The 57,671-nt window shown below is 32.5% G+C and carries 49 protein-coding genes and 4 tRNA genes (1 of these 53 running past the window's edge); 22 read left to right on the forward strand and 31 right to left on the reverse strand.

Annotated elements, in window-relative coordinates; genetic code table 11:
* Positions 1-55 precede the first annotated feature (55 nt).
* The 3 genes from ACFPTQ_RS11625 to ACFPTQ_RS11635 form a co-directional block, all read right to left on the reverse strand.
* On the reverse strand, positions 56-217 hold the full coding sequence (locus tag ACFPTQ_RS11625; RefSeq protein ID WP_379777702.1) for a hypothetical protein: 162 nt from the start codon (positions 215-217) through the stop codon (positions 56-58).
* A gap of 57 nt (positions 218-274) precedes the next feature.
* The gene (locus ACFPTQ_RS11630; protein ID WP_379777703.1) at positions 275-523 is read right to left on the reverse strand and encodes a hypothetical protein; all 249 of its coding nucleotides are present in this window, start codon (positions 521-523) and stop codon (positions 275-277) included.
* A 165-nt stretch (positions 524-688) separates the two neighbouring features.
* A complete protein-coding gene (locus ACFPTQ_RS11635; protein WP_379777704.1) occupies positions 689-976 on the reverse strand; it encodes a hypothetical protein in 288 nt (95 codons plus the stop codon).
* Between the two features lie 162 nt (positions 977-1,138).
* On the opposite strand from ACFPTQ_RS11635, the gene ACFPTQ_RS11640 reads away from it, so the two are divergent.
* Positions 1,139-1,351 (forward strand): hypothetical protein, encoded by a 213-nt coding sequence (locus ACFPTQ_RS11640; RefSeq protein WP_379777705.1) that lies wholly within the window; start codon positions 1,139-1,141, stop codon positions 1,349-1,351.
* Entirely contained in the window at positions 1,341-1,649 is a 309-nt protein-coding gene (locus ACFPTQ_RS11645) for a hypothetical protein (RefSeq protein WP_379777706.1), read from the forward strand. Before ACFPTQ_RS11640 ends, ACFPTQ_RS11645 begins: the two co-directional genes overlap by 11 nt.
* A gap of 227 nt (positions 1,650-1,876) precedes the next feature.
* Here the strand turns inward: ACFPTQ_RS11645 and ACFPTQ_RS11650 are convergent, their stop codons facing one another.
* Positions 1,877-2,194 (reverse strand): hypothetical protein, encoded by a 318-nt coding sequence (locus tag ACFPTQ_RS11650; RefSeq protein WP_379777707.1) that lies wholly within the window; start codon positions 2,192-2,194, stop codon positions 1,877-1,879.
* A 117-nt stretch (positions 2,195-2,311) separates the two neighbouring features.
* Between ACFPTQ_RS11650 and ACFPTQ_RS11655 the strand changes: the two genes are divergently transcribed.
* Positions 2,312-2,704, forward strand: a complete 393-nt coding sequence (locus tag ACFPTQ_RS11655; protein WP_379777708.1) for a hypothetical protein — start codon at positions 2,312-2,314, stop codon at positions 2,702-2,704.
* A 229-nt stretch (positions 2,705-2,933) separates the two neighbouring features.
* Here ACFPTQ_RS11655 and ACFPTQ_RS11660 read toward each other — a convergent pair whose 3' ends face one another.
* Complete coding sequence (locus ACFPTQ_RS11660; RefSeq protein ID WP_379777709.1) at positions 2,934-3,251, reverse strand: hypothetical protein; 318 nt, start codon at positions 3,249-3,251, stop codon at positions 2,934-2,936.
* Between the two features lie 128 nt (positions 3,252-3,379).
* Here ACFPTQ_RS11660 and ACFPTQ_RS11665 point away from each other — a divergent pair, with 128 nt between their 5' ends.
* Positions 3,380-3,982 (forward strand): hypothetical protein, encoded by a 603-nt coding sequence (locus tag ACFPTQ_RS11665; RefSeq protein ID WP_379777710.1) that lies wholly within the window; start codon positions 3,380-3,382, stop codon positions 3,980-3,982.
* A 290-nt stretch (positions 3,983-4,272) separates the two neighbouring features.
* A complete protein-coding gene (locus tag ACFPTQ_RS11670) occupies positions 4,273-4,659 on the forward strand; it encodes a hypothetical protein (protein ID WP_379777711.1) in 387 nt (128 codons plus the stop codon).
* 70 nt (positions 4,660-4,729) lie between these two features.
* On the opposite strand, the gene ACFPTQ_RS11675 is transcribed toward ACFPTQ_RS11670, so the two are convergent.
* Positions 4,730-5,107: a Fur family transcriptional regulator gene (locus tag ACFPTQ_RS11675; protein WP_379777712.1), complete on the reverse strand. Its 378-nt coding sequence runs from the start codon at positions 5,105-5,107 to the stop codon at positions 4,730-4,732.
* Between the two features lie 153 nt (positions 5,108-5,260).
* Here ACFPTQ_RS11675 and ACFPTQ_RS11680 point away from each other — a divergent pair, with 153 nt between their 5' ends.
* The 3 genes from ACFPTQ_RS11680 (at position 5,261) to ACFPTQ_RS11690 (ending at position 8,732) form a co-directional block, all read left to right on the forward strand.
* Positions 5,261-6,166, forward strand: coding sequence for an NAD(P)/FAD-dependent oxidoreductase (locus tag ACFPTQ_RS11680; protein ID WP_379777713.1), 906 nt, complete (start codon positions 5,261-5,263; stop codon positions 6,164-6,166).
* 10 nt (positions 6,167-6,176) lie between these two features.
* Positions 6,177-6,302 carry a hypothetical protein gene (locus tag ACFPTQ_RS11685; RefSeq protein ID WP_379777714.1) on the forward strand — a complete coding sequence of 42 codons (126 nt, stop codon included), beginning with the start codon at positions 6,177-6,179 and terminating at the stop codon, positions 6,300-6,302.
* Between the two features lie 417 nt (positions 6,303-6,719).
* On the forward strand, positions 6,720-8,732 hold the full coding sequence (locus ACFPTQ_RS11690) for a six-hairpin glycosidase-like protein (RefSeq protein WP_379777715.1): 2,013 nt from the start codon (positions 6,720-6,722) through the stop codon (positions 8,730-8,732).
* Between the two features lie 198 nt (positions 8,733-8,930).
* On the opposite strand, the gene ACFPTQ_RS11695 is transcribed toward ACFPTQ_RS11690, so the two are convergent.
* The 3 genes from ACFPTQ_RS11695 to ACFPTQ_RS11705 form a co-directional block, all read right to left on the reverse strand.
* Positions 8,931-9,004: transfer RNA gene (locus ACFPTQ_RS11695), tRNA-Arg, on the reverse strand.
* 31 nt (positions 9,005-9,035) lie between these two features.
* A tRNA-Pro gene (locus tag ACFPTQ_RS11700) sits at positions 9,036-9,110 on the reverse strand.
* A 16-nt stretch (positions 9,111-9,126) separates the two neighbouring features.
* Positions 9,127-9,210 (reverse strand) — tRNA-Ser (locus ACFPTQ_RS11705).
* Between the two features lie 245 nt (positions 9,211-9,455).
* Between ACFPTQ_RS11705 and ACFPTQ_RS11710 the strand changes: the two genes are divergently transcribed.
* Together ACFPTQ_RS11710 and ACFPTQ_RS11715 are read left to right on the forward strand one after the other, a co-directional pair.
* The gene (locus ACFPTQ_RS11710) at positions 9,456-10,634 is read left to right on the forward strand and encodes an acetyl-CoA C-acyltransferase (RefSeq protein WP_379777716.1); all 1,179 of its coding nucleotides are present in this window, start codon (positions 9,456-9,458) and stop codon (positions 10,632-10,634) included.
* A 12-nt stretch (positions 10,635-10,646) separates the two neighbouring features.
* Positions 10,647-11,408 (forward strand): NlpC/P60 family protein, encoded by a 762-nt coding sequence (locus ACFPTQ_RS11715; protein ID WP_379777717.1) that lies wholly within the window; start codon positions 10,647-10,649, stop codon positions 11,406-11,408.
* Positions 11,409-11,628: 220 nt separating this feature from the next.
* On the opposite strand, the gene ACFPTQ_RS11720 is transcribed toward ACFPTQ_RS11715, so the two are convergent.
* Positions 11,629-12,285, reverse strand: a complete 657-nt coding sequence (locus ACFPTQ_RS11720; RefSeq protein ID WP_379777718.1) for a M15 family metallopeptidase — start codon at positions 12,283-12,285, stop codon at positions 11,629-11,631.
* A gap of 242 nt (positions 12,286-12,527) precedes the next feature.
* On the opposite strand from ACFPTQ_RS11720, the gene ACFPTQ_RS11725 reads away from it, so the two are divergent.
* From ACFPTQ_RS11725 to ACFPTQ_RS11735, 3 genes are all read left to right on the forward strand, one after another.
* Positions 12,528-12,977 (forward strand): YhcH/YjgK/YiaL family protein, encoded by a 450-nt coding sequence (locus ACFPTQ_RS11725; protein ID WP_379777719.1) that lies wholly within the window; start codon positions 12,528-12,530, stop codon positions 12,975-12,977.
* Between the two features lie 130 nt (positions 12,978-13,107).
* Entirely contained in the window at positions 13,108-15,630 is a 2,523-nt protein-coding gene (locus ACFPTQ_RS11730; protein WP_379777720.1) for a PIG-L family deacetylase, read from the forward strand.
* Positions 15,631-15,763: 133 nt separating this feature from the next.
* On the forward strand, positions 15,764-17,485 hold the full coding sequence (locus tag ACFPTQ_RS11735; protein ID WP_379777721.1) for a sodium:solute symporter: 1,722 nt from the start codon (positions 15,764-15,766) through the stop codon (positions 17,483-17,485).
* 129 nt (positions 17,486-17,614) lie between these two features.
* On the opposite strand, the gene ACFPTQ_RS11740 is transcribed toward ACFPTQ_RS11735, so the two are convergent.
* From ACFPTQ_RS11740 to ACFPTQ_RS11760, 5 genes are all read right to left on the reverse strand, one after another.
* Entirely contained in the window at positions 17,615-18,457 is an 843-nt protein-coding gene (locus ACFPTQ_RS11740; RefSeq protein WP_379777722.1) for a DUF2911 domain-containing protein, read from the reverse strand.
* 52 nt (positions 18,458-18,509) lie between these two features.
* Positions 18,510-19,184 (reverse strand): HAD family hydrolase, encoded by a 675-nt coding sequence (locus tag ACFPTQ_RS11745; RefSeq protein ID WP_379777723.1) that lies wholly within the window; start codon positions 19,182-19,184, stop codon positions 18,510-18,512.
* A gap of 88 nt (positions 19,185-19,272) precedes the next feature.
* On the reverse strand, positions 19,273-19,986 hold the full coding sequence (locus tag ACFPTQ_RS11750) for a tRNA threonylcarbamoyladenosine dehydratase (protein WP_379777724.1): 714 nt from the start codon (positions 19,984-19,986) through the stop codon (positions 19,273-19,275).
* 27 nt (positions 19,987-20,013) lie between these two features.
* On the reverse strand, positions 20,014-20,667 hold the full coding sequence (locus ACFPTQ_RS11755; RefSeq protein WP_379777725.1) for a TatD family hydrolase: 654 nt from the start codon (positions 20,665-20,667) through the stop codon (positions 20,014-20,016).
* On the reverse strand, positions 20,667-21,269 hold the full coding sequence (locus tag ACFPTQ_RS11760; RefSeq protein WP_379777726.1) for a DUF1684 domain-containing protein: 603 nt from the start codon (positions 21,267-21,269) through the stop codon (positions 20,667-20,669). Before ACFPTQ_RS11760 ends, ACFPTQ_RS11755 begins: the two co-directional genes overlap by 1 nt.
* 169 nt (positions 21,270-21,438) lie before the next feature.
* Here ACFPTQ_RS11760 and ACFPTQ_RS11765 point away from each other — a divergent pair, with 169 nt between their 5' ends.
* The 3 genes from ACFPTQ_RS11765 to ACFPTQ_RS11775 all read left to right on the forward strand — a co-directional run bounded on the left by ACFPTQ_RS11765 (position 21,439) and on the right by ACFPTQ_RS11775 (position 23,969).
* A complete protein-coding gene (locus tag ACFPTQ_RS11765) occupies positions 21,439-21,798 on the forward strand; it encodes a BlaI/MecI/CopY family transcriptional regulator (protein WP_379777727.1) in 360 nt (119 codons plus the stop codon).
* A gap of 2 nt (positions 21,799-21,800) precedes the next feature.
* Entirely contained in the window at positions 21,801-23,750 is a 1,950-nt protein-coding gene (locus ACFPTQ_RS11770; RefSeq protein ID WP_379777728.1) for a M56 family metallopeptidase, read from the forward strand.
* Between the two features lie 75 nt (positions 23,751-23,825).
* Positions 23,826-23,969 (forward strand): SsrA-binding protein, encoded by a 144-nt coding sequence (locus ACFPTQ_RS11775; protein WP_379777729.1) that lies wholly within the window; start codon positions 23,826-23,828, stop codon positions 23,967-23,969.
* Here ACFPTQ_RS11775 and ACFPTQ_RS11780 read toward each other — a convergent pair.
* The gene (locus ACFPTQ_RS11780; RefSeq protein ID WP_278035937.1) at positions 23,963-24,475 is read right to left on the reverse strand and encodes an adenine phosphoribosyltransferase; all 513 of its coding nucleotides are present in this window, start codon (positions 24,473-24,475) and stop codon (positions 23,963-23,965) included. The genes ACFPTQ_RS11775 and ACFPTQ_RS11780 overlap by 7 nt on opposite strands.
* A 93-nt stretch (positions 24,476-24,568) precedes the next feature.
* Here ACFPTQ_RS11780 and ACFPTQ_RS11785 point away from each other — a divergent pair.
* A tRNA-Arg gene (locus ACFPTQ_RS11785) sits at positions 24,569-24,642 on the forward strand.
* A 74-nt stretch (positions 24,643-24,716) separates the two neighbouring features.
* On the opposite strand, the gene ACFPTQ_RS11790 is transcribed toward ACFPTQ_RS11785, so the two are convergent.
* The 9 genes from ACFPTQ_RS11790 to ACFPTQ_RS11830 form a co-directional block, all read right to left on the reverse strand.
* Entirely contained in the window at positions 24,717-26,351 is a 1,635-nt protein-coding gene (locus ACFPTQ_RS11790) for a glycoside hydrolase domain-containing protein (RefSeq protein ID WP_379777730.1), read from the reverse strand.
* Positions 26,352-26,764: 413 nt separating this feature from the next.
* The gene (locus ACFPTQ_RS11795) at positions 26,765-27,661 is read right to left on the reverse strand and encodes a carbohydrate kinase family protein (RefSeq protein ID WP_379777731.1); all 897 of its coding nucleotides are present in this window, start codon (positions 27,659-27,661) and stop codon (positions 26,765-26,767) included.
* A gap of 21 nt (positions 27,662-27,682) precedes the next feature.
* Positions 27,683-29,239: a glycoside hydrolase domain-containing protein gene (locus ACFPTQ_RS11800; RefSeq protein WP_379777732.1), complete on the reverse strand. Its 1,557-nt coding sequence runs from the start codon at positions 29,237-29,239 to the stop codon at positions 27,683-27,685.
* 19 nt (positions 29,240-29,258) lie between these two features.
* Positions 29,259-30,656: a DUF4960 domain-containing protein gene (locus ACFPTQ_RS11805; protein ID WP_379777733.1), complete on the reverse strand. Its 1,398-nt coding sequence runs from the start codon at positions 30,654-30,656 to the stop codon at positions 29,259-29,261.
* A gap of 18 nt (positions 30,657-30,674) precedes the next feature.
* Positions 30,675-32,366, reverse strand: coding sequence for a RagB/SusD family nutrient uptake outer membrane protein (locus ACFPTQ_RS11810; RefSeq protein WP_379777734.1), 1,692 nt, complete (start codon positions 32,364-32,366; stop codon positions 30,675-30,677).
* Positions 32,367-32,386: 20 nt separating this feature from the next.
* A complete protein-coding gene (locus ACFPTQ_RS11815; protein WP_379777735.1) occupies positions 32,387-35,488 on the reverse strand; it encodes a SusC/RagA family TonB-linked outer membrane protein in 3,102 nt (1,033 codons plus the stop codon).
* Between the two features lie 3 nt (positions 35,489-35,491).
* Entirely contained in the window at positions 35,492-37,105 is a 1,614-nt protein-coding gene (locus ACFPTQ_RS11820) for a glycoside hydrolase family 32 protein (RefSeq protein ID WP_379777736.1), read from the reverse strand.
* Complete coding sequence (locus ACFPTQ_RS11825; RefSeq protein WP_379777737.1) at positions 37,068-38,426, reverse strand: sugar porter family MFS transporter; 1,359 nt, start codon at positions 38,424-38,426, stop codon at positions 37,068-37,070. Before ACFPTQ_RS11825 ends, ACFPTQ_RS11820 begins: the two co-directional genes overlap by 38 nt.
* 230 nt (positions 38,427-38,656) lie before the next feature.
* On the reverse strand, positions 38,657-41,392 hold the full coding sequence (locus tag ACFPTQ_RS11830) for a substrate-binding domain-containing protein (RefSeq protein ID WP_379777738.1): 2,736 nt from the start codon (positions 41,390-41,392) through the stop codon (positions 38,657-38,659).
* A 653-nt stretch (positions 41,393-42,045) separates the two neighbouring features.
* On the opposite strand from ACFPTQ_RS11830, the gene ACFPTQ_RS11835 reads away from it, so the two are divergent.
* Entirely contained in the window at positions 42,046-43,080 is a 1,035-nt protein-coding gene (locus ACFPTQ_RS11835; RefSeq protein ID WP_379777739.1) for a LacI family DNA-binding transcriptional regulator, read from the forward strand.
* A gap of 80 nt (positions 43,081-43,160) precedes the next feature.
* Here the strand turns inward: ACFPTQ_RS11835 and ACFPTQ_RS11840 are convergent, their stop codons facing one another.
* On the reverse strand, positions 43,161-45,398 hold the full coding sequence (locus ACFPTQ_RS11840; protein WP_379777740.1) for a glycoside hydrolase family 3 C-terminal domain-containing protein: 2,238 nt from the start codon (positions 45,396-45,398) through the stop codon (positions 43,161-43,163).
* Between the two features lie 194 nt (positions 45,399-45,592).
* On the opposite strand from ACFPTQ_RS11840, the gene ACFPTQ_RS11845 reads away from it, so the two are divergent.
* From ACFPTQ_RS11845 to ACFPTQ_RS11860, 4 genes are read left to right on the forward strand one after another with little or no spacing between them, the layout of a single operon-like run.
* Positions 45,593-47,776, forward strand: a complete 2,184-nt coding sequence (locus ACFPTQ_RS11845; protein ID WP_379777741.1) for an alpha-glucuronidase family glycosyl hydrolase — start codon at positions 45,593-45,595, stop codon at positions 47,774-47,776.
* 25 nt (positions 47,777-47,801) lie between these two features.
* On the forward strand, positions 47,802-48,932 hold the full coding sequence (locus tag ACFPTQ_RS11850; protein WP_379777742.1) for an endo-1,4-beta-xylanase: 1,131 nt from the start codon (positions 47,802-47,804) through the stop codon (positions 48,930-48,932).
* Between the two features lies 1 nt (position 48,933).
* Positions 48,934-50,370, forward strand: a complete 1,437-nt coding sequence (locus ACFPTQ_RS11855) for an MFS transporter (RefSeq protein ID WP_379777743.1) — start codon at positions 48,934-48,936, stop codon at positions 50,368-50,370.
* A gap of 38 nt (positions 50,371-50,408) precedes the next feature.
* Positions 50,409-51,431, forward strand: coding sequence for a glycoside hydrolase family 43 protein (locus ACFPTQ_RS11860; RefSeq protein ID WP_379777744.1), 1,023 nt, complete (start codon positions 50,409-50,411; stop codon positions 51,429-51,431).
* A gap of 202 nt (positions 51,432-51,633) precedes the next feature.
* Here the strand turns inward: ACFPTQ_RS11860 and ACFPTQ_RS11865 are convergent, their stop codons facing one another.
* From ACFPTQ_RS11865 to ACFPTQ_RS11885, 5 genes are all read right to left on the reverse strand, one after another.
* Complete coding sequence (locus ACFPTQ_RS11865) at positions 51,634-52,881, reverse strand: cellulase family glycosylhydrolase (RefSeq protein WP_379777745.1); 1,248 nt, start codon at positions 52,879-52,881, stop codon at positions 51,634-51,636.
* Positions 52,882-53,009: 128 nt separating this feature from the next.
* A complete protein-coding gene (locus ACFPTQ_RS11870) occupies positions 53,010-54,713 on the reverse strand; it encodes an endo-1,4-beta-xylanase (RefSeq protein ID WP_379777746.1) in 1,704 nt (567 codons plus the stop codon).
* A 39-nt stretch (positions 54,714-54,752) separates the two neighbouring features.
* On the reverse strand, positions 54,753-55,787 hold the full coding sequence (locus ACFPTQ_RS11875) for a DUF5627 domain-containing protein (protein WP_379777747.1): 1,035 nt from the start codon (positions 55,785-55,787) through the stop codon (positions 54,753-54,755).
* Between the two features lie 48 nt (positions 55,788-55,835).
* Positions 55,836-57,590 carry a RagB/SusD family nutrient uptake outer membrane protein gene (locus ACFPTQ_RS11880; protein ID WP_379777748.1) on the reverse strand — a complete coding sequence of 585 codons (1,755 nt, stop codon included), beginning with the start codon at positions 57,588-57,590 and terminating at the stop codon, positions 55,836-55,838.
* Positions 57,591-57,618: 28 nt separating this feature from the next.
* Positions 57,619-57,671: the 3' portion of a SusC/RagA family TonB-linked outer membrane protein gene (locus ACFPTQ_RS11885; protein ID WP_379777749.1), read on the reverse strand. Its footprint extends 2,962 nt past the window's final position; only the last 53 of its 3,015 coding nucleotides appear in the window; its start codon lies beyond the right edge, outside the window — the gene reads right to left on this strand; it ends in the stop codon at positions 57,619-57,621.

Raw genomic sequence — 57,671 nt, forward strand, 5'->3', positions numbered from 1 at the left:
CAGAAGCAAATCGCTTTTTTACCCCAGCCGAAACACAACACGCAGACCGTTATCTTCAATTGCTAAAAATGAGTTTCATAAGAGAAAATAGAATCAGAAATATTCCAAACCATCCAATTATTCCAAATCCTATTTCAAGCCATCTTGGATAATATGTATATCCTTTTTTAAATAAATACATCGCTTTTTGACCTTCTAAAAAATCTTTAATTTTCATAATTAATTTAGTTTTAAGTACCCGCAACTGAAAGATAACAGCGTGTTATCAGGAATACTATGATTCAGTTTCAGAAGAGCTTTTTTCATAAGATTTAACCAATATTTTTAAATCTTTAATACAATTTTCGTAATCGTAAATTATACCCTCAAAATGCTTTAATTCTGATTGAGCGATTCTAACTTCTTCTTCAAATTTATGTTTACTACAAAATCTAATTTTATTTCTTAAATTATTTCGCTCATTAATCCAACGATTCAAATCGTTTTCATTTGTTCTGATTAATTCTTTGATTTCTTTTTCCATAACATATTCATTTTTAATTAGCCGTACTCCTGATAACATCGTGTTGTTTTCAGCTTAGCATTGGGTTTTAGTTAGTGATTATTTTGTATCTGTTTTCATTGTTTTTCTACCGAAGCAAAACGCATTTTTACCCCAGCCGAAACACAACACGCAGACCGTTATACACTATTTTAAAGAATGGTGCGTTTCATTCAGAAACTCAATAAAAGTATCTGTAATTGTTTTACCAAACCTATGTTTTACACCTTCATATTCCGCCATTCTGTTATATGCTAAAACTATTTCTTCTTTAGTATAATTTTCTTTTTTCAATTCTACTTCAATATCATTTCTGATAAAATTAATATTATCACGAGCCTCTATTTGATTTTCTAAAATTTCAACTTTTTTCTTATAATAATCTAAGTTTGATTCCTGTTGCTTTAAATACTTGCAAATATCTTCTGTGTTCATAAAAACAGTGTATAACAGCCGTTTGGTGCAATGGCAACAATAGGCTAAATTTAAAATTTGTTTTGTATCAGTTTTAATTCTTGATAACAGGAATGTTTCGGTGTTATTTTTTGCCACTGACACCAAGCGGGCAGGACGTTGTAGTGCATTTTAAAAGAACCGATGAACCAAGAAATAAAAATTTGTGCAGAATGTGATTCCGAGTATTATAAAGATAGCTCGAAAATGATGGATTTATGTCCCGATTGTGCGCATAAATTATATGGATATCCGAATTGCGAACACGAATTTGAAAATGGAAAATGCACTAAATGCGGTTGGAATGGACAGACATCGGAATACCTGAAAAAAAGAGCGAAAAAAGATGGAAATTAAATATTGCTGGAGATGCAAAATGGATATTCCAATGTTGGATAAAGAAGAGTTCGCAATCGCATCTCAATTATACTCTAAAGGATTTGTAAAAGGAAATGCGAGTATAAAAGATAGATTTAAAGAATTATTGGATTATTACAAAAGTCTAACTGGATTTGAAGAAACTGAACCGGACGCAATTATGCATCACGCAATCGAACAAATTGGCCCAGATTGTGAAAATTGTGGAAAGCCTTATAGAACACCGAAAGCGAAAATATGTGTTGCGTGTGGGAATAAAAGAAATATTGCGGAATAAAAAAACGCACTACAACACACGCTACAAGCAATTTGGGTATTAGGCTTAATTTTAAGTTTGTCTTGTTTCAGATATATTTGTGTTTATCCGAATATTTGGCTTCCTTAATCCCAAACTGCTTGTAGCGCGGGAACGTCAGGCTGTGAAAAAACCTCGTTTTTTCTTTAATTCAACTAAATTTTCTATCACTAGAAGCTCAATAAAGCCTTTCATTGAAGGCTATTTTTTTAGGCTGCTAATTTAGTTTGACAGAAAATAAAGTCTGATTTCGGCTTTAAATAGGTCGTTTTTAGTAAAAACAAGTCCTTTCTCTTGTAAGGACTGTTCCATTTATGGAGTTTGGCAATCAAGTCGGGAACGCCTAGTATATTGATACTGCGTTTAATGTTGTAAACTAGCATGATCAAACTGTGTTCGCCATTTACTTTTTCTAAACCTATCAAGTCGGTGTAACTATCAAACCGTACTGAATTATCTGCCGTAATTTCATCTTCTAAACTACTAAGCTGTAATTGATGGCGAGAAATTCCTTGGATAGGTTGCATATATAAAAATACGATTTTTCGCTCCAAAAAAGAAATAAAAAACTATATTTGTTTGTAGATTGTGAGGTTTTTTTCACATTCTGACGTTAGGAGCAAGCTTACAAAAACAACTTAAAAATGACCTTCCTAAAATACTTTTTACCAAAAGGTTGGACAGAAAAAAAGATTTCTGAAGATTCTTATATACTTAATATACCTAAAAAGCAATACGAAGCGTGGAAAATTGAACGCTGGAAAAAAGATAATATTGAAGAAATTGTTAAACTAGATGGGTTTCATATAAAACCTGATGGAAGAAACGGAACAATTTATTTCGTAAAAGAAAACAAAGTTTGTGAAATTTATTTTGAAAGCTCAGCGGTTAAAGAATTTGACATTCTTATATTTTTTGAACAGTTAACTGAATGGGAATTACCGAAAAGAAAACCGATAATTGAAAATGAAAAGAAAGAGATTTTTGAAAAAATTTTGATTTGGCTAGAAGACAAAAAAATTAAATCCGACTTATAAAGCCAGCTCCTAACAGCGCTTTGGCACAATAGCTACTTTTATCTTAAACATCACGTTCGATTTTCCGCTGGAAAATCTTATCTTAGCAAGAAAATAATCGTTCCACGTAGTCGCTACTGCGCCAAGCCGCGGAACGTCAGGCTGTGAAAAAACCTCGTTTTTTCTTTAAAACCTCCCAATTTCCCTATTACTACAATCCAAATAAAACCATTTACGGCAATCTCTTTTTTTAGGCTGCCAATTTAGTTTGACAGAAAACAAAGTCTGATTTCGGCTTTAAATAAGTCGTTTTTAGTAAAAACAAATCCTTTATCTTGTAAGGACTGTTCCATTTGTGGAGTTTGGCAATCAAGTCGGGAACGCCTAGTATATTAATACTGCGTTTAATGTTGTAAACTAACATAATCAAACTGTGTTCGCCGTTTACTTTTTCTAAACCTATCAAATCGGTGTAACTATCAAACCGTACTGAATTATCTGCCGTAATTTCATCTTCTAAACTACTAAGCTGTAGTTGATGGCGAGAAATTCCTTGGATATGTTGCATATCTAAAAATACGATTTTTCGCTCCAAAAATGAAATAAAAAACTATATTTGTTTCAAGACTGGGAGGTTTTTTCACAGACTGACGTTTTGTCCAAGTGTAAATACAAACTATTATACAATTACAACCTATGCTTATTAAGAAAAAATTGATTTTAATGCTCTTCTCTTTAATTTTTTTGTCTTGCAATTCAGAGAATGATTCGATTAAGGAACCTGAAAATACCCAACCAATAAAATACACATTTGTAAAGATTGAATTTATCAAACCTGAACAGAATGTCAATACAGAATACTATGAGAATGCACTAAAAATTGAATATATAAATAGAACGAGTCTAACTCAAACATATTCATACAATCCATTAAATGGAATCTATGAAACATCACAATTCACAGGAATTGATTCTTCTATTATAAATCACATTATCAACTCTCCAATCATTGCAGTTCCAATTAGTGCAGACAATCTTGGTTACTTGGGAGAAGAAAAATGGCCGATCTCAAATAGCACAGAAAAACATCTATCTAGTCTAAATTTAGAAAGTAACATTCTGATTAAAGCAAACAATAAAATGACGTTAAAAACAAAAATCAATTACTTGAAAATATCTACAAATATAAGATTAACTCTTATCGATGATAAAGAGAATAAAGTACATGTTTTTGATGGAAAGTGGGTTGGAATATACCCTAAAAATGCAGAGATTGAAACAACTTTTACTAACCTTTAACTAATTTAATCAAAACACCTGGGCTCAACAAACGGTTTGTTTCATGCGACTTGAAGCATATGTATAAACTTTGGCTTTTCCTTCTATAGCTATAACGCCTGACTGTGACGCAATTCCTAATGCTTCACAAAATAAACCGCCACCGTTAGTGATAATTTTAATAGGACTGCTAATAAAATCAAAAAGGACAAATGTTGAAATCAAAATTTAAATTTCGAGCTTTACTTATACCAATTCTAATTATAGTTTTTACAACTCTTTTAATATCTATTCTAATAGAAAATTTACCAATGAAAATTGAACAAATTAGATGGATTGATATCTATATGGCAATTCTATTCTTTTTCACTTGGATTTGGCTCGTATTCGGAGAATTAAGAACTAAAATAATACAAGTTACAATCCAAAATAATCAAATTGAAAAGACAAATTATTTAGGACTCAACAGAAAGTTCATATTTAAAGATTTTGATGGCTATCAAACATCAATTTTGACCAGTAAAGGACAAAATTATGAATACTTGTATTTTGTAAAAGACGACGTAAAAATCATAAAAATATCTGAAGCATACCATAAGAATTATTCAGATTTAAAAGATATAATTTCAGCTAAATTAAAAGACTTGGGAGAAATTCAATTCAGTTATATTGATGAATTGAAAGAAATATTTAAATAAAAACTACCACTAACAGCCGCTGCTGTTGCACAACCGCTACTAAAAATGACACCAATGCGTTAGAACAAATCTAAGCACAATCTTTACAAATCCCCGTTAGAACACAATTTACTTCTTGAACATTATAACCATCTGGAACGGAATATTGTACTGGAACTTGCAAACATTCAATCGTATCACATTCCAGGCACCGAAAATGAAAATGATGCTGAATATAAGCAGATGGATTCTCACATTTTTTACAAATCGCAAAATACTGTTTACCGTCACCTGCAATTATTTTGTGGACAATTTCATCTTCACAAAATCGATTTAATACTCTGTAAATGGTAGCCCTATTTATTTTGATATCCAACTGGCTTTCAATTGCATCTTGACTTAAAGCTTTTTTTGAACTTGATAGTAATTCTAAAATAGCTTCTTTTGTAGGTGTTTTTCTTCTATTCATGTTTTATTGCGAATATGTTGCAATAATACAAAAAACCATATATTTGCCAAAATTACTATTGCGACATTATCGCATTAAATACTAGTGTTCTCTAATTATTAAAGTATCAGCTTTGCACTAAGAATATTGTTTGCTGTTAAATAAAAGCATAAAATGGATAAAATAGAATATGAAGTTATAATCATTGGCGGAATTTATGCAGGACTTTCAGCTGCTATGGCTTTAGGTCGTTCTTTGAGAAATGTTCTAATCATTGACAATGACCAACCTTGTAATAGACAAACACCGCATTCTCATAACTTTTTAACCCAAGATGGCAAAACACCATTAGAAATATCGAATCAGGCCAAAAAAGAAATAAAGAAATACAAAACAATAAACTTTCATAAAGGACTAGCCAAAAGTGGTGTAAAAACAGAAAATGGATTTGAAATAGTAACTGAAAGAAACAATAAATTCACAACAAAGAAATTGATTTTTGCTACAGGAATCAAAGACAATATACCAGAAATAAAAGGCTTTTCAGAATGTTGGGGAATTTCAATTATTCATTGTCCCTATTGCCATGGTTACGAATATCGAAATCAAAAAACAGCAATTATAGCAAACGGACAAAGGGCATTTCACCTCGCCTCTCTGGTAAACAACTTGAGCGACAAAGTAACAATTTTGACCAATGGAAAAGCAGATTTTAGTTCGGAACAATTAAATAAACTAAACAAACACAACATAAAAATAATTGAAAATCATATTACCGAAATAGATCAGCAAAAAGGGAAATTAAAAAATGTAATTTTTAAAGAAGGGAATAAAATATCGCTTGATGCTGCCTATGCTGCGATTCCATTTACTCAACATTCTGAAATTCCAGCCTCACTTGGTTGTGAACTCAACGAACAAGGGTATATAAAAATTGACACTTACCAAAAGACAACGATACCTGATATTTATGCTTGCGGTGATAATTCAAATTTAATGCGTTCAGTAGCTAATGCTGTTTCAAGTGGGAATATTGCGGGAGCAGTAGTAAATAGCGAATTAACACAAGAACAATTTTAATAGACATGTCATGATAGAAGTATACATTACAGATATTCAAAACGAAAAACAGGCAGAAAGAATTTTAAACAAAATTAACGATGAAACAAACGTTTTGAAAATAAACTTTGATTTTAACGAAACTGAAAGAAACTAAAACCTACGGACAAGGAAAAGAGATAAGTAAAGATCGTTATAAAATGTTTGGAGGGGTTACAATCTTTTTTTACGAAAAAAAAACAATAAAGGAAGAATTTGGAAAATCGGGACTTTTTGAAGTAACTGAAGTGACCGAAAACTACCCATTCTATTTGATTAAATGTCAGAAAAAATTATGAATAATAAAACGCTCTTTTTGATTTTTTAGATCAAGGCATTATTAAGACTCAACAAGAGTGTCAAAAATACAAATTGTAACCCCCAAAACCAAATACGAAAAATCGTATTTTAATAAATCTATTTATATATTTGACAGCTACATTTCTGTTTTTCTAAATAACACAAAGTCGTCTAGTACTCAGGAATTGTAATTAATCACCTCTTAACTATTAATTAGCATCAAAATTAAACCACAATGAATTGGAAACCACTTTTAGTACTTAACACTATTTTACTTTTTAGCTTTTCCGTATTGGGTCAAAATAAATCCACAACAAAATATTGGGAAATAAGCGATTTAGAAAGCATTGTTTGGAATCTCAACAAACCTACAACTATTCCACATGAAGATAATATTGAAATGTCAGGAAAAAAAGTGTCAGCTATCATTTATTATAAAATAAATCAAAATAAGGAACTCGAATTAAACCGACAAATTATATTTCCACAGTTAAGAACTAATGAATCGGAAGATAAAAAATACCGTGCCTATCAAAAGTTAAAATACGCTTCAGAAATTGAACCTAAAATTACACTCATGGGGATCAATTTGAAATTCAAAAAAATTGACTCTGTAAAAATCAATGGAAAACTTGTTTTTTATCATTCACCAGTGGAAGGAATCATACTTAAACGCACGCTATTCCCTTCTATGAACGAACGACTGTTTGTTGAAAATTGGGAATTGACTAATACCACTACAATTGAAAAAAAACTAAAAATAGAGGAAATAAATACAATTGCAGAAACAATTGGATTTAAAGGAAAATACAGCAACCATGTCTACCACGATGCTTCAAAACAGCTTAATTTAAAACCGGGAAAATCAGTAGATTTCACTCTTTATTTTTCGGCTGCTATCGATAACGAACCTACTAAAGGATTTAAGTATAAGCAAATTGAAGCCGAAAGAGACTCATTTTTGAAAACCATAAAAGAAAACCTTGTTCTTGAAACCTCTAATCCTATAATCAATCAACTTTTTTATTTTTCAAAAATACGCGCTTCTGAAAGTATTTTTGAATCAAAGATGGGCTTAGTACATTCGCCTGGGGGAGAAAACTACTACATAGGTATTTGGGCAAACGATCAGGTGGAATACAGCGGACCATTTTTTCCATTTTTAGGTTATGATACAGGTATTGAAGCAGCTAAAAATGCGTATTTGATGTTCATGAAAAACATACCTGATAATTACGCTCCTATCTCCTCTTCGTTTGAAATTGATGGAGATCTTCCTTGCTGTGGAAGAGACAGAGGCGATGCAGCAATGATTGCCTATGGAACTTCACAATTCTTGTTACGAAATGCAAATAAGGATCTAGCTAAAAAATTATGGCCTTTAATTGAATGGAGTATTAATTATTGCCATAAAATGCTTAATACTGAGGGCGTGGTAGCATCAACTACTGATGAAATGGAAGGAAGAATTTCTACAGGTGAAGCCAATCTCTCAACGAGTTCGCTTTATTACGGAGGGCTAAAAAACGCTTCCTTTTTGGCGAAAGAACTTGGACATGAAGATTTGTCAAAATTGTATCTAGAACGCAGTGTTGAACTATCTCAAAATATTGAAAAATATTTTGGTTATGAAATAGAAGGCTTAAAAACCTATCGCTATTTTAAAGAAAACACCTTCCTAAGACATTGGATATGTTTACCTCTTGTTATGGACATCCACACACGTGCAGAGGCTACTGCTGAAGCATTACTAGATAAACTATGGACACCAAATGGAATATTAGTAGAATTAAATCCTGAATCGAAAGAATCACCTGTATTTTGGGACAGAGCAACTTTGTATGCCTTAAGAGGTACATTTAAAGCTGGTTATTTTGATAAATCACTAGAAAAATTAGTCAATTACTCAAACAAACGATTATTAGGAGATCATGTACCTTATGCTGTTGAAGCATTTCCAGAAAACAACATGAAACATCTTTCAGCAGAAAGTGCTTTATATTGCAGGTTAATTATTGAAGGAATGCTTTCATTTGAACAAACTGGATTCAATTCATTTAGTATCAAACCGCAACTTTCCGATAAATTACCTTATATTAGTTTAAAAAATTTACATATAGGAAATAATAAAGTATCATTAGATATGAAACTAATTGATGGATTTGTTCAAACAAAAATTCATTTGAATGGAACAAAATATCTAGACCGAAAAATTAAAATGGGAGAAAAATTAGAAATAAATATGTAATTACCTATTTTATCAACTATAAATTCTAATAGCAAAACAATAAGCAACAAATAAAAGGATACTACTGATGAGAATTTCTCTTAATCAGAAGTATCCTTTAATATATTAAACCATTCTCACAAAGTCCTTTTTCAAAGCAACAAATTGAAAAAGTACAAAACAAAAAAGCCTCGAAATCAATGATTTCAAGGCTTCTTGTGATCGCAGAAGGATTCGAACCTTCGACCGCCTGCTTAGAAGGCAGGTGCTCTATCCAGCTGAGCTATGCGACCATTTTTTTTAAAACTTATGGTGAAGTTTTCGTCGGGGTGGCAGGATTCGAACCTGCGGCCTCCTGCTCCCAAAGCAGGCGCGATAACCGGGCTACGCTACACCCCGAGTAGCAAATTATAAGCGGAGAGACAGGGACTCGAACCCTGGCGACGGTTACCCGTCGACAGATTAGCAATCTGCTCCATTACCACTCTGGCACCTCTCCAAGCTCAAAGAACGTGTCTCGTTTTGCGGTTGCAAATGTAACACATCATCCCATTACTCACAACTATTTTTGTGCTTTTTTTTAATATTTTTTTCGAATTTTTTAAAAAACTCTAAAAATCAACCAGATACAAAATAATATTTTAAAACATTTTTTTCGAAAACAGAATCAAGAACTAGAAATACAAATTTTAGGCAAAAAAGACTAAATTTGCTACAACAATACATTCAAATCAATTTAAGAGCATGAACAAAAAAGTAGTAATAGTAGCCGCTGCAAGAACCCCTATTGGGAGTTTTATGGGTGGATTAGCCAATGTAACAGCACCTCAACTAGGTGCCACTGCCATCAAAGGCGCAATGGATAAAATAAAGCTAGATCCTACTCTGGTAGACGAAGTATTGATGGGCAATGTGATTCAGGCAGGTGTAGGTCAAGCACCAGCACGTCAGGCTGCTCTATTTGCTGGTTTGCAAAATACAGTACCTTGTACTACGATCAATAAAGTTTGTGCTTCTGGAATGAAAGCGGTTATGCTGGGTGCTCAAGCCATCCAATCGGGCGATGCTCAGGTAGTAATTGCTGGAGGAATGGAAAATATGAGTTTAATTCCACATTATACCCATTTGCGTAGCGGAACAAAATTTGGCCCTACTACCCTAGTTGACGGAATGCAAAGGGATGGTTTAGTCGATGCCTACGACAATCAAGCTATGGGTGTCTACGCCGATCTTTGTGCTAAAGAATACAATATTAGCCGTGAAGAACAAGATCAATTTGCAATTGAATCTTATCGCCGTTCGGCTCAGGCTTGGGAATCGGGTAAGTTTGATACCGAAGTCGTTCCTGTAGAGGTACCACAACGCCGTGGCGAACCAATTATAATTGCAAAAGACGAAGAGTACACAAATGTTAAGTTAGATAAAATTCCTTCATTGAATGCTGTTTTCACAAAAGACGGAACGGTTACTGCTGCTAACGCTTCTACAATCAATGATGGAGCAGCAGCCTTAATCCTTATGAGTGAAGAAAAAGCAGCCGAACTACAATTGAAACCTTTGGCTTATATAAAATCCTATGCTGATGCGGCTCAAGAACCAAAATGGTTTACTACGAGTCCTGCTAAAGCCTTACCAAAAGCCTTAGACAAAGCAGGTATTAGCCTTGATGATGTTGATTTTTTCGAATTCAATGAAGCCTTTTCGGTTGTAGGTTTAGCCAATATCAAAATCCTAGGTTTGGATAGCAATAAAGTAAACATCAACGGAGGCGCTGTATCTTTAGGACATCCTCTGGGTTGTTCTGGTGCCAGAATTCTGGTTACTTTGCTTAATGTTTTGGAGCAAAATAATGCCAAAATAGGAGCTGCTGCTATCTGTAATGGTGGTGGAGGCTCTTCAGCGATTGTTATTGAAAGAATCTAAAAAAAGGAATTAATGTTCGGAATCTGTAATTTAGCCATAATCCCGCTTCGATTTGAACCTAGTGACAAAAGCGAAATTGTTTCTCAGGTGCTATTTGGTGAACACTTTAAAATACTAGAAAAACGCAATCAATGGTCTCGTATCAAATTACAATACGACGACTACGAAGGATGGGTAGATTCGAAACAATACCAATTGATTTCAGAGACAAATTACGAACAATTAACTAAAGAAACGATTATCTTAAATGCTGATTTAATCGAATACATTACAGCGCCTAACAATTTATTGATTCCCATTCCACTAGGAGCTTCACTATCGTTTTTAAACAATAACGAAATCAACACTCAAAACTACGAATTTGAAGGCAATCGTGTTAATGGCATAAAAGACAAGAGACACCTCATCAATACCGCATATATGTACCTAAATGCTCCTTATTTATGGGGCGGAAAAACACCTTTTGGGATTGACTGCTCTGGATTTACCCAAATGGTGTACAAATTAAACGGATACAAATTATTGAGAGATGCTTCCCAACAAGCTACTCAAGGTGAAGCCTTAAGTTTTATTGAAGAAAGCGAACCAGGTGATTTGGCTTTCTTTGATAATGAGGAAGGAAATATCATTCACGTGGGAATAATTATGGAAAATAATTATATCATCCATGCCAGTGGAAAAGTTCGTATTGACCGAATTGACCATTTAGGTATTTTTAATAATGAAACGAACAGACATACACATAAATTGAGAGTGATTAAGAAGATTGTTTAAATATTTTCTTTTTTGCTTGATCAAAAAAGAAACAAAAAAATCAAGTCTGCACTTCCTCGTCGGTCAAATTAGTTTTCGAATACTAAAAGAAAAGAACTCGTCCCGAAGTGTCGGGACTCAAACAGCTTTTCTTTTTGCGTATTCTTCAAACATTTGACACTCGACTGCGGAAGTTAAGGACAAAAACAGAGCAAACAATAACGAATTGTTCTAACATTCGTTACTTACAATCCCATTTTTCATTAGATAATTTATCCTTTAAACCCGATTTCAAATTGTAATGCCACCATTCGGAATCGAAAGAATTAAAACCATTATCAAGCATTACTCTTTTCAATAAGAAACGATTGTCTTTTACTTTTTGTGACAAATCTTCATAGTTATGTCCTGCCTCGGGGCCAAAAAAATCAAAATCAGTACCCATTTTTAGCTCTTTTCCGGATTTTTTCACCAACGTAATATCAACCGCTCCTCCTCTATTGTGTATGGAACCTTTAGCGGGATCGGCAACATATTCGGGATTAGAAACTATCGCCCACATTCTTTTTTGAATATCAAGAGGTCGGTAGCAATCATACAATTTAATTCGTAAACCCTCTTTCATAAAAGCTTCGTTTGCCTTAATCAAAGCCTTAACCGTTTTGTAACGCAAATAACATTCAGCACAATCGTATACTTTGGCTTTAAGGAAATTATCTTCGGTAGCATATTTCATATCGTAGACAAAATCAGAACTGTACTCTTTTAAGTTAACAAAAGTAGTATCGCTAACCTCACTTCTATCCTGATTACTTTTTACAAAGGTAATTTGGGATTGACAAGAAAAGAATACTACTAAAAAGGAAAATGCGGATATTGTTCTAAACGTTGAAATCATCTTTTTAAATTTAAAAGGAATGGGATATCAACAAATATAAGAAACAGACTTAAAATAAGACTAATTATTATACTCTTGCCATTTTGAAATAGCATTCGATGAAAAATCCAACTCGGAATTCGTTAAAAAAACTTTTTCTATGGTTTTACTTTCAACGATTAAATATAAAAATGTACTTTTATTTTTTTATTACCCAAATACATTAATAAAATTCACCATTAAAACTAAAAAACAACTTAAAAATGATTGTAGATTCATTACAAAATGCTGCTAAATACTATAGTTTACATCCTGCTTTTGAAAAAGCATTTCGATTTTTAAAAGAAAACGACTTAGCTAATTTAGCCGATGGCGTTACACAATACACAGATGATTTAAAAATTATAGTCAATTCTGGAAATGGAAATTCAAAAGAACAAAGTTTAGCTTTTTTTGAATGTCACGAAAAAAACATCGATATCCAAGTTTGCGTAGCTGGTCCAGAAACCTATGCTTGGAAACCTTTAGAAAAATGTAAAAACCCCAATGGCGCTTATAGCGACGAAAAAGACGTTCGTTTTTTCTTCGATCAACCGGATATGTTTTTTGAATTGCAACCAGGACAATTTACCATCCTTTTCCCCACTGATGTGCACGCAGCCATGATTAGCAACGGAAAGATTAAAAAAATTGTCATCAAGGTTAAAATCTAAAAAAAATAAAAATAATTACAGCAAAACTACTTTTCGGAGTAGTTTTTGTTGTTTTAAGAAGCTTTAGAGTAGTCTTTTATTCCAAAAAATAATTATTACATTTGAAATTATTGTAAAAAATCATACAACAATGCTACATATAAGAACTGTATTTATTATTTCTTTCTTTTGTTTTTTTCAACTTAGTCAAGCTCAAAAACCACAAAAACCCAATGCTGTTGAAATTTACAATCAAATTCAGAAATTAAATTTCTTAGGAAGCGTTCTTTATATCGCTGCTCATCCCGATGACGAAAATACGCGTTTGATTTCCTATTTTTCGAATGAAATAAAAGCCCGAACAGCCTATCTTTCCTTGACACGTGGCGATGGTGGTCAAAACTTAATAGGCCCGGAACTCCGTGAATTATTGGGAGTGATTCGTACACAAGAATTGCTTGAAGCGCGAAAAATTGATGGTGGCGAACAATTTTTTAGTCGCGCTAATGATTTTGGTTTTTCAAAAAATCCAGATGAAACTTTTGAAATTTGGGATAAAGAAAAAGTCCTAGCCGACGTAATTTGGACTATACGTAAATTCCAGCCCGATGTAATTATCAATCGTTTTGACCATCGTTCGCCAGGAACTACACACGGACATCATACTGCTTCGGCCTTATTAAGTGTGGAAGCTTTTGGACTTGCTAATAATCCTGAACAATTTCCTGAACAATTGCAATTTTACAGTACTTGGCAACCCAAACGCGTTTTCTTTAATCCGTCTATTTGGTTTTATGGTAGTCAGGAAAAATTTGATGCCGCCGACAAAACCAATTTTATTAGTCTAGAAACAGGGGTTTACTATCCGAATTTAGGAGTTTCAAATCAAGAAATTGCCGCTTTGAGTCGAAGTGCTCACAAATCACAAGGTTTTGGTAGTACAGGAAGTCGTGGTAAAGACATGGAATACCTCGAATTTATAAATGGTGAACCTATAAAAGACAAAATCAATATTTTTGAAGGAATTGACACGAGTTGGAATCGTGTCGAAGGTGGAAAATCCATTGGAAAACTAATTAATTCGATTCAAGAACGCTTTGATTTTTCTAACCCATCAGCTTCAATACCCGCATTACTTAAGGCTTACCAAATGATTGATGCATTAGAGGAAAAACATTGGAAACCAATAAAATTAAACGAAATAAAAAATACCATCGCTGCATGTGCTGGATTGTATCTGGAAGCAGTAGCTACTGAAAATCAAACAACTCCAGGTACAGCGCTAAAAATCAAAATTGAAGCATTGAATCGCAGTAGTATTCCAATGGAGCTAAAAAGCATCAAAAATATTTCCAATAATAGCAGCACTCCTATCTCTACCATTTTAGCAAACAACGCTACTCAAAATCTTTCGGTTACTATTGAATTACCAAATGATATGCCTTATACACAACCTAATTGGTTAAAAGAAAAACCAAGCACGGGAATGTATCAGGTGTCAGAGCAAAAAAACATTGGAATAGCTGATATTATTAGGGATGCTAAGCTAGAATTTGAACTTGTAATTAACGGAATTACAATGACTTTTGAGCGTCCTATTGTTTACAAATTTAATGATAATGTAAAAGGAGAAATGTATAATTACCTAGATGTAGTTCCAGAAGTAAGCTCCCGAATTATCGATCAGATTTCATTTTTCAATGATGGAAATACCAAAAAAATGGCTGTTATGGTCAAAGCTGGTAAAGACAACATCAAAGGAGAAGTACGTTTAGAACTCAATCCAGACTGGAGTGTTTTTCCAGATCATATCCCTTTTAGCTTGGATAAAAAAGATAGCGAAAAAACCGTTTTTTTTGAAGTAACACCTCCCAAAGAAGCTTCAGAAACCAATGTGAAAAGTGTGGTTAGCTTAAATGAAAAAAAATATGATAAAGAACAAGTAATCATCAATTATGAACATATTAGCAAGCAGCATGTGTTAGTTCCCGCTGAAGCCAAATTTAAAAAACTGGATCTAAAAATTACCAATGAAAAAATTGGTTATATCATGGGAGCAGGTGACAATGTACCCGAGTGTTTGAGCCAAATGGGGTATAAAGTGAGCATCATTACTCCAGAGGAAATCAATTCGCGCTATTTAAATAATTTTGATGTGATTATTACTGGAATACGCGCCTATAATACTTTGCCACTATTAAAAACAAAGCAACATTTGCTTTTAGAGTTTGTTAAAAGAGGTAAAACATTGATCGTACAATACAATACTCCAGACAAAAATATTCCAGCCAATATTGCACCTTACCCTTTAAAAATTTCGAATGATAGAGTAACTGATGAAAATGCGGCGGTTGAATTTTTAGCACCAAATCATCCCGTATTAAATTATCCTAACCCTATAACGGCTAAGGATTTTAAAGGATGGACACAAGAACAAGGTTTGTATTATCCTAACGAATTTGATGCTGCCTTTACTCCTATTATTGCTTCAAACGACAAAGGAGAAACACCGAAAAAAGGAGCCCTATTAGTAGCTAATTATGGAAAAGGAAACTATATTTATACAGGACTAAGTTTATTTAGAGAATTACCCGAAGGCGTATCCGGTGCTTATCGATTAATTGCGAATATGATAGCCCTAAAATCCGTTGAAACAACCGAAACTCAACCTTAAAAACAATATTGTAATGAATTCAGAAAATCCAGAAAAAGAAAAAAAGTGGAAAACAGATTACACCTTGGTATTGGTTGCTAATATTGCCTATGTGTTGTTTTTTTATTTAATAATGAAAATATACTCTTAACTCATGCAACTATTTGATTGGATTGTACTTATTATTACGTTGCTTTTCATCGTAATTTATGGAGCCCTAAAAACTAGAGGTAGTAAAAATGTCGAAGACTTTATTTTAGGAAACAACGAAACACCTTGGTATGTTGTAGGACTTTCGGTAATGGCTACACAAGCGAGTGCTATTACATTCTTATCCACACCAGGTCAAGCCTATCATGACGGAATGGGATTTGTTCAGTTTTATTTTGGATTACCTATAGCAATGATTGTTATTTGTATCACCTTTATTCCTATTTATCATAAATACAAAGTTTTTACCGCTTATGAATACCTTGAGAAACGTTTTGATATAAAAACACGTTCCTTAGCAGCTATTCTTTTCTTATTACAAAGAGGTCTTGGAACAGGACTTACTATTTATGCACCTGCTATTATTTTATCGGCATTATTAGGATGGAATTTAACCTATATGAACATCATCATAGGGATTCTAGTTATTATTTACACGGTTTCAGGTGGAACAAAAGCAGTAAACGTGACTCAAAAACAACAAATGTTTGTAATCATGTCAGGAATGTTTATCACTTTTTTTCTCATTCTCCGGTTTTTACCTAATGATATGACTTTCAGCAATGCGCTTCATATTGCTGGAGCAAATGGCAAAATGAATATTGTTGATTTTTCTACTGATCCTGAAGAAAAATATACTTTTTGGAGTGGAATTACGGGAGGTTTTTTCTTAGCCTTAGCCTATTTTGGTACCGATCAATCTCAGGTAGGTCGTTATTTGTCGGGAAAATCAGTACGCGAAAGCCAAATGGGATTAATCATGAATGGTTTGCTAAAAGTACCCATGCAGTTCTTTATTTTATTGACTGGAGTTATGGTATTTGTTTTTTTCCAATTCAATCCAGTTCCTTTAAATTTTAATCCAAACAACAAAGCGATTATTGAAAAATCGGCATTAAAAGAAGAATATCACAATTTAGAAAAACAATTAGAAACCCTTTCTGAAGACAAAAAAGTAATTAATCTTTTGTATATCGACCAATTAAATCAGGATTATGACAATCCTATTTTAAGAAAAGAATTAGTCGCTATTTCGAGCAAAGAAAAAGATTTGAGAGATCGTGCTAAAGAAATGATTCTTAAAGTAGATAAAGGAAGTGAAACCAATGATAAAGATTATGTTTTTTTCCATTTTATTCTGCATTATTTACCTAAAGGATTAATTGGTTTACTTTTGGCTGTAATTATCTCTGCTGCCATGTCATCGACTGCCTCAGGCCTCAACGCACTAGCATCGACAACGGCAATAGATATTTACAAAAGAAATTTAAAAGAAACCAAAACCGAAAAGCATTATTTGAATGCTACTAAATTCTTCACCTTCTTTTGGGGAGTTATAGCTATTCTTTTTGCCTGTGTGGGTACTTTATTTGAAAATCTAATCCAATTAGTAAATATCGTAGGTTCTATCTTTTACGGAACGGTTCTAGGGATCTTTTTGGTTGGTTTCTATTTTAAATTTGTAAAAGCTAAAGCAATTTTCTACAGTGCGTTTATTACCCAATTAACCATTTTTATCATCTATTATTTTGCCATTTTTATCTATCCAAGTGGTGAAGAAAAATTAGGGTATTTGTGGCTGAATTTTATTGGGGCAATGATGACAATAGTACTTTCATCCATTTTGCAAACCACTGTATTTAATGAACAAAATACTGACGAATAAAAAAAATCCCATCTCGTTTTATAAAACTAAGATGGGATTTATCATTAAATAATTTCCGTTTGAGTGTAGTTGAGAACAAGTTCTTGTACCATTTTTGCTGCACTCAATATGGTAAAAAGGAATAAACGCTTATCTACTCCACTCGTCGATACTCGCTTTGTTCATTTCAACATATTCTTTATTACCAGCAGCCTCAGCGGCCGAAATAGACCATTTAGCGGTTTCAATAGCTCCTTTTTTATCTCCTTGCTTGGCTTGGATTAACGATTTCAATCGTAAATAATAAAATGGAACTGATTTAGACAATTCAACTGCTTTGTCTATGTATTCTCTTCCTTTAACGATATCACTATTGGATTGATAGAAATATTGAGCTGCAGTGTAGTATTCTTCAGGAGTGGGACCTGCTAATGTTTTTTCGATACTAGCAATTGCGATTTTTTTTGTTGGTACTTCAAATTTTAAAGACACATACGAATTCTCCCAAGCAATATCTAAAGTAGCCGAACTTGTCTCTAAATTATTAATTGCAATTGTAAAAGTTTCTACAGGTTTGGTCAAAGTTTGATCTTGAACTGTCGCTTTTAAAGCCACTTTTGATTCATCATATTCTTTTGGCGTTCCCCAATTATCAATAGCAGTATAGAAAATTATATCCCAACTTTGCACATTAGGAACCGAAAACAAAGCATATTTCCCTTTCTTCAAAGTCTTTCCATTAATGACTACATCATCTCCAAAAGTAATTATGGTGTTTTCATTAGCACCTGTACGCCATAATTGTCCAAAAGGAACTAAATTCCCCAACACAGATCGTCCTCTAGCTGATGGTCTGGAATACACAATTTCTACATCGGTTAATCCTACAACTTGTTTGACAACCGCTTTTGGACTCATTTCTGGAATTCTAACCTGAGCTTTACTACTCAATTGAAAAACCACAAGTACTAAAACAAACAATACTCTCTTCATAATTCTGCTTTTATTAATCTTTAAAATTACATTTTCTAGTTAGTAACTGCTGTTAATTTTTGCATAATTTACCATCCATCTCTTTAATGACAGAATAGTTTAATTCGTCAAAATGATTTACAACGATATCTGCTTTGGATAAATCCTGATCTTTAGAATGTTCACTGTTGTATCCTATACACAAAATCCCTGCTGCTTTGGCTGCAATAATTCCATTTGTACTATCCTCAATAACAATACAATTTTCTTTTGGAGCTATTGATAAACTAGCCGCATGTTCAAAAATAGCAGGATGTGGTTTAGAATTTGGAAAATCTTCACCACTTACAATGTGTGTAAAATATTGGTGCAAATTAAAACGCGTAAACACTCGATTTATTGTTACTTTTGAAGCAGATGAAGCTAAAATTAACTGTACTCCATTTTGATGTAAATCCTTAATCAAATTTTCAACTCCAGCTAATAGTTCCAAATCTTCTTTGGTATCAAAAGCATCGTTAAAAAGAGATCTTTTTTGTAAAATTAAATCCTCTACTTCCTGTGTCAATGCAAATTTTTCTTTTAATTTCTGAAAAGTATTACGAGTAGAAAGCCCCGTAAGTGTGGTATAAAATTCTTCAGGAACATTAATGTTTAATTCGCCAAATTGTTTGTAATAAGCATAGCGGTGTACTGGTTCCGTATCGACAATTACACCATCCATGTCGAAAATTACAGTTTGTATCATTTTTATTTTTTGTTTTTATTTGTTTAAGGTTTTAATGTTAAAGGTTATAATACTCCTAACTTCTAACTTCTAACTCCTAACTTCCAACTTACTTCAAAAGATCACGAATAACCGTTTCAGCAGCATGTAAACCAAATAAGGCTGGCATATAGCTATTGGTTCCGTAAAAAGATTTTTTGAAATTAGTTCCATCCGTCATTTTTACACTTGTTTCATCTGGTTTTTCCATAGAGAAAACCGCTTTTACTCCTTTTTTCACGCCCATTTTTCTCAAACGCTTACGTACCACTTTAGCTAGGGGACAAACATCCGTTTTACTGATATCTTTTACAGTCACTTTACCAGCTTGCATTTTTCCACCCGCTCCCATGTTAGAGATAATTTTTACTTTCTTTTTCTTGCAGCCAACAATCAAATTCAATTTAGGAGTAATACTATCGATACAATCCAAAACATAATCCATATCTTCTGAAACCAATTCGAAAGCACGCTCTGGCGAAAGAAATTCTTTTACACGTGTTAAATTCAATTCAGGGTTAATATCCATCAAACGATCTCCTACAATAGTTACTTTTGGCTCACCCACTGTAGAATGCAAAGCAGGCAATTGACGGTTAATATTTGTAATATCCACCACATCCCCATCTACAATAATCATATTTCCCACACCTGCACGGGCTAAAAATTCGGCAGCAAAAGAGCCTACTCCACCCAATCCTACCACCATGACTTTTGCATTTTGTAATTTCTCTAATCCTTCTTTTTTAAATAAAAGCTCCGCTCTTTCGGTCCATTGTGCCATAATTAAAACGTATAAATGTTTATTGGGTTATTTAGTATTTCTAAAAACAGAATCAACATTTTTAGTAATTATTTGTTGTAATTCTGTTATTGTTATTTTTTTATATTTTGCCGCTAAGGCATACACCTCGTCAATGCCTTCTTCTACCATATCTGTTTCTAAGAAAAAACGATCCTCTGGAACACTTAGAAATACAGCTTCTAACTCAGGATTTCGCAATAAATTTTTCCCAAAAGAAAGATAAAATCCATTATCCAATAATTGCTTAGCTAATTGTTCTTTTTTGGCAAAACCATGAATAATAACAGCTGTAGTTATTCCTAATCTTTTTTTCATTTCTACCAATTCCTGAAAAGCCAAGACACAATGAATTACAACAGGTTTTTGGTATTTCTCGGCAATCAATAATTGTCTTTCTAAGACGTTTAATTGAATTTCAAAAGACGTTTCACTACGTTTGTCCAATCCGCATTCTCCAACTGCTAAACAAGCTGGTGAAGACGCTTTTTGTTCTAGAATTTGAAAATCACTTTCTAATCTATTTTCATCAATAAATAAAGGATGGATTCCAATTGAATAGTTAGTCAAATTAGCATCAAACTCTTGTGGGTATTGATTAACTAATTCTAAAATATCAGCATTATTGGTATATTGATGCGTATGTAAATTAAAGTACTTCATTAATCATGAAATTTTTTAACACCGGCACGAATGGCTACTTTTAAGTCATTTTCCATTGGCACCCTTGGACACGAATAATTATGACTATAAGCACAATACGGATTGTATGAAGTATTAAAGTCAATCACAATTGTATTGCCTTTAGGGATTTTTACATCGATATATTTTCCTCCTATGTAACTTTCTTTTCCTGAAGTTTCATCAAAAAAAGGTAAAAACAAATCGTCTTTGTACTTAGGGTCTTTAATTAAATCTAAACTTTGATACAAATTCAATTGGCACTTTTGTCCGTCGATTTCGAAATGAGCTTCTCCATATTTTACATAAAAAGGTTGTCTAGCGGTAGAAGTGGCCATTTTGAATGGTTTTTCATTGGGAGTCCTTACAAATTTAGCCACAACAAAATACTTAGCACTAATAGGATAAAAATCCAAACCTTTAAAATTTGCCAAATCATTTGGCTCTAGCGGACTTGTTTTGGGGTCGGCATATTCTTTATTTAATGTTTTCTGGTATTTTTTAGCAGCAGCTAAATCAAATTTTTCTTGACTAAAGCAAAAGAAGCTTTGCAATAAAATAGTAAATAATAGAATATACCTCATCTTCAATTTTTTATGCAAAAATAGATTAAAAGTTAGAAAGCCGCAAAGGCTAAACAGATATTATTAAAACAGATTTTCGTTTTTAAAACTAAAACTTTAGTTAAATAACTATAAAAATAGTTATTTAACTAAAAATATAGTTATATACTTGTATTCAAATAAAGTAACTATGGAAAAGCTAACGAACAAAGAAGAAGAAATCATGCAAATTTTATGGAAGCTGGAAAAAGCTTTTGTAAAAGAAGTAATGGCTGAAATCACAGATGAAAAGCCTCACTACAACACGCTTTCGACCATTATTCGCAATCTAGAAGAAAAAGGATATGTATCGTATAATGCCTTTGGGAAAACCCATCAATACTTCCCTATTGTAAAAATGGAAGATTACAGAAAGAAATTCATGAAAACAGCCATTGATACCTATTTCAATAGTTCCTATAAAAATATGGTTAGTTTTTTTGCAAAAGAAGAAAAAATATCAGCTGATGAATTACGCGAAATTTTAGCAATGATTGAAAAAAAAGAATGATTATGGAAAATGTATTCCTTTACCTCATCAAAGCTAGTGGTTTAATTACTGTATTTTATCTGGCTTACATCTTACTGCTTAGAAAAGAAACTTTCTTTACGGGAAACCGATGGTTTTTGCTTTTAGGATTATTTACATCTGCCATTTTACCCTTATTTTTTATTACCAAAATCATTTGGGTCGAACCAATAGAACCAAGCATAATTGACTGGTCCAATATTCCTGTAACAACAGTTGAAAATAATCCAGAACCCGAAATTAATTGGTCTTTAATTGCTACTGTAATTTACTTCTTAGGAAGTATAGTATTATTTGCAAAACTACTTTTTGATTTTTATAGCTTATCCAAACTGTTTAAAGGAAAAATCAGCATACCACAAGGAAAATTCAAATTGATTGACGTGACCGAAAACATTGCTCCTTTTTCCTTTTTTAAATCCATTGTATATAATTCATCCTTATATTCTCCAACCGAATTAGAAAATATATTGGAACATGAAAAAGTACACAGCAGTCAGAACCACAGCATTGATGTACTCCTTTCAAGATTGTTTTGTATCGCTTTTTGGTTCAATCCATTGATTTGGTTGTACAAAAAAGCAATGATTCAAAACCTGGAATTCATTGCCGATAACGAAGCCGCGAAAAACAGTTCCGATAAAAAAGCCTATCAATTAACCTTATTAAAAATTACCACACAGGAAAATTGTGTTTCCATTACCAATCATTTCTATCAATCCTTAATCAAAAAAAGAATTATTATGTTGAACAAAAACCAATCTAAAAAATGGAATTCCTGGAAGTACGTTACAGTGTTTCCTGCACTTGTAGCCTTTGTATTTTTATTTCAAATTGAAGTTGTTGCACAGGAAAGGCCAATTAAAAATGAAGTAAAAGAAACTAAAAAAGATTCAACTGAATTAAAATCTTTTAAAATTGAAAAAGATTTATCTAATTTATCAAAAGACAAAGACATTTACATCAATGGAGAAAAATCAACTCAGGAAGATTTAGACAAATTAAACCCTAATGATATTGAAAAAATTGATGTTGCCAAAATAAAAGGTAAAGAAGCGATTTTAGTTACTCCAAAACACTTAATAAAGCCTGTTAAAATCACAGATAAAACGATTTACATTGATGGAGTAAAATCAACCAATGATGATTTTAACAAATTAGACCAAAGTACAGTTGACAAAGTGGATGTTAATACTTTTGAAAATACGATTAGGATCACCACTAAAAAAGAAAACAAGAAATTACCTGATGTAGTTTATATAGATGGTGAAAAAATAAGCCAATCAGAATTAGAAAATAATTTTGTATTCAGAAATGTTAAAGATACCAAGATTGTCAAAGGAGAAAAATTTGACACCCATTATATTACTACTTCTAAAAATAGTGCTTTAAAAAACGATGAAGCAAAACCACTTATCATTATGGATGGTACTCAAACAGATTCCAATTTCAAGATTGAAGAACTTCCAACTGATCAAATTGAAAGCATAAATGTATTAAAAGGAATTCATGCCGTTACAAAATATGGAGAAAAAGCAAAAAATGGTGTGATTGAAATCACAACTAAAGAAAAAACAACACTAAATAATTTCAAACCCATTCAAAGAAAAACGGTTCAAGGATTTCAAATATCAAAACAAGAGACTGTTAAGAATGATTGGATAATAGGATACGGTACTAATGGAACAGGAAATACCATAAGTAAAATAATCAACAATAAAAAAATTAATTACAAAAAAGCAGTAATTGTCATAGACGGGAAACAAAGTAATTATAAAAAATTAGAAAAAATAGATCCTAACAAAATTGAATTAGTAATAGAAGCTGACATTAAAAACGCATCTGAAGAAGACAGAAATAAAGCGATTCAATTATATGGTAAAAAAGCACTTAACGGTTTTATCCAAGTTAATACAAAAACTAAAAACAACTAATACTTCCTTATCATTACAAAAAAAGACGGTTCTTCAACAAGGCCGTCTTTTTTATATCTTTAAATAAAAAAACTAATGTTTAAACTATTAGCCAAAATCAATAAAATCATGCTACCGAGTTTTAGCAAGCAAGGCTTAGATTTAGCTAAAGCCAAAAAGTGGCAATTGGCTATTATTGCTTATCGTTATTATGTTACTATTCGAGCAGTAGATCAATAAGTCAAAGCAGCAAAAATGTCATAGCCGTTTAATTTTTGTCTTCCATTTAGAAACGTTAGTTCCATCAGAAAATTTAACTGTACGATTTCGCCACCCAACTTTTCTACTAATTCACAAACCGCCTTTGCTGTTCCACCTGTTGCTAATACATCATCATGAATTAAAACCTTATCCCCTTTTTGAATGGCATCTTTATGAATTTCTAAAGTGTCTGTTCCGTATTCTAAGTCATAAGAAGCCGAAATAGTTTCATAAGGCAATTTATTCGGTTTGCGTACGGGTACAAATCCCGCTTTTAATTCATGAGCCAACAACATTCCGAACAAAAATCCGCGACTTTCAGCTCCAACTACTTTATTTATTTGTTGTCCTTTTAAGGATTTCACCAATATCCTAACACATTCTTGTGTAGCTTCGGCATTATTTAATAGTGGTGTTATATCTTTAAACAAAATTCCTTCTTTTGGAAAACCTTGAATATCACGAATATAGTTTTCTAACTTCATTTTTTTTAGTATTAATTGAATTTTATGCTTGCAAGTTACACATTTATCCCTATATTTGCACCCGCAATCACGCTTTACAAAGCTACTGCAAAAGGCCTCGTGGCGCAACTGAATAGCGCATCTGATTACGGCTCAGAAGGTTACAGGTTTGAATCCTGTCGAGGTCACAAAAAAAGCTCATTTCTATCGAAATGAGCTTTTTTTTTTATTCCTTTTTTTTTGCTAAATAATTACTTTTACCTTAGGGTTTAGTGACTTTAATGTCATAAAAAGAAGCCGTACTATTATCAGCAAAAATTCCCCAATTAGTATTCGAAGCTTTATATACACGACTAGTAAGCGCAACTTCATTATTAATATATACCGTAAGCATAGAATTTTCAATAACTATCTGTATATCATATAATGTGTTAGGGCTAAAAACGTAAGGAACATCATTATAAGCAATTGTATTTGTAGTTAAAAGAGAACGGACAGTTTTATCAAGGCTAAATCTATTTTGAGAAGGGACAAATCTTAAACTGTAAAAATTTTCATACCCATCACAGGCTCCTATCATAAATCCGAAGTCTTTATTACAACTGCTAAACGAAACACTAGTGCTTATTTTATAATTGGCTAAATTGATAGGTTCATAAATAATATTAGTTACATCAAAATCTGCAGGGCTACTTAGTTGGTAAGACAAACCGCCTGAAAGAGGAGTTACATTACCCCATTGACTATTTTGAACTGGTGTATAGTTAGTAGTTTCCATCTTATTTTTTAAAGTATGAGGTATCGCCACTGCTAAATCACCATTACTTTTTTGATATAATTTATGTACTGCTAGGTTTCCTCCCCAACCCCATGAACCAGAATCTGTATTACCCGTCAAAATATTAGTCCAGGCAAAAATATACCTGTCAATCCCATTTGTTGCAGTTTTTGCTGCATAAAATCCTTTACCATCAAATCGGTCTGAACCTGATGGTAAAGTCCAAGGACCATTTATTGAACTGCTTTTTCTGTAATATAAATATTTACTGTCGATATCAGAAAAAATAAGATAATAGGTACTACCCATTTTAAATACTTCGGGAGTTTCCATCATAAAAAAACTTTGCATACCACCATCATAAAGGACACCCTGATAACTCCAATTCATCAAATTAGTTGACGTATATTTAGCTATGACTCCCTTCCAAGTTCCACTAACATTTTTTCTTGCCGAAACAAGCATGATATATTGAGATGATGTTGCATCCCATAAAACATAAGGATCCCTAAAATTATCATTCTCATCAAAACCCTGTCCTACTGGTGGATAAATAGTCGTGAAAAAAGTATTATGCGTGAAATTTGTATTTAACTTCGATGACGTTGCTAACATAATCCCTTCTTTTTTACTTACACAAGAAGAGGGATAATTTGGATTATGACCTGTATAAAAAGCATAATATTTACTTCCACTCTTTATGATATTTCCAGTACCTAAAGCAAAGTTTTGAGAACAACCATCTGAATTACAACTCAAAATTTCACCTGCTGAAAGTTCTGAATAGGAATAAAAATCGGTTGTTTTAAATCCATACCAGGGATGCCTTTTATTAATGGCATCATTCCAAATGTCTTTTAGATAATAAACATAAAAAGAACTTGTGTTAGCGTCATAATAAGGCATAACATCACCTATCCTATTACCATCTGAAACCATTCTATAAATACTATAGTCGGTTTGTTCTGCCTGAGCATCACAACTAAGAGTTGAGGAAATTAAAGAGGCTGTTTCAAAATCCTTTGATGCTTCTTTTAAGGATTCAGCGCTACATCCGTTTAGGATACAAGCAATTACGCCTAGAGTGATTACTTTAGGAAATAAATAAATAATTTTCATATAATTAAATTGGTTTTGGTTACTAGTGAAATAATTAAAATGAAATTGAAAATGACCAAACTAATCTCTAATCCATTAGTAATTCATTCCGTAATAATTATGGAACAAACTGTGGTTTAGTAATAAATAAGAGATTGATTTTAGTCAATTGTAGCATACATATTGACGAAGAATTAGAAAGTTGATGATGATTTTAAAATAAAGTTTCTTTAATACAACTAAGACTATTATGATAAATACCTTTGTAAAATCAAGAGCCTGCTAAATTACAGGCTCTTGAAAAGTTGTTACACTTTTATACTTGATAATAAAAACTCAGTAAGTCAAGGTAAAAAAGGATTTACTCCTAATATAGCGACAACATTTGGACATATTGCTCAAGAATAATCAATCGCTTTTCCCCTTTTAAATTGCTAAATATTCATGAACTTTTTTAGTTGCGAAATAGAAATAGTTGGATTTGCTCCTTCACTAGCAGCAACCAAAGCACCAATAGCACAGGCATAATTTAAAGATTTCTGTGGAGATTTACCTTTCAACAATCTAATAATTAGAGTTGCCAAAAAGGAATCTCCTGCCCCAACAGTATCAACTACATCTACAAAATATCCGCTGTTATAATAAAACTTACCATTATTGTACAATACTGCTCCAAAAGGACCTTTCGTTACACAAATCTGCTGTGTATTAGTCATTTCAGAAATAAACTTTATATTTTGTTCAAAGGAATTATAAGGAGAGTTTATTTTTTTACTAATTTCAACTAACTCCTCATCATTTAATTTTATAAAATCGGCTTTATTCATTAATTCAATCAAGATATCTAAAGTATAGTAAGGAGCTCTTAAATTGGCATCTAAAATTTTATAGTTTGCTTTATCTAAAAGAGTCATTAAAGTTTGCCTTGATACCTCATCTCTACAAACTAGGCTACCAAAAATAAAAGCATCGGCATCACTAATACTTTCTATCATTTGATCATTGATAACTATTTTATCCCATGCAGAAGGATAATGAATATCATAGGACGCATTACCCTTTTCATTAATCATTACATGAACAACTCCTGTTTTATAATCATTATCAATTTGAATTAATTCTGAATTTACTTTGTGATCTTCAATATACTTGACAATTTGTTCTCCATTTTCATCATTGCCTATTTTACTAATTATCGAAGTTGCTGCTCCTAAAGAATTCATTCTTAAGGCTACATTTAAAGGAGCTCCACCAATCTTTTTATGTGTTGGGAATTCATCCCATAACACTTCTCCAAAGCATACTGCCTTTAGCTTCTTTTCATCGTTCATTTTAATCTTTTTTATAAATTTCTATTCAGGTTGCACAACCTGAAGTTGTGAAACAGTACAATTTTGTCCTTGAGCTAAAATTCCCCAACTGTACTTTTCTCTTCCGTAAATACGATTGGTTAAAGCCACTTTTCCATTAATATAAAATACCACTACACTTCCTTCAGAAATGATTTCAACATTATACTTGGTATTCGCTTGTAAATCAAATGGAATTCTTGTTGTTTCTTGTGAAGCCGAATTATATCCAATAATAGCATCATTAGTAACATCCATTACAATTTTATAGTAGCCACCTGTACTATTTGTATGAAAAACAAATCCTGAAACACCTGTTGAATTTGTTAATGTAACTTCTCCATTTATTTTTGCTCTTTTTCCAATAGGTTTAAATGTTACCATTGCTTTATCTGAAGTACTTGTTAAGGTATAAGTATTGTTACTAAAATTCACATTTCCTTCGGTTGCTGTAGACTCAATTGCAATATTTTTACCAAAAAAGTTTTTAACTGATTGTGGTGCTTGAGTACCTAAAGTTCCATCTGAATTTTGAACTAATTCATGGATAACCATATTTCCTGCCCAATCTTTATTACCTAAATCATTCTCAGGTGATTTTCTGGCATTCCATCCAAAAACATATCTTTTATTTCCATCTGAAGCTGTTTTTCCGGCATAAAAATATTCTCCATCAATTCGATCGTTTTGTGGTGTAATCCAAGGACCATTTAGAGAAGTTGCCATTCTATAATGCGTTCCTTTAGCTCCACTCCAGTTTTCTGAGAAAAATAAGTACCAATAATTACCCATTTTAAAGACATCCGCACACTCCATCATTAAATAATTTTCTTGAGGAGTTGTAGTGTAAATCGGAGCTTGAACTGTCCAATTTCCCGATGCAGGATCAGCTGTTGTAAAATGTAATAAAACCGCTTTTCTACCTGGTTCCGTTTGTGTACTTACTAACATTGAATATTTATTCAATTCTGAATTAAAAAACACATGAGGATCCCTAAAGTCATAATTATAATAACCTGCTGGAGCCGTTATTTTAAAAGTGGAGACTTTAGTCCAATTCTTTAAATCTGTACTTGTTGCGCATAAAACACTTTCTCTTGGATTGGATTCTAAAAAAGCGGGGATTCCATTGTGACCTGTGTAATAAAAATAATAGGTATTACCTACTTTTACTACCGAACCTGTTCCAACTCCAAAATCAGCTTGAGTTGTATTTCCATAAGGGATCATTTGACCTTTATAGGTAAAATGGGCTAAATCGGTACTTAAAAACTCATGAATATCATGAAATCCTTTACCATCCGGTTTGTTTTTGGCATCATGAAGGAAATAAATGTGAAATTTACCATTGTCAAAAAAAGGCATAATATCACCTGTATAACCTGCACTATAATAGGGCTCTGTTCCTCCATCAATCCATAATGATGGAGGAATGGGATAAATATCAGTTATTGTTGAATCTCCTCCCGTAATTGAGCCTCCGATATAATTATCATCTTGACTACAAGATAATAATGAAAAAAAAATGGACGCAAATGTTATTATATTTTTAGTTTTCATTGTATTGATTTTAATTGAATTATTTACCTGCTAAATAGTTAATACTATTTTGAGTCAAGGTCTTAATATTTGTAATAAATTCATTTGCTTGACTTGGAACACCATTACTATTAGCTTCATTATACCAATCATAAGCTCCCATAGAAATCACAACAACATTTTTATCTGTTCCTGTATTAGGCCATTCTGCAATGGTAACTCTACCATTTAATGCATTATCCCATGATTCACTTGCAAGGTTAATACCTCCTGTTTGGTTTCTCCAACCTTCACCGTTTACATAACCTCCCCATTCAGGTAAAAACCACCATGCTGTATGATTCAATCTAAAAGTTCCACTTTGTAATAAATTGGCCTTACCTGGTTCAAAAGTTACTAAGCCATTAAAAATAGGGTGGCTTTCATGTCCTACAAATGACATACCCCAAGAATTTCCATCTACAAAACCATTAGGTAGAAAATCTCCAAAAACATTATTAGGACCTTTGCCAGAAGGTACAATACCTAAAGCATCTACATATTGTGAAGCAAATGTGGTTAATAATAAATTACCTCCGTTTGCTCTGTAATTTTTAAGAGCTGTTGTAACAGTTGGGTTATAAGCAACAGAAGGTAAATTAGTAGCTGAATCAAAGTGCCACCATATTACATCTATGCCGCTCAAACTCGCACCATTAACAATTTCATCAAAAGAAATATATTTAGCTCCATTAAAGTTTTCAAACAACCAATTAGAAGCAGTTACCTCATCCATATTTGTAATTTGACTTCTTGTGGCTGCAGTTCCTATAAAAGCAACAACTAAGCCTGTTACCGGAACTCCAACATTAGCTGTATAATTAACCGATTTTCCATTAGCTGTAATAACAAAAGTTACTGGTTTTGAAAAATCAATCGTTGAACCCGAACTTGGAGATATAGATACTCCTTGAGTCAATTCAATAACTGGATTTAAAGATGTTAAATTAGTATTTTCAGGAAGTACCATTGAAATAGTTTTATTTACATCATTGATAGTAGCAGAAACACCATTAATTTTAAAACTCTTTATTGGACTTAATACAACAACTGAAACCGTATAATCTTTATATAAGTTACCATTTATAACTCGAAATTTAATAGCACTTGAAAAATTAATCGGTGTACTTGTATTTAAATTTGAAGTTGCTCCATCTTCCAAAATTACCTCAGGAGTAACTGCAGTTATCTCCGATCCATATGGTAAAGTCACTGTAATTTTTCCTAATTTTTGGTCTATTTCACCTGCAACACCATTAATTTTAAAAGTATTAACATCCGATGGTGAGTTTAGTTCAAGATTTGCACTATCAAAGCTATTTTCACATGATGTAAACACTAAGAACAATGCAAATATCAAGGACAATTTTGTCCAATTCTTAACTATAATTTTTTTCATTTTGATATTTGTTATGAATTAATATCCTTTATTTTGTTTGTATAAACCTTGGCTGAAATTAATTTGCTTCAACGGAATTGGGCAATATTCTTCTTTATGAGCATCAAAAAAAGCATCTTGATAATAGCTTCGTTTTGTTTTTTCTTTATCATAAAAAGCATTCATTACCTCATCTGTAATTCCCCATCTCACTAAATCAAAAAAGCGGCTACCTTCCATTGCAAATTCTAATCTTCTTTCCCAACGTAAAGCTTTGCGGGCAAAATCCTGTGTCCAATTGCAATTAACTCCATCCTCATATAAACTAATTTTGAAATTGCTTACATAAGTAAGTCTTCCGGTACTTTCTGATGCTCTTTTTCTAATATCATTAATTAAAGGTAAAGCTTCAGTTTGTCTTCCTAATTCAATTAAAGCTTCCGCTCTCATTAAAATTACATCCGCATAACGAATTTGAATTCTGTTTTTTGAATTACCATAAAAAGGGTCAATATTAACCACACAAGAACAACTTGGAGCAACATTTTCTTTTAAAGAAGCATAATAGCCATAAGTTCCAGGAGAACGATTCCAAGCCTCAACATATAAAAATTCCGGATCGTATTTATAGGGCAAACCTGGTAAAGCTACTGTATGATACAATCTAGGATCAACCGTGTTAGCATCAATGTTTTTATAATCAAAATCTGAATTATTATACGTATCAAATTCAGGAAGTCCATTAGCAGCTGTTTTAAAAGCATTCACTAAATTTTGACTAGGTTTGTGAAAATCACAACAACCTAAGCCTTGAGGAGTTGAAAGCACATCCGAAAAATTTAATCTTCCATATAAAGTCCCGTCATTATCAGAAAATTGAATTGAAAAAAGCGCTTCAGGGCCATTTTCGTAACTTCCCGGTAAAAAGTTATTAGAAAAATCAGGTTCTAAACTAGCTTTTCCAATTACTTTGTCAGTAGCTTCAATTACTTGTTGTAGATGTTGTTGATTCACGCCTGTTACAGCATAGGTTTCATCTTGAGTATAAGCCTGATACAAACGAGTTTTAGCTAAATAAGCGTAAGCTGCTTTTTTTGTTGCACGTCCTACTTGAGGTTGAGTCTCAGGTAATGCAGTAGCTGCAGCTTGAAAATCTTCAGCAATCTTATCCCATAATTGTTCATTAGTAAGTGCATTATTAGAAATAGTTTTGTATTCCTCAACTGGAATATCTTCAGTAATATAAGGGACATTTCTAAACATAATTTTTAGCATGAAATAAAAATGACCTCTTAGAAAACGCATTTCGGCAATTCTGGTATTTTTTAAAGGATATTCAGCTTCAGAGATTTGTTCCAATGCTTTTAGGGCTTTATTAACTCTGGAAACCCCTACATAACTGATGTACCAAAAGGAATCTAACTCTCCAAAATCGGTTCGGATATTATTAGAAACTTCAAAAAAGTGAAAATTTTGAATATCATTAGTTCCACTACCGCCTTTATAAGCATCATCCGAACGCACATTCCCAAATGGCCATAAACTGTATGGTGAATCATAATGATCATTTCCTAATTGTGCATAAGCGGCATTCATAAAACCCTCTATTGATTGTGGGGTAACAATATCACTTTCTGATAAAACACCGCGTGGCTGATTATCAAGAAAATCAGAACAGGAAGTAAATGTCCCTACTACTAATAAAACAGATATATATAGTAACTTTTTCATGTTTTTGAATTAATCTTTAATTAAAATGTGAAATTAAAACCAGCTGTAAAAGTGGTTGGTTGTGGATAGCCAAATCCGGCATTTTCAGGATCAACACCTGTAAAGTTCTTAGCATCAATAATTAGTAAATTTTGACCACTGATGTAAAATCTAAAACTCTCTAAGGTTAATTTTTTAAGTAAATCTTTTGGAAAATTATACCCTAATTGAAGCACACGAAGTTTTAAATAGTTTCCATTTTCTACATAATAAGATGAAAATCTAGACTCTCCATTTTTATCATTAGTAGTTAAGGCTGGAATCGTAGAGTTTGGATTATCCAATGACCATGCATTTAATAAACGGGTTCCTTTATTAGATCCCACATCATCAACACTCCAAAAATCAGTTTGGTATTTTGTAAAGTTGATTACATCTACATTACTTACTCCTTCCCAAAAAGTTGAAAAATCAAAATTCTTATAGCTTAGACCTACATTGATTCCGTAAAGTAATCCTGGATTTGGATTTCCAATCCATGTTCTGTCTTTATCCGTAATCTCTCCATCTCCATTTAAATCTTTAAATCGAATACGACCAAGCCCTTTTCCTGGTTGCTCTGCTGCTAGATCAACCTCATCTTGAGTTCTAAATAGCCCATCAGCAACATAACCGTACATGGAATTGATAGGACGTCCTAATATATTATCGTTTAATCCGTCACCACCATAGTTGTTTTTAACTTCATCAGGTAATTGAGTGATTTTATTTTTGTTAGTCGATAAATTGGCCGTAATATCATATTTCAAACCAAATGAAGTTTCATCATGATAACCCAATGAAAATTCCCATCCTTGGTTTTCCATCGAAGCACCATTTAACCAACGATTTCCTCCTTCACCAATTACTCCTAGATAAGGAGGTAAAACCAAAATATCTTTTGTTTTCTTGATATAATAATCAACCGAACCGTTTAATTTTTGATTGAATAATCCAAAATCTAAACCAACGTTGGTTTGTGTAGTTGTTTCCCATTTTAAATCATCATTACCTGCTTGAGTAGCAATAAAACCAGATGGTAATAAACCATTTCCGTTTCCTGCAATATCATAAGCTGTTCCAAAAGAAGTAGCCCATGTAGGACTTCCTCCTGCATAACTAGCCAAATAAAGAGAATAAATTGCAGTGTTACTTATTTCCTGATTTCCAGTTTGTCCCCAACCGGCTCTCAATTTTAAATCTGAAAATACAGGAGCTTTATCTTTGATAAAATTTTCATTGCTAATTCTCCAACCTGCAGAAACTGCTGGAAAAACTCCAAATTGATTGTTTTTACCAAAACGAGAAGAACCATCACGACGAATAGTAGCTGAAAGCAAATAACGTTGATCAAATTCATAATCGGCTTTTCCAAAATATGATAGTAACGTATAAGAAGTTGATGTACCACTAGTAAAAGATTCTCCAGTACCTGCATCTGGATACATATAATCAGGAGTTTCAATTAAAAAGTCGTTTTTACGTAATGTAGTATTGTCAAATACTTCTTTATACATTTCGGTACCTGCAATTAAATTCAAAGTATTTTTACCAAAATTTAAATTGTAAGCAGCAGTATTCGTCCATGTCCATTTATCACTTACAGACTGATCGATAGTAACAGATGTTTGATCATTTTGCAAATAACCCGATTGGTAACTTCTTTGTAGATTTCTCTTTTTATAAAAACCATAATCAATACCAAAACTTGATTTGATGTGTAAATTTTTCATCAATTCTAAATCGGCATACATATTTCCAAATAGACGCAAATAATCGTATTTATTGTCTTTATTGTATTCTAAAAGGCGAACAGGATTTTGTCTGTCGTTCATTCCTCCCACAGGACCTCCCCATCCTTTTCCATCAACTGTACGAACAGGAATTAAGGGTAAAGCTCGAAGAGCTGGATCTAAAACACCTGGATCAGTCACTTCATTAGTGCGGTTCAAAGTAAAATTTTCACCTATTACCAATTTATCATCAAAATATTTATAAGAGCTATTCATTCTGGCAGAAATTCGTTCAAAGTCAGTTGTTTTCACAACACCTTTATTACCATAATATCCTAATGAAAAAACATAGTTTCCTTTTTCAGAAGCATTAGAAACAGATAGATCATAGGAATTAGCTACACCAGTTTGAGAAATGGCATCATACCAATCGGTATTTGATGATTTCAAAGTTTGATTGGTGTCCAAATATTCAGGTACTAATATTTTATTTAATTGTGGTTTATTATCAACAACTGACCAATCAAATTGGTAACGTAAATTATTGTTATTAGGATTTAAACCATCATTGATATTTGCTTGCCAAAGTGCTTTTCCAAATTGCTCCGTATTCATTACACTTAATTTTCTAGCGTAATCAGAGAAAGAAGCATATGAACTGAAGTTAATTCTCATTTTACCTGCTTTTCCTTTTTTGGTCGTAATAATAATTACTCCATTAGAAGCACGAGAACCATAAATACTGGCAGAAGAAGCATCTTTTAAAACTTGAATAGATTCAATATCATTAGGATTCAATTCATGCATTCCTGATTTTGTTGGCATTCCATCAATTACATACAAAGGATCTGTATTATTTAATGTACCTACACCACGAATCACAATTTTAGTATTTCCTCCACTAGGAGAACCATCTGAAGAAATTTTTACACCAGAAACTCTTCCTTGTAAAGCTTTTATTGGATTGGGTTCCGTTTGTTTCATTAAATCCTTCATGTCTACAACAGCAACGGCTCCAGTAATATCACTTTTCTTTTGAGCAGAATATCCTGTTACAACTACCTCATTAAGTTTATTGTCATCCAATCTCAATGTGATAGTGATATTTTTTTGATCTTTTACTTGAATCCATTGAGTAGCATATCCAATAAAAGAAGCAACAAGAGTCGCGTCTGAATTTACTTTTGATAATGTAAATTCACCATCCAGATCTGTTGTTGTACTTATGTTTGTCCCAGAAATTTGAATTGTGGCTCCTGGTAATGGTAATCCATCATCTGATGAGAGTACCTTTCCTTTAATTCCTACTTCCTGAGCGTTTATAATCAGAGGAAGAAAGAGAAACAGAAAAAATAAAATTCTACTTTTCATACATTAATTTTTTTGGTTAGTTTTTAGTTGGTTTATTAAAATAGTACTCAATACAATTCCTTCTTTCGAAGAAGCAGAAAGAGTAATAAAAGGTTTATTGGGAAAAAATATTTCGGTCATTACTTTTTCACCGTTGTTATAAAATAATTCGATAGATGTTTTGTCTAATATAATTTTAAATGTGGCCTCTTTTTGATTTCTATCTATGGTTGCTTTACTAATTGAGGAAGCAAATTTTTCTGAAAAATCAATTTTACCCGATATAGAACGATCAATAAAAAGGTAGTTGTCTACTGTATTTATTCCAAAAGTAAGGTGCTCTCCAATTTCATTTGAAAGAGTAAATTGATAGTTATCTTCTTTAATATTTTTCAAATTGAATTCTATGATAGCTTGAGTTAAATCAATTTCTTTCGGTTTTACTATAACTACTTTTTCTTTATCAATTAGGCTTTTCTTTTTAATTGTTTTTGAAATATAGTTATTGAGTTCCTTAACAGGATTACTTACTAAATAATAGTTATTCGATTTATTAATTAATCGAATTTCACGAGCAATAGTTGTACTTCCTCTCCAACCAAATGTGGGAACCTGCTGTGAATAATTCCAATTAGACATCCATCCAATAAATAGTTTTCGTCCATCAGTACTCGGAATATTGTTCCAAGTTACTCCCGCATAATTGTCTTTTCCGTAGTCAATCCATACTGCTTGTCCATTTTTTACTTTTTTTGAAAAATTAGAATCTAATACAAAATGAGTTCCGTCAAAATCACCTATAAAATATTGCGTTCCGGAACCACCATTTGCACCACCTGGATTTAAACTTTGAATCAAGACCCATTTGGTTTCATTAGAACCTTCTACTTTCATTTCAAAAAAATCAGGACATTCCCAAGTACCTCCATGAGCTCCGATGTTATTTCCAAAATCAGAAATAAATTCCCAATTTATAAGATTTGACGATTTATAAAACTGCACTTTATTTTGTGCAGCTAGAACCATTATCCATTGCTTATGTACTTCATCCCATGTTACTTTAGGATCACGAAAATCTCGAATTTCTGGATTTTTAATTACTGGATTGCCCTCATCAAATTTTTGCCAGGTAAAACCATTATCGTTAGAAAAAGCAATATCCTGTTGTTCTGTATCTATCTTTCCTTCTTTTTCCTTGTCCATATCATGTAAAGTATATATTGCCACAATAGGAGTCGATTTTCCATTTTTAAAACCCGAAGTATTATTTGTATCAACAACAGCGCTTCCTGAAAATATGTATTTGTTGTTATCAGGATAAATAGCTATTGCTTGCTCTTTCCATTGAATCATATCTTTACTTGTAGCATGCCCCCAGTGCATAGGCCCCCAAATATTCCCATCAGGATAATATTGATAATACAAATGATAGGTTCCGTCTAAGAAAAACATTCCGTTTGGATCATTCATCCATCCTTTTTGAGGAGTGAAATGAAAATTTGGTCGGTACATTATTTCTTCTTCAGTAATTGTCTTATCAATTAACTTTTGCGCTATACCTGATGAATTTTTACAACTTCCTAAAGTCAGAATTAGAGAACTACAAAATATCAGCAGTCGATGTTTCTTTAATTTCATTTTTGTTGACATTTTTATTAGTTAAATTTTCACTTAATATTTCTAGAGAAATTCCTTTAGTTTCGGGCATTAAAAACATTACAAAAAGTAGTTGTAAAACCATCATTAAGGTAAATATTAAAAATACAATTGATGGGCCAATTTCAGAGAATAACATCGGTATTAAAGAAGGAATTATTGCTGCCAAAACCCAATGTACAGAACTCCCAAATGCCTGTCCCGATGCACGAATATGGTTAGGAAAAATTTCAGAAATAAATACCCAAATTACAGCCCCTTGACCTATAGCATGTGATGCAATGAATAAGAAAAGAAAAATAGGAACAGACAAACCTCCCCAATTAAAATAAAAAGCTGCTGAAACCAAGCCCAATGAAATGATATAACCCACTGAACCAATATACATCAATACTTTTCTTCCTAATTTATCTATTAATGAAACACCTACTAGAGTAAAAATAAGGTTTGTTATTCCGATTCCTATACTACTCAACAAGGCTGTGTTTTGACCTAATCCTGCTTCTTCAAAAATTCTTGGAGCATAATATAAAAAGGCGTTAATTCCAGAAAATTGATTAAAGAAAGCGATTAAAAAAGCGAGCAATAATGGGAAACGATACTTTTTCATGAAGATATTTTCATGCTTTGTTACACCATTTTCTCTTGAATCATCCATTAAGTCTTTAATACTTGCTTTAGGATCAATTTCAAATAAAACTTTTTTAGCTTCATCATCTCTATTTCGGGACAATAACCATCTTGGACTTTCAGGAATTGTAATTATAAAAAGTATGTAAATAAAAGAAGGGATAGCTTGAACACCCACCATCCATCGCCAGGCATTTTCACCTATATCTTTCAAGAAATAATTGGAAACAAAAGCAATTAAAATACCTAAAACAATATTAAACTGATACAGAGCAACCAAACGTCCGCGTTTATCAGCTGGTGCAATTTCGGAAACATAAGCAGGTGCCGCTATTGTTGAAGCTCCAACACCTAAACCTCCTATAAATCTGAATGCAGCAAAAACATATGGATCATTAGCAAAAGCGGCTCCAACAGCTGAAATGAAATACAAAATTCCAATCCAAAATAAAGTTTTTTTACGACCAATTTTATTAGTAGGAACTCCTCCAAAAATAGCACCTATAACGGTACCCCATAACGCCATTGCCATAACTACAGTTCCATGAAATGCATCAGAAGAATGCCAAAGTTGCTGTAGTTGTTTATCAGCGCCAGAAATAACAACGGTATCAAAACCGAAAAGAAAACCTGCCAGTGCAGCAGTAACAGACCAAAGTAGTATCTTATTCATTGTACATGTATTAAAAATGTTTTGCTAAGATATTCGTAAAAAAAGCAACTTATTTTTAATGATGTTACAATTTATTTCTGTAATTAATATTGGTTTGATATTTCAAGTACAAACTCTTTGTTTTCAAAGGATTTACATTAATATAAACTATCAACGAAATCCTTATAGTTTCGATTTTGTTACTTTAAGTATAAAATTGTTACCTTAAATAGGTTTGTTTTTATATGTTCTTATAATGATGATTTGTATTCTTTAGGTGAAATTCCAAATTTATTCTTAAAAGCAGTAGAAAAGTAATTTGGAGAAGAGAATCCAAGTGAATAGGCAATCTCTGAAATGTTCATTTCATTAGACTTCAAAAGCTCGGCAGCTTTTTCTAATTTAATATTATTAATATGATCACTAATGTTAATTCCTATTATTGCTTTTACCTTTCTATATAATTGAACTCTTGATACATTCATTTTGTCGGCTAAATCCTCTACCGAAAATTTAGGATTTTCAACATTACTCGTAATGATTTCATTCATTTTTGTAATAAAAGTCTGTTCCTGGTTGCCAAATTTTGATTCGGGTTCTACGCGATAAATGTTATTAGTATAATAGTATCTAAGTTTTTCTCTGTTAAAAAGCAAACTTGAGATAGATTGTTTCAAAATTGATAGACTGAAAGGCTTAGTCAAGTATTGATCTACACCACTCTGTAACCCTTTCAAAATAGATTCTTTATTACTTTGTGCCGTTAATATAATTATAGGAATATGTGAGGTACGTAAATCCTTTTTTAACACTTTACTTATTTCATAGCCATCCTTATCCACTAAATTAATATCACATATAATGATATCAGGAACAATATCCATGGCTTTTTCAACTGCATCACTCCCATCTGAACTATAAACCATATATTCATGCGATAATTTTGATTGCAAAAAGGAAACTAAATCATTGTTATCTTCTACTAATAAAATAGTGTGCTTTTCTGAATCTGTAACCATATTAAAATCTTTCAAATCAAATTCAGGTTCTAAATTATCTGTGATTAAATTTTGACTTAATTTTAAATTATCCACATTTTGAATAATTTCAGATGGTTTCAAATGTTTATTCCCTTTTAATAATGTGATGATAAATTCACTTCCTTGTTTGGATTTAATATCCATTTTCCCCTGATGTAATAAAATAAATTCTTTTGATAAATGCAGTCCAATTCCTGAACTGTTTTTGTTGTTATTTGAGGCTCTAAAAAAGGGTTTAAAAACATTTGATATTTCATCATCTGGTATACCAATTCCAGAATCTTTAAAACTTATTTTAACTGTGTTATCTTGATTTTCAATTATAGTAATGTTTATTTTGCCATTATCGGGAGTAAATTTAAACGCATTGGAAAGTAAATTAAAATAAACTTTATCCATTAATCCTCTATCAATAAACAACTCTAAATTTTTATTCTTACAATTAAGTTGAAATTCAATATTTCTGCGTGTTGCCTCTCCTTTGAAATTAGTCATAACTTCATTGGTGAATTCATAAATTTTTGTATTCGAGGCTCTTAATGTAAATTTTTGTTCTTCAACTTTTCTAAAATCCAATAATTGATTGATTAATCGCAATAAGCGATTAGAGTTTTTGTAGATTAATTTTACTTCATCAATAAGCTTTGAATCTTTAATTTTATCATCTTCAATCAAGGATTCTGTTGAACTCATGATTAAGGTTAATGGAGTTTTAAATTCATGCGAAAGCCCGGTGAAAAAATTGAGTCTTATCTCATTTCTTCTTTTTATTTCTTCAGCAAAGTTTTCAATTTCATTTCGCTGACTAATAATTTTAGCATTTGTGACTTCAAGTTCTTTCTTTTTCTTACTTATTATTATTCGGGAATAGATACTATGGACAGCAAATAAAAAGATAATAAGACTCAAAACAATTAGAGCCTTTAAAAGAGTACTCTGACTACTATATTTTTCTAATTGTTCTTTAATAAAGTGTTGTTGATTTTCAATATCAGATTGTTGAAGTGATATTTTATCAAATTGACTACTCATTATTTCTGCATTTAGAGTATCAATTAATGTAGTATTGAGCTTGTTATTTTTAGGAACAATTTCTTTATTTATAATTTTTAAAGCTAATTTTATAGCTTCAGCACCACCAGTAGGATATAAAATGGTTCCTGCAAGAACACCTTCTTTTACAAATTCCAAACCGCCATTAGGGCCATTAAGTCCGTCAACACCAATAAACTTAATTTTATTATTTGGTTTTTGCTCTTTTGCTATTTTCCATGCATTATAAGCTATAACATCGTTGAATGCAAAAACATAATCTATTTTAGGTAAGCTATCTAAGATTTTGACAAACTTACTGTTAGGCGTATTAAAATTATCAGCATCAATACTTATTTTATGTATACCGGGAAATTTGTCTAAAATTTGTTTGAAACCTTTACTACGCTCAATACCAGGGTTAGTTTCTATTTCACCTCTAATTTCAACAACTGTTGCATTTCCTTTTGATAAAGAAACGATTTGCTTACCCGCAAGTTTACCTACTTCAACATTATCAGCTCCTAAAAAAGCTGCATAATTTAAGGTATTTACTTTTCTATCAACAACAATAACAGGAATTCCTTTTCGATTTGCTTTCTCAATTACAGGAATTATTGAATCAGATTCATATGGAGCAACTATTATAACGTCCATATTTTGTTCAATCATTTTCTCAACATCCTCAATCTGTTTTTTTACTTTACGATCGGAATTATAAATAGTCAACTTAACATTTGGGTGGAGGGATGCTTCGACTTCCATAGCATGATCCATGGATTTTCTCCATAAATCATTATTTATGCATTGTGAAAAACCTATAGAAATGGTTTCTGTTTTTTCATTAGAGGAATTACATGAAGTAAACAAATAACTCAATAATAATATTGATGCTATGATATTTATTCTTAACATAGATTTTCAAAAATTTAAAAAAAATTACAAAGTGATTTTAGATATTTATCTAAGTAAACCGAATGAGTCAAAAAGTTGAAAGTATATTACTTTATTATAATATAATTAAGCCATATATTTTTAAAGGGATAATTATTTCAATTTTGATGAAAATTAAAAACTTTAGCTTTAACCACAAATGTATAAAAAAATACAACTTTTTAACCTGAATCTGACTTTTTAATACAACACAAATGATTTCAAGTAAATAAGTACAAAAATTACTTTTTAAATTTTAAACTATATTACAACTTGTATTTAAAAACAAACTACTACTTTAAAACATGTAGAAAATGATTTGAAATTTGTGTTTTAGAGGTCACAAATAAAACCCTTAAACATACTGTTTTTCAGTAGTTTAATGATTTTTTGTTTTGTAAATAGTACGATTTCTATTTTATGAAAAGAAATAACAGCAATCGATTGTTTTTTTTGGTATTTTTGTTTTAAATCGTACTAAATTTAAGTACTTCTTTGAACGATTTTTTTAGAATAATAAAAGTTTAGGATAGCATTATATCAAAATTAAAAAAAAATACAACAAAAACTAAAAATATCGCAAAGGAAAAATTACCTTTAAAAAATGTATATTTGATTATAATTGATTCAAATCTATGGAAGAAAATAAAGATGTCACCATATACGATATTGCTGAAAGATTAAAATTAGCAACTTCTACCATTTCCAGAGCTTTAAAAGATCATCCCTCAATAAGCGAAAAAACCATAAAAAAAGTAAAAATGGTTGCCGAAGAAATGGGATATGTTCCCAATTCGCTAGCAGCTGGATTAAGAGGTAATAAAACCCAAACCATTGGGGTTTTAATTCCTACGGTTACACAACCCTTTCTTTCTTCTTTAATTAGTGGTATCGAAATTACTGCTCAAAAATCTGGATACAACGTTATCATCATGCAATCTAATGACTCCTACGAGGCAGAAGTGAGTATGGCTAAGTCATTATACAGCAGTAGAGTAAGTGGGGTTATTTGTTCATTAGCCATGAAAACCACTGATACTTCGCATTTTCAACAATTTGTAGCTAATAATATTCCACTGGTTTTTGTGGATAGGGTTCCTAAAAACTTCAATACCTTTCGTGTAATTATCGATAACTATTCTGCTGGTTATAAAGCGACCAAACACCTTATTGAACAAGGCTGTACTCGTATAGCTCATCTTACTGCTGGTTCCGAGTTTGGAAATCTATATAGTGAAAGAAGAAGAGGCTACATCGACGCATTAAAAGAACATAATCTTCCTGTAGATGAAGAACTTATTGTAGATTTAAAATCGGTAACTTACAAAGACGGTGTTAAAGCAAGCAATAAACTATTGGACTTAAACCCTATTCCTGATGGCATATTTGCCTCGGGAGATATTATTGCGGTGAGTGCTGTTCAAACAGCTAAAAAAAGAGGTTTAAAAATCCCACAAGACATAGCCGTTATAGGATTTAACAACGACCCAATTTCAGAAATTATAGATCCCAATATCTCAACAATATCTCACCCAGCCTCCAAAATGGGAAAGGCTTCGGCCGAAATTATTTTGAAAAATATCAAATCAACCAAGAAAAAAGATGAAGTAAAAGAAATCACTTTTTTAAACACTGAAGTATTGGTAAGAGAATCATCAAAAAGAATTTAATTTTCAAATTTCCTACATAAAAAAAAACTCATTGTAGCTTATGCATTCAATGAGTTTTTTTGTTTAACCAAATAATCTGTTTATTTTACAGAAACAGTAATCTCTTGCATTTGAGGAGCCCCTAACTCAAAACTCCTTTTCATTGGACTAGAACCACCAATATAAATTTTAAAATCTCCTGCTTCTATGATTTTAGTACCATCGTTTTTAACCAATTCAAAGGCTTTAGGGCTTAACGTAAAACGTACTTCTTTAGTTTCTCCTACATTTAATGAAATACGTTGCATGTTATTCAATTGAAAATTAGGTACGTCTACCGAAGCTTTTAAATCCGAAATATACAATTGAACCACCTCTTCGGCAGCTTGCTTTCCTGTATTTGTGACTTTAACCGAAACTACTACTGATTCATTTTTAGAAATACTTTTTGCCGAAACTGAAGCATCACTATACGAAAAAGTAGTATAACTTAATCCAAAACCAAAAGGATACATTGGATCTACGTTCATATATTTATACGTTCTGCCTTTCATTGAATAATCTTCAAAAGGTGGCAACTGACTCAACGATTTTGGAAATGTTATAGGTAATTTTCCCGATGGTGCCACTTTACCAAAAAGAACATCTGCAACTGCATTTCCTCCTTCTTCACCAGGATACCATACTAACAAAACTGCATCGGCAAATTCTTGAACCTCTGACAAATTCATTGGACTGCCTCCTGTTACCACAGCAACAATTGGTTTTTTATTAGCAGGATTCTTATCTGCGGTCTTTCTTAAATCTCTCAAATATTCAATTTGATTTTTTGGCAAGTCATAATCCAATCTGTCTCCAGCTGTGTCCGAATCAATAGAATCTCCTTCTTCTCCTTCTAAGGTACTTGAAACACCTAAAACTACAATCGTAACATCACTACTTCTAGCATTTCCTGTTGCATAGTTAATAGGATTGATAGAAGGCTTATTAAGCATTGCTCCTAATCGATATTCTAATTGGCTCTCCGGACTAATTGCAGCAGTAATTCCCTCTAAAATGGTAACCATCTCTGGGTTAATACCATGATAATTTCCTAAAAGCACCTCGATATTAGATGCATTTGGTCCAGTTACAAAATACCTTTGAAGATTATTCTTTAGCGGTAAAACGCCATTATTCTTTAACAAAACCATACTCTTTAAAGCCACTTCTTTAGATAAAGCTCTATGGGAAGGACTATTCACAACTTGATAGGAAATAGCATCATAAGGATTACTTCCCATTGGATCAAATAATCCAAGTTTGAATCGTGTTCTAAGTAAATTTGCTAGCTCAACATCAATTTCTTTTTCAGTGATAAAACCTTTTTTAACTGCATCAGATAAAGCATAAAAAGAATCACCACAATTTAACCCAACCCCACTTTTAACAACTAGCGCTGCTGCTTCAGCAACATCTTTAGAAAAACCATGACCTCCTTTATCTTTAGTAACATAAAAATCTTCAATAGCTCCACAATCTGTTACGATATGTCCTTTAAAATTCCATTGCTTTTTTAAAACATCGCTAATTAAATATTTATTTGAACAACAAGGTTCCCCATTAGTACTATTATAAGCACACATTACCGATTCTACCTTAGCTTCCACTAATGCTTGAAATGCCGGTAAATATGTCTCCCATAAATCTTTAGGCGTAGCACCTGCATTGAAACTATGTCTAACTTTCTCAGGTCCGCTATGCACAGCAAAGTGTTTAGCACAAGCGGCAGTTTTTAAAAAATTAGGATTATCGCCTTGCAAACCTTTCACAAAAGCAGTCCCTATTTGCGCTGTTAAAAAAGGATCTTCACCAAAGGTTTCTTGCCCTCTTCCCCATCTAGGGTCTCTAAAAATATTGATATTAGGCGTCCAAAAAGTTAAACCACTATATCTTGAATAATTCCCTTTTGATTTATAAACATTATACATGGCTCTTGCCTCATCTGAAATTGCTGTAGAAACACGTAACGCCAAATCAGTATCAAATGTAGCCCCTAATCCTATAGCTTGAGGAAAAACGGTGGCAACTCCTGAACGACCTACACCATGTAAGGCTTCATTCCAGTAATCATATGGCGGGATATTTAATCTTTTGATTTCAGGAGTGCTATTCATCATTTGAGCAATCTTCTCCTCCAAGCTTAATCGAGAAATCAAGTCTTTTATCCTTGCATCAACCGACAATTTAGGGTTATTAAAAGGAAATGATTCGATTTGTTTATTTGTATTTTGACCTCTTACTGAGAAAATTACAAACAGCAATAACACGCATAAAAAATCATTCTTAAATCTTGCCATAATTTACATTTTTAATTGATTTGTATTATTTTTTTTATTGTAACAAAAAAAATTCTCTAAAATTTTTTTATTATAACACAAAGTTATACTTTTACGCAACCGATTGCAAATATATTTTCGAAAGTATATCAAAAAATTATAACTCCTTCCTTTTTTTTCTACTAATAAAAAAGGAACCGAAACGAATAAAACCAATGAAATTAAAGTTAATAGCTACACCAAATATAATCAAGCACTTAGCAAGTATTTTCATATTTGTGTTTACTCAAGGTGTCTTTGCGCAAGCAGACTATAATTTATGGCTTCAGTATTCTCAAATTCAAAACTCAAAACTGCAATCGGAGTATTTAAAAAGTATTCAAAGTATCAATGTTACAGGAAACAGTAAAACAATTCAAATTGCAACCGATGAACTTCAAAAAGGGTTAAAAGGAATAGTAGGCAAAAAAATTACGGTACAAAATACAAATGCATTCGAAAATAATCTCGTATTAGGTAACTTCTCCTCTTTAAATAAAGAATTACAACAAAAGCTCAAAGCGGATATTGATAAAATAAACGAGGAAGGCTATTGCATCAAAAAAATCACTACAAATAATAAAAGTCAAATTGTTATAACAGCCAAAAGTGATGTAGGACTATTGTATGGAAGTTTTCACTTTTTAAGAGTCCTACAAACCAATCAAAGCATACAAAATATAAATATTGTTGAAGCACCTAAAACAAAACTTCGAATCCTAAATCATTGGGATAATTTAAATGCGTCTGTTGAACGTGGATATGCCGGTTCTTCAATATGGAATTGGCAAAAATTACCTGATTATATTGACCAACGCTACCTTGATTATGCCAGAGCAAATGCGTCGATAGGTATTAATGGTACCGTTTTAAACAATGTAAATGCCAATGCACTGATACTAACTCCCCAATATCTGGAAAAAGTAACTGAGCTAGCAAACACCTTCAGACCTTACGGAATTAAGGTATATCTAACGGCGCGATTTTCGGCACCTATAGAAATTGGGAAGCTAAAAACAGCTGATCCTATGGATCCAGAAGTACAGCAATGGTGGAAAAATAAAGCAAAGGAAATCTATAAATCTATCCCTGATTTTGGCGGGTTTTTAGTAAAAGCCAATTCTGAAGGACAACCTGGTCCACAAAATTATGGTCGTAATCACGTAGACGGTGCAAATATGTTAGCCGATGCTGTAGCCCCTTTTGGTGGGATTGTCATGTGGAGGGCTTTTGTTTATTCTGAGCATGATGTTTCTGATAGAGCAAAGCAGGCTTACAGTGAATTTGTTCCCTATGATGGAAAATTTAGAGCTAATGTTATGGTACAAGTTAAAAACGGCGCTATAGATTTTCAACCTAGAGAACCATTTCATCCCCTATTTGGTGCTATGCCAAAAACACCTTTAATGATGGAATTTCAAATTACTCAAGAATATTTAGGTTTTAGTACACACCTAGTATTTCTACCTAAATTATTCCAAGAAACATTAGAAGAAGATACCTACAGTAAAGGAAAAAGCGCTACTGTTGCTAAAATTGTAGATGGAACACTCGATAATCATCAATTATCAGGCATCGCTGGAGTTGCAAATATAGGGAGTGACCTTAACTGGACTGGGCATCCCTTTGGTCAAGCTAATTGGTATGGATTTGGGCGATTAGCTTGGAATCCTTATTTAGATTCCGCTGAAATTGCCGAAGAATGGTTGCGCATGACTTTTTCTAATAATAGTCAATTTATTACAGAAGTAAAAAAAATGATGCTAGACTCAAGAGAAGCTGTAGTTAATTACATGACACCCCTTGGTTTGCATCACATCATGGACACAGGACATCATTATGGTCCAGGTCCATGGGTTAGCAATTTAAACCGTCCTGAGTGGAATCCAGTTTACTATCATAAAGCGGATACTAATGGGATAGGTTTTGACCGAACAACAAAAGGTAGTAATGCAACAGCACAATATTCGGCTGAACTTGCCAAACAATTCAATGACGTTAATAGTTGCCCAGAAAAATATTTATTATGGTTTCATCATTTGCCATGGGATTATCAATTAAAAAATGGAGAATCTCTTTGGAATGCTTTAGCCTATAAATACCAAGAAGGGGTAAATCAAGTAGCAACTATGCAAAAAACCTGGGACAAAATGGAACCTTATCTTGATGAAGTACGATTTAAGGAAGTACAAATGCTTTTGTCTATTCAACATAAGGAAGCAAAATGGTGGAGAGATGCCTGTTTACTTTATTTTAAACAATATTCTCAAAAAGAACTACCTGAAGGAGTTGAAAAACCGTCACAAAGCTTAGAATATTTCAAGTCATTAAAATTTCCTTTTGCACCGGGAAACAACTAAAAAAAAATCAATAAAATCGAAATTTATGATACAACCAACCAAAACCTTACTCCTACTGTCTACTTCACTACTTTTACTAAATAGTTGTACTAAAATTAGTAAAAGCACTGCTGAACAAGATAGCTTAAAAAATGCTTACAAAAATGATTTTTACATTGGTACAGCCCTTAGTCAATCACAAATTTTAGAACAAAATCCAATTGAAAATGCACTAATTGTAAAGCAATTTAACAGCATTACTCCAGAAAACATCATGAAATCGATGTTTGTACAGCCTACAAAGGGTAACTTTGATTTTGCTTTAACTGACAAATATGTAGCGCTAGGAAAAAAACACAATATGTTTGTACATGGACACACACTAATTTGGCACAGCCAATTAGCTCCGTGGATGAGTCAAATTAAGGATAGTAGCGAAATGAAAGCTTTTATGAAAGACCATATTAGCACCGTTGTTTCTCGATACAAAGGAAAAATCGATTCATGGGATGTGGTTAATGAAGCCCTTAATGAAGATGGAACTTATAGAAAGTCTGTGTTTCTTAGAACTGTGGGCGAACAATTTTTAGTAGATGCCTTCAAATTAGCTGCTCAAGCAGACCCAAAAGTCGACTTATATTACAACGATTACAATCTTTGTAATGCTAAAAAAAGAGCTGGAGCAGTCAAACTAGTACAATTACTTAAAAAAAACGGTGCTAAAATTGACGGAGTTGGCGAACAAGGACATTGGCATTTAGAGACACCTACACTAGAAGAAATAGAAAAAACTATTTTGGATTTTTCAGCTCTGGGAGTAAAAGTGGCATTTTCAGAATTAGATATTTCTGCACTTCCAAGTCCTTATGGTTTACAAGGAGCAGAAATCAGTCAACGATTTGAAAACAATGCAAAAATGAATCCCTATCCTAAATCACTTCCGGATTCTATGCAGGTTAAACTCGCTAAACGCTATGAGGATATTTTTAAATTATTTTTAAAACACAAAGACAAAATTAGCAGAGTTACCTTTTGGGGAGTAAATGACAAACAATCTTGGTTAAACGATTTTCCTATCAGAGGAAGAACCGATTATCCTTTATTATTTGACATTAATTTTCAGCCTAAAAAAGCCTATTACCAAGTTTTAAATTTAAAGCAAAAAGCCAACAACTAAAATGAATACAGTTTCACAAAAATTATCTCTTAAAGAAAAAATAGGATACAGCTTAGGCGATTTAGCTGCCAATTTGGTATTTCAAACACTAATGACTTACCTAGCCTATTTTTATACTGATATATATGGTTTATCACCTACTGACTCTTCAATTATCATGTTGAGTGTGGGACTTATAGCCGCTTTTATTTTCAACCCAATTGTTGGAGCAATTGCAGATCGTACCCACTCTAAATGGGGTAAATTTAGACCTTGGATTTTATGGACTTCGATTCCGCTTGGAATAATTGCTTTATTAGCATTTACAACTCCTAACTTTTCTTATCAAGGAAAATTAATTTATGCTATTATCACTTACTCACTTTTATTATTGCTTTATGCAGCCAATAATCTTCCTTATTCTGCTTTAAGTGGTGTAATAACTGGAGATATGGGTGAGCGAAATAGTTTGTCTTCTTATCGATTTGTTGCAGTAATGTTTGCACAGTTTTTTGTGCAAGTTTTTATGTTGGGAATCATCAAAAGTGCCGGAAATGGTGACAAAGCGGTAGGTATTGAGAAAGTAATGACTATTCTAGCGATTGTGGGAACAATCATGCTTCTAATTACCTTTTTTACAACCAAAGAACGCATCGTTCCAAAACCTGAACAAAAATCCAGCTTAAAAGAAGACTTAGGTGATTTAGTAAAAAATAAGCCTTGGATTATTATGCTAGCCCTTACGACACTTGTTTTCATTACACTTGCTTTAAAAGGAGGTTCCTATGTGTATTATTTTGAAAACTATGTCGATAAAAAAGAATTAGCGGGATTTATCCAACCCATTTTAGACTTTCTTTCTTCAGTAGGATTAAATCACTTTGGTGATGATCCTATATCAGCAGGTTTTGGTTTATTTAATGCTGGTGGGATTATATTTATGATTGTTGGAATTACATTGTCTAAAAAATTAGCCGATAAATATGGAAAAAGAGATGTATTTAGGCTGTTTTTATTCATTTCAACCTTATTCATCATTGCTTTTTATTTCTTTTCACCTAAATCGGTTAGTTTGATGTTTTTCTCTCAAATATTCCATGGTTTCTTTTATGGAATAACAATTCCTATACTATGGGCTATGATTGCTGATGTCGCCGATTATTCGGAGTGGAAAAACAATCGTAGAGCTACTGCTATAATTTTCTCGGCTATGATGGTGGGATTAAAAGCGGGGCTTAGTATTGGAGGAGCATTAACAACCTCTTTACTAGGAATTTTTAACTATGTCCCTAATTCAACTAATCAAGTTGATAGTGCTATAAATGGAATCAAATTATTAGTAAGCATCTTTCCTGCAATTCCTTTTATGATTGGTGTGGGCTTATTGTTTTTCTATGAAATCAATAAGAAAATGGAAATCCAAATTGAATCTGATTTAAAGCAAAACAGATTAAAATAAAATAAACTAATTACAATATTTAATTAAATAGTTACAACATGCCTGAACAAAGTATTGAACATATAGATTTTAAAGAATTAGTTAAAAACTCTATATCGCAGCCACTAGTATCACATATCTATACCGCTGACCCATCAGCGCATGTCTTTAATGGGAAAATTTATATTTATCCTTCACATGACATAGACGCAGGGATACCTTTTAATGATAACGGAGACCATTTTGGAATGGAGGATTATCATGTTTTTTCAATGGATTCAATAACAGCAGAAGCTAAAGACAATGGAGTTGCCTTACATGTTAATGATGTTCCTTGGGCCGAACGCCAAATGTGGGCTCCCGATGCTGCACATAAAGATGGAAAATACTATTTTTATTTCCCAGCCAAGAGAGCTAATGGAATTTTTCAAATAGGAGTTGCGATTGGGGATTCTCCTATAGGTCCTTTTATTCCTGAAAAAGAAGCAATAAAAGGGAGTTATAGTATTGATCCAGCCGTTTTTGAAGATGAAGATGGTAAATATTATATGTATTTTGGAGGAATTTGGGGAGGTCAACTTCAAAAATACAGAAACAATATTTATGATGAGGCCAATGAAGAACCTGCTTCAAACGAAAAAGCATTAGGCCCTATTGTTGCATTGCTTTCCGATGATATGAAAGAATTTGCTGAAACCCCTAAAGCAATAAAAATTATAGATGAAAACGGTAATGAATTACTAGCGGGTGATAATGAAAGACGTTTTTTCGAAGGGCCTTGGCTACATAAGTACAATGGAAAATATTATTTCAGCTATTCAACAGGTGACTCACACTATATTTGCTATGCTACAGGTGATACCCCTTATGGGCCTTTTACCTACCAAGGAATTATTTTAGAACCAGTAGTGGGATGGACTACACATCATTCTATTTGTGAAGTAGAAGGCAAATGGTACTTGTTTTATCATGATTCAAGTTTATCAAAAGGAGTGACTCATTTAAGATCTATAAAAGTTACTGAAATAACCTACAATGAAGATGGAACTATTGTTCCTATCAATGCCTATAAAAATCTATAATTTTCATTGGGAAAATTATAAAATAGATTTTTGAAATAATCTAAAATTAAAAATTTAATACAGCTATATACCAGTGAAAGCAATTTCACTGGTTTTTTTTGCCAAAAATTAATCTGTATTCCATAAAAAAAAAGACCGATTATACATTGTACAATCGATCTTAATAATTTAAAAGTGATGTTTAAAAGTGCTTATTAAAATGCTATTTACATATTTTCATAGTCTTAGCATATTCTTTAAACCATTTATAAACTGGATTAGCACAAGCTTGAGGATCATTATTATAAGCAATTCCACCATTTATCGCTCCTTTATCAATTAAATTTTCAGGTGAAAGTACATTCCAACTAACATTAGCTGATTCATCGGTTAAGGCTTTGAAATTAGCCCCAAATCCCCAACTTCCTGCCGTTCCAGTAACACCTCCTTTACCCCAGACAGCATATTTATCCGGCCCCCAATCAATTTCTGTAATGGCAATAGGGGCTTTATCTGCGATGGGTTTAATATTCTCATTCCAATTTGCCCTAAATACAGTTGGATCATTATTATCTTTTCCCCAATAACCAGGATAAATGTGTACTGCATAACCAATATTTTCTCCTTCAATAGGATTTACAGCATAACCTTTATATTGTGATTGCCAGCCCGAACCTGGAATCCAAAGAATATTATTTGCGCCATTGGTGCGAATCATATTAACAATTGGCTGAAAAAATAATTTTAATTCATCAAAATGAGCTTGGGTATTAGCACCTACTGTCCCATTAGGAAGTTTAATTCGGATAGGTTCGTTAGCTAACTCAAACATTACATGATCAGCATTTTTTAACGAGGGATGCTTGGAAATATAATCCCAAACTATTTTTAAATAATCATGATAAGCGCCTCCTACCGAAATCTCCTCAGGACATACTCCAGGTGGTCTGAGGATAATGTACATTCCTCTGGTTTTCGCATAAGAAATAAGTGGTAGAATCACATTATCTATTGCTGATTTAAACCTCTCAAAATTAAACTGTGAAATATCATTTTCCTGAATTCCAGAAACTCCTAAATTATTGGTCCAATAAGGATCAATATGTAATCTAACATAATTTAGATACCAACCTTGTTTAGGATCAGATAATTTATTCATAATAGCCTTATTATAGTATAAACATCCTGAGATATCATAATTATTCCAACGCCATTCGCCAACAGCACCACCATTAAACCAAGGACTCGGTGTCATAGCTACTCCATGTAATTTGATAATATTACCACAAGGATCTTTTAAATATTTACCCTCCACTTTCAATTTAGGTGTTGGCAATGGCCAAGTAATTGTTTCTTCAACTGGCACTTCACTCTTTGGCTCAGCCTTAGTAGGGGAATCATCTTTAGAACAGGAAACAATTAATAAAAGTAAAAAAGCTACTTCTATGTTTAATAATTTATATAATTTCATTCTGACTGATTTTAAAATTAATAAACCCTTTGAACGTCATTAAAAAATAAGTACGCCCAAAGGGAAAACTCAAACTAGTTATTAAAGATTGATCTTAAATAATAACGTATTTTAAACTATTATTATGCTTATTTTGAAGACTTAAGACCTTCGGCAAAACCAGCATAGGCAGGTTTACGACTGTAGTTTGAATTCCAAAGTCCGATAGGTTCTCCACCTCTCCATGATGAATTATCAGGACTATCTGTCGCTGCCCATTGAGTAATACCGTAACGCTGAGCAGCTGGTACAATGTCAAAATAAGCTTCTACTATCTGCTTGTAAAAATCTGCCATCTGCAATAGTTGGTCAGAAGTGACATTTTGAGTTTTTACCGTAACTCCGCCCACTTTGATTCCCATATCAAGTTCCGATATTTTTACGAGTTTGCCCGTTGCTGCTAATTTTGTTAACATTGTTCTGATCCTCTCAATTGTAGTTTCACCTAAGGTTACATGCATCTGAGTACCTATACCATCAACAGTTTGTCCTTTACTTTCAATGTAATTAACATACTGAATAAGACCATCACATTTATCACCACCTCCTTCAAGACCGTAATCGTTGATAAAAAGTATATCATTTGGATTTCCGTATAGTCTGGCCAGTCTAAACGCTTCCACAGCATAATCTTTTCCTAAATAATCCTGCCAATAGAATTCATCAGCAGCCATATTGGTTTTACCAACACCTGTTTTTAACTCGAATTGATTTGGCCAATCTGACATTGGCTCATTAACAACGTCCCAGGCTTTTACATAAGTTTTACAATTAGTAACCATACCTTTTATCCATTTATCAAGGGCTTCAGCGATGATGGCTTTCTTTTGTTGAGGAGTTTTTTCTTGTGTTTGAATACTACCTGTTGCATTATACTTTTCAATTTTGACATTATCATAATAAAAACTAGTAGCTGTTTTTCCAAGATTGAAAGCAATGGTATTACAATCTTTCATTTGCTCGGTAACTGTTATTTCCTTTACGTATGTTGCCCAAGTAGTAGCATAAGGAACGGATCCAAAGAAGTCCCAATGTCTGTAACCTCCTGGGTTAAATTGAGCTTGTGTTGGAGAAGAGGCTGTAACTTCTGCACGTACGTCCATGGTAAGTTTGTACTTTTCCCCTACTTGCACAGCTGGAGAAAACTTAATGTAAAGCTGAGCATCCCATTCATTGGTACGTACACTAGCATTTGTCAATTTAAGTGCTCTTCCTGAACCATTTGCACCCTGACCAACAGCAGTATAACTTACTGTAACATTTGAATTTACTTGATAATTTGAACTATCATCGGTCTCAAAATTATTTTGCATAATCAAATCCCAACCAGGTCCCGTGGTAGAAAGAACGGTTGGCGCTATTAACTTATTCAAATAAGTCGCATTTTGATTAGCATGCCAGCAAAGGGTATGCCCAAAAACAGACACATTAGCTTCCTTAGCTGTTTCCAATAATTTATTGACATTATCAAGTGAAAGACTTCCGTCAGCTTTCACTATTGCGCCATGCTTCATTTCATACCCAAGAGTAATTTCATCAAAATTTCTATTGGCTAATCTGTACATTACATTTTTATTTACGTAATCAGACAAACTCATCCCTAATCCTAATTTAAAATTAGGATTAGCCGTTCTGTCAACATACGTCTTTAAATCAGCATAAGCATTAATTTCTTCCTGATTGGCAATCGTTAAAGGCTTCTCAACATCATAGGAAAGAAGATGTGATTCAGTACAAGATGCTAAAGCCATTATGATAATGGCAAGCGGTACAATTCTGTATATTTTTTTCATATCATTTAATTTTTTTTATGTAAAAATTATCATAATAATTTACTTCAAAATTGGAGTAAATGTTTCAGCTTTTACCCCTCTGTCTCTTAATACCAACGTGTCTTTTGTAGCTACATTAAAAGCCGGTAAATTAACCGCATAATCAAGGTAAAGAGCATCTCTGTCTTTAGCTCCCCAACTATTTTTTTCACCTCTCTTTATGAATTTCCCTGTTCCAATGGCCGTATACGAACTAGGATTAGAAGAAGTAACGGTACAATTACCTGAATTATCAAAAGTTAGTATTAACTTGCAGTTGATATTATTTCCTCCTGCATCTTTATATACAACTGGAAAATCTATATTAGTAAGTGATAAAGTATTAATTTTAAATACTTCATCTTTCTCAACATAGGCTTGGTGTCTCACAATAGTTTTATTCAATGCTGTATTACCATTGTTACCAACAATAACATCTTTACCTCTACGCAAATAATATCCATCCCAAGGATTAACATACTTTACAGCATAAAATATATAATCTTTTGGAGATACTGTCCAATGTTCGGCTATGGCTCTATTAGGATTAGATATTAATGCTTTTCCAGATAAAATTGTATCAGCATTCGTTACATTAGTCATCTTTACAGGGATAACATAGTTCTTTTTAATTGCAAGTGGATCAGCAAAAAAAGCATCTGTCAATTGAACATCTACTCCACCAGTAATATTTCCTTTTGAGATGACAATTTTATCAGACAATAACGTATAATAATTACTTGGCATTGGCAGGATATTATTTCCTAAATCTTTAAATCCTAAATTTGAAGTTAAATTATTAGCTACTTCCACATTAATGGTAACATCTTTATCATTTCGATAAACACCTCCCAAAGTTGCCATTATTCTACATTTATACTCGTTATCCAAAGATGTGTCAAAAACATCCTCCCCCAAAGTAATAGTCCTTACAGGAAATTGATAAGCAAAGTAAACAGACTGATAATCAAAATTATCAAATACCACATCTTCATTTGAGCAAGAAGTTAGGGTGATAAATAAAATTGACAACATTAAAAATATCTTATTTTTCATTTTTTTTGATATTATATTAAAATAAATAGTGCAGGATTGTTATGAACATTACCAACCTTTATTTTGAATCAACTTATTAAATTTAAGTGTTTCACTATAAGGAATTGGACCATAATACATATCATTTGTAAAAACTCTATTCTCTACAGCAGGAATTCTTGTATAAGTTGGAGCAGCCGTAGTACCTTGTATGTCCATTCCTTGAGCTGATTCTGTTAAACTTAATTTCCATCTGCGTAAATCCCAAAAACGGTAACCTTCAAAACATAATTCTAATCTACGCTCATTTCTAATTAATTGACGCATAGCATCTTTATCTGATTTTATAGACTCTAAATAATTATCTGGTTGAGTAATACCTGCTCTTTTTCTAATGGCTTTTATAACATCATAAGCAGAAAAACCATAGTTACCAGTAGCTAAAGGCCCCCAAGCTTCATTAGCCGCTTCTGCATAAATTAAATATAATTCAGTAAAGCGCATACGAGGTCTAAAGTGTCTTTGATTCGTTGTTGAATTTGGATTTAAATTCACATCTTGTCTTAGCAGTTTTTTCATATAATACCCTGTTCGAGTAGACGTTTCTACCCTATTCAAAGCATCATTTGTAGTACCATAACTTCCTGTTGTAATAACTGTAGAACTTACTCCTGCAACATCTTGATTAACTAATATAAAGTGTTTCAAACGTGGATCACGGTTAGCATAAGGATTAGCAGGATTAAAGTTACTAGAAGCATTAGAAATTGGATAACCATTCAGTGCAGGAAAAGCATCTACTAAATTTTGTGTAGGATTAACTCGTCCTCTACCATATAACGAAGGAGGAAAATTATCCGCTTCTAGGTTATTACTATTTGCTATATCTGTTCTCCAAAGCACTTCTTTAGTATTTTTACCAGAACCAAGCGCTTCAATTTCGGCAGTATTTTTGTACCAAGTTAATCCATTAGGATCAATACCAGCAATTCCACCATTAAGCTCCAACAGTTCTCCCGAATAATCTGCTGCTGCAGCCCAAGAAGTTGAATTACCACTGCTAAAAGCAGGACTAGCTGCTAATAATGCTGCCTGAGCTTTAACAAACATAGCTATTCTTCCGCTCATTCTTTGTCTAGCTAAATCTCCAAAAACACGATTATAATCATTTAAATTATCATAGCCAGGAGGTAAGGTTGTTGCAATTTCGAAATCTAAAGGAAGAAGTTCTCTAGCTTTTTGAACATCACTATAAAGTTGACTTAAACATTCTTGAAAAGTATTACGAGGAATATTGAAATTTGATGATGATGTTTCAGGCTCTAATAAAATTGGAACACCTAAAAGTTCATTAGAATCAGTTACTCCTGAATGCGCTTGTAACAAATAATACATATACAAAGCACGTAATCCATAAGCTTCTCCTTTTAATCTTTGTCTAAATAATTTACTTACATTTTCATCTTTAGCCCAAGTAACTTTGTCGGCTTCAGCAAGAAAAATATTAATATATTGAATAGCGGCTTTAGAATTAGTCCATTGATCTAATGGATTAAAGTTTGCAGCCCATTGACCAGTAGCTATTCTTCTATAATTATTAGTTACATCATTTGAAACAGCATCATCGGTGGCTACATCATTAAAAGTCCATCCGTTACCTGGTAACCTTGTATAAGCATTCAATAAAATACCTTGTGCAAATTCTGCTTCCTGATACATATCATCAATACCTCTATTATTTTCAATAGCAGGTTCTATAAGATCATCACAACTAATAAAAGTAAAGAGGAAAGATGATAATAGTATTAAAAAAATTTTATTCATATCATTTAAATTTTTAATGATTTGTTAATTAAAATAAAGCTTTTACCCCTAAATTAAAAAATCTGGTTTGTGGAGATCCAC

Origin of the sequence: Flavobacterium sp. GCM10022190 (assembly GCF_042656445.1) — a bacterium.
Lineage (GTDB): Bacteria > Bacteroidota > Bacteroidia > Flavobacteriales > Flavobacteriaceae > Flavobacterium > Flavobacterium nitratireducens.

Excerpts from the sequence above, each read along its gene's own strand:
- ACFPTQ_RS11625 (WP_379777702.1), bottom strand. The coding sequence starts at position 217 with ATGAAAATTAAAGATTTTTTAGAAGGTCAAAAAGCGATGTATTTATTT.
- ACFPTQ_RS11630 (WP_379777703.1), bottom strand. The coding sequence starts at position 523 with ATGGAAAAAGAAATCAAAGAATTAATCAGAACAAATGAAAACGATTTG.
- ACFPTQ_RS11635 (WP_379777704.1), bottom strand. The coding sequence starts at position 976 with ATGAACACAGAAGATATTTGCAAGTATTTAAAGCAACAGGAATCAAAC.
- ACFPTQ_RS11640 (WP_379777705.1), top strand. The coding sequence starts at position 1,139 with ATGAACCAAGAAATAAAAATTTGTGCAGAATGTGATTCCGAGTATTAT.
- ACFPTQ_RS11645 (WP_379777706.1), top strand. The coding sequence starts at position 1,341 with ATGGAAATTAAATATTGCTGGAGATGCAAAATGGATATTCCAATGTTG.
- ACFPTQ_RS11650 (WP_379777707.1), bottom strand. The coding sequence starts at position 2,194 with ATGCAACCTATCCAAGGAATTTCTCGCCATCAATTACAGCTTAGTAGT.
- ACFPTQ_RS11655 (WP_379777708.1), top strand. The coding sequence starts at position 2,312 with ATGACCTTCCTAAAATACTTTTTACCAAAAGGTTGGACAGAAAAAAAG.
- ACFPTQ_RS11660 (WP_379777709.1), bottom strand. The coding sequence starts at position 3,251 with ATGCAACATATCCAAGGAATTTCTCGCCATCAACTACAGCTTAGTAGT.
- ACFPTQ_RS11665 (WP_379777710.1), top strand. The coding sequence starts at position 3,380 with ATGCTTATTAAGAAAAAATTGATTTTAATGCTCTTCTCTTTAATTTTT.
- ACFPTQ_RS11670 (WP_379777711.1), top strand. The coding sequence starts at position 4,273 with ATGAAAATTGAACAAATTAGATGGATTGATATCTATATGGCAATTCTA.
- ACFPTQ_RS11675 (WP_379777712.1), bottom strand. The coding sequence starts at position 5,107 with ATGAATAGAAGAAAAACACCTACAAAAGAAGCTATTTTAGAATTACTA.
- ACFPTQ_RS11680 (WP_379777713.1), top strand. The coding sequence starts at position 5,261 with ATGGATAAAATAGAATATGAAGTTATAATCATTGGCGGAATTTATGCA.
- ACFPTQ_RS11685 (WP_379777714.1), top strand. The coding sequence starts at position 6,177 with ATGATAGAAGTATACATTACAGATATTCAAAACGAAAAACAGGCAGAA.
- ACFPTQ_RS11690 (WP_379777715.1), top strand. The coding sequence starts at position 6,720 with ATGAATTGGAAACCACTTTTAGTACTTAACACTATTTTACTTTTTAGC.
- ACFPTQ_RS11710 (WP_379777716.1), top strand. The coding sequence starts at position 9,456 with ATGAACAAAAAAGTAGTAATAGTAGCCGCTGCAAGAACCCCTATTGGG.
- ACFPTQ_RS11715 (WP_379777717.1), top strand. The coding sequence starts at position 10,647 with ATGTTCGGAATCTGTAATTTAGCCATAATCCCGCTTCGATTTGAACCT.
- ACFPTQ_RS11720 (WP_379777718.1), bottom strand. The coding sequence starts at position 12,285 with ATGATTTCAACGTTTAGAACAATATCCGCATTTTCCTTTTTAGTAGTA.
- ACFPTQ_RS11725 (WP_379777719.1), top strand. The coding sequence starts at position 12,528 with ATGATTGTAGATTCATTACAAAATGCTGCTAAATACTATAGTTTACAT.
- ACFPTQ_RS11730 (WP_379777720.1), top strand. The coding sequence starts at position 13,108 with ATGCTACATATAAGAACTGTATTTATTATTTCTTTCTTTTGTTTTTTT.
- ACFPTQ_RS11735 (WP_379777721.1), top strand. The coding sequence starts at position 15,764 with ATGCAACTATTTGATTGGATTGTACTTATTATTACGTTGCTTTTCATC.
- ACFPTQ_RS11740 (WP_379777722.1), bottom strand. The coding sequence starts at position 18,457 with ATGAAGAGAGTATTGTTTGTTTTAGTACTTGTGGTTTTTCAATTGAGT.
- ACFPTQ_RS11745 (WP_379777723.1), bottom strand. The coding sequence starts at position 19,184 with ATGATACAAACTGTAATTTTCGACATGGATGGTGTAATTGTCGATACG.
- ACFPTQ_RS11750 (WP_379777724.1), bottom strand. The coding sequence starts at position 19,986 with ATGGCACAATGGACCGAAAGAGCGGAGCTTTTATTTAAAAAAGAAGGA.
- ACFPTQ_RS11755 (WP_379777725.1), bottom strand. The coding sequence starts at position 20,667 with ATGAAGTACTTTAATTTACATACGCATCAATATACCAATAATGCTGAT.
- ACFPTQ_RS11760 (WP_379777726.1), bottom strand. The coding sequence starts at position 21,269 with ATGAGGTATATTCTATTATTTACTATTTTATTGCAAAGCTTCTTTTGC.
- ACFPTQ_RS11765 (WP_379777727.1), top strand. The coding sequence starts at position 21,439 with ATGGAAAAGCTAACGAACAAAGAAGAAGAAATCATGCAAATTTTATGG.
- ACFPTQ_RS11770 (WP_379777728.1), top strand. The coding sequence starts at position 21,801 with ATGGAAAATGTATTCCTTTACCTCATCAAAGCTAGTGGTTTAATTACT.
- ACFPTQ_RS11775 (WP_379777729.1), top strand. The coding sequence starts at position 23,826 with ATGTTTAAACTATTAGCCAAAATCAATAAAATCATGCTACCGAGTTTT.
- ACFPTQ_RS11780 (WP_278035937.1), bottom strand. The coding sequence starts at position 24,475 with ATGAAGTTAGAAAACTATATTCGTGATATTCAAGGTTTTCCAAAAGAA.
- ACFPTQ_RS11790 (WP_379777730.1), bottom strand. The coding sequence starts at position 26,351 with ATGAAAATTATTTATTTATTTCCTAAAGTAATCACTCTAGGCGTAATT.
- ACFPTQ_RS11795 (WP_379777731.1), bottom strand. The coding sequence starts at position 27,661 with ATGAACGATGAAAAGAAGCTAAAGGCAGTATGCTTTGGAGAAGTGTTA.
- ACFPTQ_RS11800 (WP_379777732.1), bottom strand. The coding sequence starts at position 29,239 with ATGAAAACTAAAAATATAATAACATTTGCGTCCATTTTTTTTTCATTA.
- ACFPTQ_RS11805 (WP_379777733.1), bottom strand. The coding sequence starts at position 30,656 with ATGAAAAAAATTATAGTTAAGAATTGGACAAAATTGTCCTTGATATTT.
- ACFPTQ_RS11810 (WP_379777734.1), bottom strand. The coding sequence starts at position 32,366 with ATGAAAAAGTTACTATATATATCTGTTTTATTAGTAGTAGGGACATTT.
- ACFPTQ_RS11815 (WP_379777735.1), bottom strand. The coding sequence starts at position 35,488 with ATGAAAAGTAGAATTTTATTTTTTCTGTTTCTCTTTCTTCCTCTGATT.
- ACFPTQ_RS11820 (WP_379777736.1), bottom strand. The coding sequence starts at position 37,105 with ATGAAATTAAAGAAACATCGACTGCTGATATTTTGTAGTTCTCTAATT.
- ACFPTQ_RS11825 (WP_379777737.1), bottom strand. The coding sequence starts at position 38,426 with ATGAATAAGATACTACTTTGGTCTGTTACTGCTGCACTGGCAGGTTTT.
- ACFPTQ_RS11830 (WP_379777738.1), bottom strand. The coding sequence starts at position 41,392 with ATGTTAAGAATAAATATCATAGCATCAATATTATTATTGAGTTATTTG.
- ACFPTQ_RS11835 (WP_379777739.1), top strand. The coding sequence starts at position 42,046 with ATGGAAGAAAATAAAGATGTCACCATATACGATATTGCTGAAAGATTA.
- ACFPTQ_RS11840 (WP_379777740.1), bottom strand. The coding sequence starts at position 45,398 with ATGGCAAGATTTAAGAATGATTTTTTATGCGTGTTATTGCTGTTTGTA.
- ACFPTQ_RS11845 (WP_379777741.1), top strand. The coding sequence starts at position 45,593 with ATGAAATTAAAGTTAATAGCTACACCAAATATAATCAAGCACTTAGCA.
- ACFPTQ_RS11850 (WP_379777742.1), top strand. The coding sequence starts at position 47,802 with ATGATACAACCAACCAAAACCTTACTCCTACTGTCTACTTCACTACTT.
- ACFPTQ_RS11855 (WP_379777743.1), top strand. The coding sequence starts at position 48,934 with ATGAATACAGTTTCACAAAAATTATCTCTTAAAGAAAAAATAGGATAC.
- ACFPTQ_RS11860 (WP_379777744.1), top strand. The coding sequence starts at position 50,409 with ATGCCTGAACAAAGTATTGAACATATAGATTTTAAAGAATTAGTTAAA.
- ACFPTQ_RS11865 (WP_379777745.1), bottom strand. The coding sequence starts at position 52,881 with ATGAAATTATATAAATTATTAAACATAGAAGTAGCTTTTTTACTTTTA.
- ACFPTQ_RS11870 (WP_379777746.1), bottom strand. The coding sequence starts at position 54,713 with ATGAAAAAAATATACAGAATTGTACCGCTTGCCATTATCATAATGGCT.
- ACFPTQ_RS11875 (WP_379777747.1), bottom strand. The coding sequence starts at position 55,787 with ATGAAAAATAAGATATTTTTAATGTTGTCAATTTTATTTATCACCCTA.
- ACFPTQ_RS11880 (WP_379777748.1), bottom strand. The coding sequence starts at position 57,590 with ATGAATAAAATTTTTTTAATACTATTATCATCTTTCCTCTTTACTTTT.